The following is a 56,523-nucleotide window of genomic DNA, read 5'->3' as shown; positions in this document are numbered from 1 at the left end:
ACGTGCCGGAAGCGCTGATCCATTCCTCCAACATCGTCACCGCCCAGGTGGCCGACCAGCTTGGCGGGGCCAGGCTCAAGGCGACCATGCAGGCGCTGGGCTTCAACCGCCGTCCCGACATCGAGCTGCCCGCCGGCTTCCCGATCTGGCCGCGCGGCGACTGGGCGCGGATCACCACTATGACCGTGTCCTATGGCCATGGCCTGGCGCTGACCCCGATGCACCTGGCCTCGGCCTATGCGGCTCTCGTCAATGGCGGGGTCTGGCGTCCGGCCACGCTCCGCAAGCTGGCGCCCGGCGAGGTTCCGGCCGGCAAGCGCATCTGGCAGGCCAGCACTTCGGCCCGGATGCGCCAGTTGCTGCGGATGATCGTTTCGGTGGGCACGGGCCGCAAGGCTGATGCGCCGGGCTACCGGGTGGGCGGCAAGACCGGTTCGGCTGAAAAGCCCGGCGCCCACGGCTACCAGCGCACCAATCTCATCACCACCTTCGCCGCCGCCTTCCCGATGGACAAGCCGCGCTATGTGGTCATCGCGATGATGGACGAGCCGCAGGGCACGGTGGCCACCTCGGGCCAGCGCACGGCGGCCTGGAACGCGGCGCCGGTGGTGGGCCGGGTCGTGCCGCGCATCGGGCCGTTGCTGGGGGTCATGCCCGATGCCAGCCGCGACGTGGACATTTCCGATCTCGCGCCGCTGATCGGCAACGGGGACGGGGAATGAAGCTGGGCACCCTGGCCGAAGCGGCGGGGATTGCCCTGCCCGCCGATGCGGCCGGGCGCGACGTGACCGGCTTTGCCATCGACAACCGCAAGGTGGCCCCGGGCACCGTGTTCGGCGCCTTCCAGGGCGCCACGGTCAACGGCGAGGACTTCATTTCCGCCGCGATCCAGGCCGGCGCCGTGGCCGTGGTGGCGCGGCCCGAGGCCTGGCCCCTGATCAAAGGCACGGGCGCGGTGCATATCGCCGACGCCAACCCGCGCCGCCTGTTCGCCCGCCTCGCCGCGCCGTTCTATGCGCCGGTGCCCGAAACGGTGGTGGCCGTGACCGGCACCAACGGCAAGACCTCCACCGTGGAGATGACCCGGCAGCTCTGGCGCATGGCCGGGCTGTCCGCCGCCTCGATCGGCACGCTCGGTGTCACCACCCCCGATGGCAGCCAGTCCACCGGGCTGACCACGCCCGACATCGTCACCTTCCTTGCCAACATGGCCGGTCTTGCCCGCGAGGGGGTTACCCACGTGGCCTATGAGGCCAGCAGCCACGGCCTGTCGCAATACCGCAGCGAAGGGCTGCGGGTGGCGGCCGGCGCCTTCACCAACCTGAGCCGCGACCATCTCGACTATCATGCGACCATGGCGGACTATTTCGACGCCAAGATGCGCCTGTTCGCCGAGGTGGTGGAAGAGGGCGGCGCCGCCGTGCTCTGGGCCGACGACGAGTGGTCGGCGGCGGCGACCGAGCGGGCGCGGACACGGGGGTTACGCCTGCTCACCGTGGGCGAGAAGGGGGACACGCTCCGCCTTCTCGCCCGCTCCCCCGGCCAGCTCGGCCAGGTCCTGAAGATTGCCCATGATGGGGCGGAGCACACGGTCAACCTGCCGCTGATCGGAGCCTACCAGGCCGCGAACGCGATGGTTTCGGCCGGTCTGGTGCTCGCCACGGGCGGCGAGGCGGCTCAGACCCTCGCCGCCCTGGAGCGGCTCCAACCGGTGCGCGGCCGGCTGGAACGTGCCGCCATCACGCGCGCCGGCGCGCCGGTCTATGTCGACTATGCCCATACCCCCGATGCGCTCGACGCGGCCATCTCGGCGCTGCGGCCCCATGTGCAGGGGCGTCTGATCGTGGTATTCGGAGCGGGCGGGGATCGCGATTCCGGCAAGCGGCCCGAAATGGGCCGGACTGTCTCGGCCGGGGCCGAAATGGCGATCGTCACCGATGACAATCCGCGCGGGGAAGATCCGGCGGAGATCCGCAAGGCGGTGCTTGCCGGCTGTCCGGGAGCGCGCGAGATCGGGGAGCGGCGCGAGGCCATTGCCGCCGCCATCGGGGAAGCCGGGCGGGACGATGTCGTTCTCGTCGCAGGCAAGGGTCACGAACAGGGGCAGATCGTGGGGCGCGGCACGGAGATGCGCGTGCTGCCGTTCGACGATGTTGCCGTAGCCAGGGAATTCGCGCTGTCATGAACGCTGCCGCCGCCCTCATCCCATGGCCCGACGATGCCTTCGACGATTGGCCGCTGGCCCTGTGGACCTCGGATGAGCTGGCCGAGGCTTGTGGCGGCGTGGCCAGCGGGCCGTTCCAGGTGGCCGGCGTGGAGATCGACAGCCGCGACGTGGTGGAAGGCGACCTGTTCTTTGCCCTGAAGGGCGAGACGATGGACGGTCACCGCTTCCTTGAAGGTGCTTTCGCCAGGGGCGCGGCGGCGGCCGTGGTGGACCGCCGGATCGCGGGCAATCACATCCTGGTCGAGGATACCACGGTGGCGCTCGAACGGCTGGGCGCGGCGGCGCGCGCGCGGCTGGCCGCGACCAGCGTGGTGATCGGGGTTACCGGATCGGTCGGCAAGACCAGCGTGAAGGAGGCGCTGTTCGCCGCGCTCGATCGCAGCAGCCACGGCCGGGCGCACCGTTCGGTGAAGAGCTACAACAACCATGTCGGCGTGCCGCTGAGCCTCGCGCGCACTCCGGCCGGCGCCCGGTATGGCGTGTTCGAGATGGGGATGAACCACGCGGGCGAGATCGATGCGCTGACCCGCCAGGTGCGCCCGCAGGTGGCCCTGATCACCACGATCGCCCCCGCCCACATCGAGAACCTGGGCAGCGAGGAGGCCATCGCCGACGCCAAGGCCGAGATCTTCCGCGGGCTGGAGCAGGGCGGCGTGGCGGTGATCCCCGCCGACAGCCCCCATTTTGCCCGCCTGCGCGCCGCCGCCCTGCTGGTGCGGGCCGAGGTCGTCTCGTTCGGGCGGGGCGAGAACGCCGACGTGCGGCTGCTCGATGCGGTGCCGGCGCCGGGCGGCGGCTCGCTCGTCACCATCGATATGGGCGATCGGCGGATGTGCTATACCGTGTCTGCGCCCGGCGAGCATTGGGTGACCAACAGCCTCGCGGTGATGGCGGCGGTGCGCGCGGCCGGCGGCGACCTGGGCGCGGCGGGCCTCGCGCTGGGCGAACTGGCCGGCATGAAGGGGCGCGGCGCGCGGCACGAATTGCCCACGCCCGATGGCGGCAGCGCGCTGCTGATCGATGAAAGCTACAACGCCAATCCGGCCTCGATGGCGGCCACCCTGGCGCAACTGGGCGCGACGCCGGCCAGCCGCCGCATCGCCGTTCTGGGGGCGATGAAGGAGCTGGGCGATCACGGCCCGGCCTTCCATGCCGAACTGGCCGGGCCGCTCGCGGCGGCCGGGGTGGACCAGGCGATCCTGGTGGGCGACGAGATGGGCGCCCTGGCCGACGAACTGGGGAAATCGGGCGGGGCCGCGCTTGGCAAAGGGCTGGCCTTCGCCCATTGCCGCGATACCGCCGGGGCGATTGCCGCGCTGGCGGAACTGGGCCTGGAAGGCGGCGACGCGATCCTGGTCAAGGGCTCGAATTCGGTGGGTCTCGGCAAGCTGGTCGAGACGCTGCTCGGCGAACACGGTCAGGCCAGAAAGGGATAACGGGCAGCCATGCTTTATCTGCTCGCCGAATGGATGCACTTCCCCGGCCTGGCGAACCTCATCCGCTACCAGTCGTTCCGCGCCGGCGCGGCGCTGATCACGGCGATGATCATCGGCCTGGTCATCGGCCCCCGGTTCATCAATATGCTGCGTGTGCGCCAGGGCAAGGGCCAGCCGATCCGCGAGGACGGCCCGGCCAGCCATCTCGCCAAGCGCGGCACGCCGACCATGGGCGGGCTGATGATCCTGATCAGCCTGGTCCTGTCCATGCTGCTGTGGATGGACCTGACCAACCCGTTCGTCTGGGCCTGCCTGGCCGTGACCGTGGGCTTCGGCGTGATCGGCTTCATGGACGATTACGACAAGGTCACGAAATACAGCCACAAGGGCGTGCCCGGGCGGGTGCGGCTGGCGATGGAATTCGTGGTCGCCGGGATCGCCGCCTGGATCATCGTCAGCCAGATCAGCACCAACCTCTACGTGCCGTTCATGAGCGGCCGCTACATTCCGCTGGGGCCGCTCTATTATGTGTTCGCCGCCGTGGTGATCGTGGGCGCGGGCAATGCGGTGAACCTGACCGACGGGCTTGATGGCCTGGCCACCATGCCGGTGATCATCGCGGCGGGCACCTTCGCGATCATCGCCTATCTGGCGGGCCGCATCGACTATGCCCATTACCTGGGCATTCCCCACGTGCCGCGCGCCGGCGAACTGGCCATCCTGTGCGCCGGGATCATGGGGGCGGGCCTTGCTTTCCTGTGGTTCAACGCGCCGCCGGCGGCCGTGTTCATGGGCGATACCGGCAGCCTTGCCCTGGGCGGGGCGCTGGGCACCATCGCGGTGGCCGCGCATCACGAGATCGTGCTGGCTATCGTTGGCGGGCTGTTCGTGATGGAGGCGGTTTCGGTCATCATCCAGGTCTTCGTCTACAAGCGGACCGGGCGGCGGGTGTTCCTGATGGCGCCGATCCACCACCACTTCGAGAAGCTGGGCTGGGCGGAATCGACCGTGGTCATCCGCTTCTGGATCGTCTCCATCATCCTGGCCATCATCGGCCTGTCCACGCTCAAGCTGCGATGATCACCAGCTCCGCCTTCGCCTCAAAGCGCTACGCCGTCCTTGGTCTGGCCCGCACGGGGCTGGCCGTGGTGCGGACGCTGCTGGCGAGCGGGGCCGAGGTGATAGCCTGGGACAGCCGCGAGGAACCGCGCGCAGCCGTGGCCGCCGCCTTCGGCGCGCGGGTGACCCTGGCCGATCCGGTGACCGCCGACCTCGCCGGCTGCGCGGGGGTGATCGTTTCGCCGGGCGTCCCGCTCAACCGCCATCCGATCAGCGAGGCCGCCGCGCGCCAGGGCGTTCCGGTGATAGGCGACATTGAACTGTTCGCGCTGGCCCGCCCCGACCTGCCGCCGCACCGGGTGGTGGGGATCACCGGAACCAACGGCAAGTCGACCACGACTGCGCTGGTCCATCACCTGCTGGAACAGGCCGGCGTGCCCAGCCGGATGGGCGGCAACATCGGCCTGCCGGTGCTGGGCCAGGAACCGCTGGCGCCGAACGACAGGGGCACCGGGGTCTATGTGCTGGAGCTTTCGAGCTACCAGATCGACCTCACCCAGAGCCTGGCCTGCGAGGCGACCGCCCTGCTCAACCTCACCCCCGACCATCTCGATCGCTATGGCCTGTTCGAGGCCTATGTCGCCAGCAAGGCGCGGCTGTTCGCCATGCAGCGCCCCGATCAGCACGCCGTGTTCGGGATGAGCGACGTGGAGACGCTGGGGATCGCCGCGCGCGAGGAACTGCGGCGCGGGCGCGGCTTCGTCCACAAGGTCGATGGCGCCGGGATCGCCCAGTGGCAGGAGGAATGGCCTTCGCTCCAGGGGCCGCACAATCTCCAGAACGCCGCCGTGGCCGTGGCCCTGTGCGAGGCGCTGGGGCTGAGCGTGGAGCAATGCCGCCCGGGCCTCGCCTCCTACAAGGGGCTGCCCCACCGGATGGAGCGCGTGGCCGATTGGGAGGGCGTGCTGTTCATCAATGACAGCAAGGCCACCAATCCGGCTTCGGCCGCCCCGGCGCTGGCCGCCTTTCCGCCGGTGGCCGGCCATCGGCGCATCCACTGGATCGTGGGCGGGCTGCCCAAGGGCGACGACCTGGACGAATGCGCGCCGTTCTTCGGCCATGTCGCCGAGGCCTATACCATCGGCGATGCCGGGCCGCGCTTTGCCGAATTGTTGGAACCGCACGTGCCGGTCCATCGCAGCGAGATGATGTGCGAGGCGATCCGCGAGGCGATCGCGGCGGCCGGGCCGGGCGACGTGGTGCTGCTGTCGCCGGCCTGCGCCAGCTTCGACCAGTTCCGCGACTACGAGGCGCGGGGCGACAGCTTCCGCCAGATCGTCGGTGCCTTGCTGGCCGGGGAGAACCTGCCATGACCGCGGCGCCCCCCAGTCCGGCCGCCCAGCCGCACACGCCGTTTGTTCCGCGCGCGGGCGCGATGGGCCTGCGCCGGCGCCGCAACCGCCGGCACGAACTGTTCGTGTGGTGGCGCGAGATCGATCGGGTGGTGCTCGGGCTGGTCCTGCTCCTGATGGGCATCGGCACGATCGCGGTGGCCGCGGCTTCGCCCGCCAGCGCGCGGCGGCTTTCCACCTCCTCTGTCCAGTTGCAGGATCTGCATTTCTTCGTGCTCCACCTGCGCTGGCAGATCCTGGGCCTCGCCGCCATGTTCGGCGCCTCGCTGCTGCCCAAGGATCAGGCACGGCGCGCAGGCATCGTGCTGGGCTTCGCGATGATCTTCGCGCTGATGCTGGTGCCGGTGATCGGCACCAACGTGAACGGCGCGAAACGCTGGCTGAACCTGGGGGTTTCGCTCCAGCCGTCGGAATTCCTCAAGCCCGCTTATGCCATCGCCATGGCCTGGATACTTTCATGGCGGCTGCGCGATCCCAACCTGCCGGTGATGCGGCTGGCTTTCGGGATGATGGTGGTGGTGGCCGGACTACTGATGCTCCAGCCGGATTTCGGCTCGACCGTGCTGTTCGTGGGGGTGTGGTTCGTGCTGGTGCTGCTCTCGGGCCTGCCGATCAAGCAGATCTCGATGCTGGGCGCGGGCGGGATCGTGGCCGTCGTCGCCACCTATTTCCTCTATGACAACGCCCGCCACCGGATCGACAATTTCCTTGGCGGCGGCACCGCCTACGACCAGGTGGACCTGGCCAGCCGCACGATCACGGCCGGTGGGTGGACTGGTTCGGGGCTGTGGCTGGGCACGCGCAAGCTTTCGCTGCCCGAGGCCCATACCGACTATATCTTCTCGGTGATCGGCGAGGAATTCGGCCTGCTGGTTTGCGCCCTGATCGTCGTGCTCTATCTCGCGCTGGTCACCCGGGTGCTGCTGCGCCTGATCGACGAGGACGACCTGTTCACGGTGCTTGCCGCCACCGGGCTCACCGCCCAGCTTGGCGGGCAGGCCTTCATCAACATCCTGGTCAACCTGCAACTGTTCCCCTCCAAGGGGATGACCCTGCCGCTGATCTCCTATGGCGGTTCCTCCACCGTGGCGCTGTGCCTCGGCGTAGGGTTCCTGCTGGCGATCACGCGGCGCAACCCCTACCTGCAGCGCGAGCGCGTCACCCTTCGCGGGGCCGGGCGCGCGGCTGGGCGCGCGGCTGGAGTATTGCTGAAATGAGCGTGGTTTCCCGCCACTACGTGCTGGCTGCCGGGGGCACCGGCGGCCACCTGATCCCGGCCTTCGCGCTGGCCGCCGAGCTGGACCGGCGCGGCCATCACGTGGCGCTGGTCACCGACGAGCGCGGCGCGGCCATTCCCGGCAAGCCCGATTTCCTCCCCGCCCACGTGCTGCCCGCCGGGCGGATCGAGGGCAGGAACCCGCTGGGCTGGCTCAGGGGCTTGGGCGCGATCCTGGAAGGCCGGCGCATGGCGCTGCGCCTGTTCGAGAGCTTCGAGCCGAGCGCGGTGGTGGGCTTCGGCGGCTATCCGGCCCTCCCGGCGCTGCTCGCGGCGACCGCGGCGAAGATCCCGAGCGTGATCCACGAACAGAACGCCGTGCTGGGCCGGGTCAACCGGTTCCTCGCCGGCCGCGTGGATGCGATCGCCACGGCCTACCGCGAGGTGGACCGGCTTGATCCGAAGCTGGCGGGCAAGGTCCACCTGGTCGGCAATCCGGTGCGCGACGAGGTGCTGACCCTGCGCGACCAGCCCTATCCCCCCTTCACCGAGGACGGCCTGCTGCGGGTGCTGGTGACCGGCGGCAGCCAGGGGGCGCGGGTCCTGTCGGAAGTGGTGCCCGACGGCCTGTCGATGCTCCAGCCGGCGTTGCGCGGGCGCTTGCAGGTGATCCAGCAGTGCCGGGCCGAGGATATCGAGGCCGTGCGCCAGCGCTATGCCACCCACGGCATCCCGGCCGAACTGGCCACCTATTTCGAGGATATGGCCGAGCGGCTGGCCGATTCCCACCTGTTCATCGGCCGGGCCGGTGCCAGCACCATCGCCGAACTGACCGCGGTCGGCCGCCCTGCGATCCTGGTGCCCCTGCCGATCGCCACCGATGATCACCAGGCCGCCAACACCCGCGAGATCGTCGCCGCCGGCGGCGCGCGGGCGATCCGCCAGGAGCGGTTCACCGCGGTGGAACTGGCCAAGCAGATCCAGGCCATGGCCCAGCATCCGCACAGCCTGGCCAATGCCGCCCATGCGGCGTGGAACTGCGGCTATCCCAAGGCAGCGAGCGATCTCGCCGACCTGGTGGAAAGCTTCGGCGCGGCCCCGCTGATGGACGTGATCCGGCTGGGCGGCGAGGCGCCGGCGGCCTCGGGCAACGAAGCATTTGCGCGCGGGGGGGCGGCATGAAGGGTGTTCCGACCGATATCGGCACGATCCATTTCGTCGGCATCGGCGGGATCGGGATGTCGGGCATTGCCGAGGTGATGCACAACCTGGGCTATGCGGTGCAGGGCTCCGACATTGCCGAGGGCTATGTGGTCGAAGGCCTGCGCGCGCGCGGGATCAAGGTGATGATCGGCCACCGGGCCGAGAACCTGGGCGAGGCGGCGGTGGTGGTCACCTCCACCGCGGTCAGGCGCGACAACCCGGAAGTCGTCGCCGCGCTGGAAAACCGCGTGCCGGTGGTGCGGCGCGCCGAAATGCTGGCCGAGCTGATGCGGCTCAAGAACACGGTGGCCGTGGCCGGCACCCACGGCAAGACCACCACGACCTCGATGATCGCGGCCCTGCTCGATGCCGGCGGGATCGATCCGACCGTGATCAACGGCGGGATCATCAATTCCTACGGTTCCAACGCGCGCCTGGGCGCGTCGGACTGGATGGTGGTGGAGGCCGACGAGAGCGACGGTTCGTTCCTGCGGCTCGATGGCACCATTGCCGTGGTCACCAACATCGATCCCGAACACCTCGATCACTACGGCAGTTTTGACCGGGTGAAGGCGTGCTTCGTCGAATTCATCGAGAACGTGCCGTTCTATGGCGCAGCCGTGCTGTGCATCGATCACCCCGAAGTCCAGGCCGTGATCGCCAAGGTGCGCGACCGCCGGGTGATCACCTATGGCTTTTCCGCCCAGGCCGACGTGCGGGGCGAGGCCGTCACCCCGGTTCCGGGCGGCAACCGCTTCACCGCCGTGCTGCGCGCGCGCGACGGGTCGTTCCGGCGGATCGAGGATATCATGCTGCCCATGCCCGGGCGGCACAATGTCCAGAACGCGCTGGCGGCGGTGGCCGTGGCGGTCGAGATGGGCTGCTCGGACGATTGCATCCGGGGCGGCTTCGGCAAGTTTGGCGGGGTCAAGCGGCGCTTCACCAAGGTGGGCGAGGTTGCCGTGGACGGTGGCGGCGTGGCCGTGATCGACGACTATGGTCACCACCCGGTGGAGATCCGCGCCGTGCTGGCCGCCGCGCGCGAGGGTGTTGCCGGCCGGGTCATCGCCGTGGTCCAGCCGCACCGCTTCACCCGCCTGCGCGATCACATGGAAGATTTCCAGGGCGCATTCAACGATGCCGACGTGGTCTATGCCGCCCCGGTCTATGCCGCGGGCGAGCAGCCGCTCGACGGCGTGGACAGCGCCGCGTTGGTCGAAGGGATCAAGGCGCGCGGCCATCGCAGCGCCCACCTGATCGCCGGGCCGGACGCTCTGGCGCGCGAACTGGCCGGAACGATCCGCAGCGGCGACATGGTGGTGTGCCTGGGCGCGGGCGATATCACCAAGTGGGCGGCCGGGTTGGCCGATGCGGTCGCGGCGCAGATGGCCCCGGCGTGAGCGAGGCGATCGTCCTTCCGGCCGTGCGCGGCAAGCTGACGGCGGGCGCCCCGCTGGCGCCGCTCGTGTGGTTCAAGAGCGGCGGGTCGGCACAGTGGCTGTTCGAGCCGAAGGACGCCGACGACCTGTGCGCCTTCCTGCGCGATCTGGGTCCGGCGGTGCCGGTCATGGCGCTGGGGCTGGGTTCCAACCTGATCGTGCGCGATGGCGGGGTGCCCGGCGTGGTGGTGCGCCTTGGCAAGGCCTTCGCCCGGGTGGACCTGCTTGACGGGGTGACCATGCGCTGCGGCGGCGGGGCCAGCGGCATCCTGGTTTCCTCCACCGCGCGCGATGCCGGGATCGCGGGCCTGGAATTCCTGCGCTCGATTCCCGGCACGGTCGGCGGCTTCGTGCGGATGAACGGCGGCGCCTATGGCCGCGAGGTGAAGGACGTGCTGGTCGAGTGCGAGGTGGTCCTGCGTTCGGGGGAACGCCGGGTGCTGGCTCTGGCCGAGCTTGGCTATACCTACCGCCACAGCGCCTTGCCCGAAAGCGCGGTGGTGGTGAGCGCGGTGTTTCGCGGCCAGCCGGGCGATCCGGCGGCGATCCAGGCCGAGATGGAGCGCATTTCCGAGAGCCGCGAGGCCAGCCAGCCGCTGCGGAGCAAGACCGGCGGCAGCACGTTCAAGAATCCGCCGCCTGAAATCTCGGGGGGCCAGAAGGCCTGGGAACTGGTCGACCGGGCCGGCTGCCGGGGGCTTCAGCTTGGTGGGGCGCAGGTGAGCGAGAAGCACACCAATTTCCTTATCAACACCGGCGAGGCGACCAGCACCGAAATCGAGGCGCTGGGCGAGGAAGTGCGCCGGCGGGTGAAGACAGGCTCCGGCGTCGAGCTGGAATGGGAAATTCAGCGCGTGGGCCTGCCGGCCCCGGCGCCAGGTGACAAGCGAGTGGAAATCAAGTGACACTGCCCAAGCTTCATGTCGCCGTCCTGATGGGCGGCTGGTCCAGCGAACGCCCGGTCTCGCTGATGAGCGGCGAGGGCGTGGCCAGGGCGCTGGAGGCGCGCGGGCACAAGGTGACGCGGATCGACATGGGCCGCGATGTCGCCCTGCGCCTGGCCGGAGCCGCGCCCGACGTGGTGTTCAACGCGCTCCACGGCGCGCCCGGCGAGGATGGCACGGTCCAGGGGATGATGGACCTGATGGGCATGACCTATACCCATTCGGGCCTCGCCACCTCGGTCATCGCGATCGACAAGGAACTGACCAAGCAGGCGCTGGTGCCCCACGGCATTCCCATGCCCGGCGGGCGGATCGTGGAGAGCGAAACGCTTTATGCCGGCGATCCGCTGGCGCGGCCCTATGTGCTCAAGCCGGTGAACGAAGGCTCTTCGGTGGGCGTGGCGATCGTCACCGCCGATGGCAACATGGGCAATCCGATCAGCCGCGAGGCCAGGGGACCGTGGCAGGAATTCGACCGCCTGCTGGCCGAACCCTTCATCCGCGGCAAGGAGCTGACCACGGCGGTGATCGGTGACAAGGACGGACCTCGGGCGCTGATGGTCACCGAGCTGAAGCCCAAGAGCGGCTTCTACGATTTCGATTCCAAGTATACCGATGGCCTGACCGAACACGTCTGCCCGGCCGACCTGCCGGACGAGATCACCCGGGCCTGCAAGGACATCGCCCTCAAGGCCCACCAGCTGCTGGGCTGCAAGGGCACCAGCCGCTCCGACTTCCGCTGGGACGACGAGCGCGGGCTGGACGGCCTGTTCCTGCTGGAAGTGAACACCCAGCCCGGGATGACCCCGCTCAGCCTGGTGCCCGAACAGGCCCGGCACTGCGGGATGAGCTACGAGGACCTGGTCGAGGCGATCGTGGCCGAGGCGCTCAAGGATGCCGCCGCCCGCAAGGAGGCGCGGGGCGAATGAGCCAGACGCTCAAGCGCAAGGCTCCCGGCGTGGCCCGCGTGGCCGCGCAGCAGGGCAAGGCGCGCAAGGCGCGGGCGGCCAGGGCGCGGACCGGATCGGTGCTCGACGCCGTGATGAGCTGGCTGCCGTTCAGCGACGAGCAGCTGCACCGTATCTTCCTCGGCCTGATCTTCGCCGTGGCGATCGCCGCGGCCTGGGCCGTGGCGCTGATGGCCGGCGTGCCCAGCCTGGCGCGCGACCAGTTCGGCATGGTCGCCACCAATGCCGGCTTTGCGCTCCGGCACGTCGAGGTGCGCGGGGCCGCTCGTCTCGACAAGCTCAAGGTCTACGAGATCGCCTTCGCGCAGAAGGGCCAGGCGCTGCCGCTGGTCGATATCGAGCAGCTGCGCGCCGATCTCCTGCAACTGTCGTGGGTGGGGGATGCCCGCGTCTCGCGCCAGTTCCCCAACACGGTGGTGGTCGATATCGTCGAGCGCCAGCCTCGCGCGGTGCTCCGCAAGCCCGACCGGCTGATGCTGATCGATGACCATGGCACCGAGCTGGAGCCGGTCGCGCCCGAGCGGATCGGGTCCCGGCTGATCGTGTCCGGCCCGGGCGCGGGGCAGCAGGTCGAGGCGCTGTCCACCCTGCTCGAGGCCGCGCCGGCGCTAAAGCCGCAGGTGCGCGAGGCCGAATGGGTCGGCAATCGCCGCTGGAATCTCACCTTCAAGACCGGTCAGGTCCTGGCCCTGCCCGAGGGCGACAAGGCCGCGCCCAATGCCCTGATCGCCTTTGCCCGGCTGGACGGGGTGAACCGCCTGCTCGGCGGCAAGGTTGCCGCCTTCGATATGCGCGCGCCCGATCGCATCTATTTCCGTGTCCCCGGCCGCACCGAGGATGAGGCCCGCGCCGCCGCCGCCGTTGCCGCCGCCAAGGTTGCCGCCGCCGCCGATCGCGCCTCGGCCGAGGCTTCGGCCGCCGCCGCGACCGGCGCGAACGAAGACAAGGGCCAGGGCGCCGGTTCCGCGCCGCGCAAAGCTGGTGCCGGCAGCACCGGGGGCAGCTCGGGCAGCCATTCGGGCCATCGGGAGGACACCTGATGGCGCCGCCACGGATCACCCGCGTGATCAGCGCGGTCAACATTGGCTCGTTCCGGATTTCCGCAATCATCGCCGGGATCACCGAGACCGGGGAACTGCTGGTGCTGGGCTCGGCCCACCGCGCGGCGCAAGGGGTGAAGCGCGGCTACGTCACCGACATGGCCGCCGCCACCTATGCCGTGCGCGATGCGATCGAGCGGGCCGAGAAGCAGGCGCAGACCGGCGTCGGGCCGGTGCTGATCGCCACGGCCGGGGCGGGGCTGGCCAGCCAGGTCGCCCAGGTCGAAGTGGAGATCGGCGGGCGGCGGATCGAGGTCGATGACATGGATCACCTGCTGGCGGCCGGGCGCGAGGTGATTCAGCCCGACGGGCGGATGGTGCTTCATGCCCAGCCGGCCCATTACACGCTCGATGGCGCCCATGGCGTGGCCAGCCCCAAGGGGCTCCATGCCGAGCGGCTGGGGGTGGATATCCACGTGATGCTGGCCGATGGCGCGCCGGTTCGCAACCTGACCGAGGCGGTCCAGCAGGCCCACCTCGAGGTCGAGGCCGTGGTTGGCTCGCCGATCGCCACCGGCCATGCCTGCCTCTCGGCCGAGGAGCGCGATCTTGGCGTGGCCCTGGTCGAATTCGGCGCCGATGTGACGAATGTCTCGGTCTATGCCGGGGGGATGCTGCTGGGCCTGGCCTCGATCCCGCTGGGGTCGGCCGACATCACCGATGCCATTGCCTCGCACTTCGGCATCCGCCGGTTCCAGGCCGAGCGGCTGAAATGCGTCAATGGCTCGGCCCTGGCCAGCCCGGCCGACCACCGCGAACTGATCCCCGTCAACGGCCCCGGCGAGGAAAGCGCCGGCCCGCTGGCCCGCCATGCCGATGAGCAGAACCGGGTTCCGCGCGCCGAACTGGTCTCGGTTATCACCGGGCAGCTCGGGCGGATCATGGAAGACGTCAACCGGGCGCTCAAGTCGCTCGGCTTCACCGGGCAGCGCGGCCAGCAGGTGGTCTTCACCGGCGGCGGCGCGGAACTGGTGGGCCTGGCCGACTATGCCCAGGCCGCGCTGGGCAAGCCGGTGCGGATCGGCCGTCCGGCGCACCTGCCCGGCCTGCCCGAGGCCTACCTGCGCCCGGGTTTTGCCACCCTGGCCGGGCTGGTGATGTTCGCCGCGGCCGAGCCTGTGGATATCCGCGCGCCGCGGCGGGGCTTCGCCTCGTCGCCGCGCGAGGGCGGAACTGGCCTGCTGGGCCGGATCTATCGCGCCATTCTGGACTATTTCTAGAAGTATTACTTGGTGGAATTCTTGTCTTCGGACTGTGGACAAAGCTGTGGGTGCCCTTGGTCGGGCCTTGCCGAAGGTGCATCTAGGACCGTGAAACTGGATATGGCTGAGGCCCGGCGGCAGCGGGCCTGTTGGAGACCGCGATGAGCATCAATATCGGACCGCCGGCAGTGGAAGAGCTGCGCCCCCGCATCACCGTCATCGGCGTTGGCGGAGCGGGCGGCAATGCCATCGCCAACATGATCCACGCCGAGATCGAGGGCGTCGATTTCATCGTCGCCAACACCGATGCCCAGGCGCTGAACAATGCCGTGGCGGAGCATCGCATCCAGCTTGGCCCCGATATCACCCAGGGTCTGGGCGCGGGGTCGCGTCCCGAGGTTGGCCGCGCCGCCGCCGAGGAGACCATCGCCGACATCGAGCGCGCGCTCGATGGCGTGCATATGTGCTTCATCGCCGCCGGCATGGGCGGCGGCACCGGCACCGGGGCCGCTCCGGTCATCGCCAAGGCCGCGCGCGACAAGGGTGTGCTGACCGTGGGCGTCGTCACCAAGCCGTTCCTGTTCGAGGGCACCCGGCGGATGCGCTCGGCCGAGTCCGGGATCGAGGAGCTGCAGAAGCACGTCGATACCCTGATCGTCATTCCCAACCAGAACCTGTTCCTGGTGGCCAAGGCGGAAACCACCTTCAAGGAGGCCTTCCAGCTGGCCGACGAGGTGCTCCAGCAGGGCGTTCGCTCGATCACCGATCTCATGGTCATGCCGGGCCTGATCAACCTCGACTTCGCCGACGTGCGCTCGGTCATGGGCGAGATGGGCAAGGCGATGATGGGCACCGGCGAGGCCGATGGCCCGAACCGCGCGATGGAAGCGGCCGAGCGCGCCATTTCCAACCCGCTGCTCGATGGCGTGTCGATGCAGGGCGCCAAGGGCGTGATCGTCTCGATCATCGGCGGCGAGGACATGAAGCTGCTGGAAGTGGACGAGGCCGCGAACCACATCCGCGAGCTGGTCGATCCCAATGCCAACATCATCTGGGGTTCGGCCTTCAATCCCGACCTCCAGGGCAAGATCCGCGTTTCGGTGGTCGCCACCGGGATCGAACAGACCGAGCAGCAGGTCCAGGAAATCAGCCGTGGCGGCTTTTCGCTGGGCGGCGGTCGCGGCGGGATCGCCCGTCCCGGCACGGCCCGCAGCGGCGAGCCCGAGGCCGCGCCGGCTTCGGCCCCCGCTGCCTACGAGCCCGCGCCCGAGCCGGCCCTCGCGCCCGAGCCGGTGGCCCATGAGCCGGCCCCCGCGCCGGAGCCCGCGCCCCTGCTGTCGCTCGATCCCGAGCCGGCCGAGGCCGAGCCGCTCGAACTCCAGCTCGATGCCGTGGCCGAACCCGAAGTCGCCGGCGCGCCCGATGCCGATGCCGGCGATGACGACGGTTCGGGCGAACTGCTGCTCGATGCCGGGCGCCTCGCCGGCGATGAGCCGCCGGCCGCGCGGCTGACCGGAATGCGCCGCCCGCTCGTCTCCGAGCCGGAGGAGCGCACGCCGCGCCTGTCGGGCGGGGGCAGCACCCTGTTCGAGCGGATGGCCAATCTTTCGCGCGGCGGCGGCCGCAAGGACGATGAGGCGGGCGACGATGATGGCGATGGTCCGGCGATCTCGATCCCGCGCTTCCTGGGCCGCCAGAACAACCAGTAATCAGCGGCCAGTAATCAGTGCCCGGTAATCAGTGAAATGCCGGCGGGGCGCAATGTCCCGCCGGTCCCGTTCCGCTCCGGTTCAGCCGCAAGGGCGCACGGGCGCGGGCGGAAGGGATCGCAAGCGATGACGCAAGGCAGGCCTGACGGGCGGGGATCGTGCATGACCAGGGCGAACGGCTTGCTGGCGAATCCGGTGCTGGCCCTGGCCATGGCGGTGCCGGGGATCGCCCTGCTGCCGGGCATGGCCAGTGCCCAGACCATGGCCCAGGCGGTCGTCCAGCAGTTGCCCGCCGTGCCCGCCGGGCAGGCGCTTGGCGCCGCGCTGGGCCGGCTGGCCCGCGATCCGCGCGATCTTGCCGCGCTGATCGATGCCGGAAATGCCGCCTTGCAGATGGGCGATGTCGATGCCGCCACCGGCTTCTTTGCCCGGGCCGACCAGCTTTCGCCCAACAATATGCGGGTCAAGGCCGGCCTTGCCGGGGCGCTGGTCCGCAGCGAAAATCCGTTTGACGCGATCCCGCTGTTTGCCGAGGCGGAACGGGCCGGCGCGGTTGATCCGGCGCTCGCGGTGGATCGTGGGCTGGCCTATGACCTGGTCGGCGACAATGCCAGCGCCCAGAAGTATTATCGCCAGGCTCTCGCCGCCGGGCCGAGCGACGAGGCTTTGCGCCGGCTGGGGATCAGCCAGGCGATTGCCGGCGATCGCAAGGGCATGGAGGCAACCCTGTCGCCGCTGCTCCAGCGCCAGGACAAGGGTGCCTGGCGCGCCCGCGCCTTCGCTCTGGCGATCCTGGGTGCGCCGGAAGAAGGCGTGGCCATCGCCAACCAGGTCATGCCGGTCGAACTGGCCAATGGCATCGCCCCTTATCTGCGCTTCATGCCGCGGCTGACCGTGGCCCAGCAGGCGGCGGCGGCCAACCTCGGCCGCTTCCCGCGCGCCGCCGACATCGGCCGCGACGATCCGCGCGTGGCGATCTATGCCCCGCCGCGCCGCATGGCGGGCACGGCGGGATCGGCGCTGGTGCCGGCGGGCGAGCCGCTGGGCCGGACCCGCGCGCGCCAGGTCGAACCCCCGGTCCGCGTGGCCAGCGCCGCCCAGGCCAGCGCCGCCCAGGCCCGTTCCGCTCAAGCCCGCGCTGCCCCGCCGGAAATCGCCCCGACCCGCTCCGACGCCCCCCAGCCGGCGCTCCAGCCAGTGGCCCAGCCGGTCCTCCCGCCGATCGCCCATCCGGTGGTTGCAGCGGTGGCGCCTGCCGGGGTTGCCGTCCGGCCCGTTGCCAACGCTCCGCTCGCCACGCCGGCCCCGGCCCCGGCCCCGGCCCCGGCCCCGGCCCCGGCTGCCCCGCCGGTCCGTCCGGCCCTGGCCGCCCCGCCGTCAGCGGCCGCGAACAGCCCAGGCTTCGACCTTGCGCGCATGGCGCCGGCGGCCGCCGCGTCCGCGCGCCCGGCCGTGCCGGTCGCGCCTTCCGCGCCTTCCGCGCCGCCCGCCCCAACGCCCGCCGCCGTCGCTCCTGTGTTCGCGCCGGTTACCGCTCCGGCCCCCGTTGCACCAGCGCCGCGGCCCAGGCCGCGCCTCGCCGAGGCCTTCGCCGATCTCGCCGCCGTGCCCCGGGGCGCGGTCGCTCCGGCACCGGGCGCGGTCGACGTTCGCAAGCTGGCCGAGGCGCGCGCCCGCGCCGCCGAGGCCGCCAGGACACCGCCCAAGCCGGCCCACCCCAGCCGCATCTGGGTCCAGGTCGGTACGGGCCGTGATACCGGCGCTCTGGGCTTCACCTGGCGCGGCCTGGTCAAGGACAACCCGGCCCTGTTCAAGGGGCAGGCGCCCTCGCTGTCGGACTGGGGGCGGACCAACCGCCTGCTCGCCGGTCCTTTTGTCACCGAGGCGGCAGCCCAGGCCTTCCTCGCCAGGGCGCGCAAGGCCGAGCTTGACGCTTTCCTCTGGACCAGCCCGGCCGGCCAGGTGGTCGACAGCCTCCCTTCGCGGTAGGGCCAAGGTTCTCCACGGGGAACCCAAGTCTTTTCCACACCTTGTAAACAGTGTTGTCGAGTTTTGCTCAGGGTGTGATTGCCCGTGCATTGTGCAATTACCCTCTGCCGAAGCATCCAGCCTCGCAATGCCGAAAGGTCCGGTTGACCCCAAGGCTCGCCGACAGGAGTTTGTGTGAGGACCAGCCAGAACGACATGGAACGCGACGACGATGCCGCGCCGGTCGAAATGCTCGCGTCGCTGTTCGAGGCACGTGGCTGGCAGTTCGAATATGTCGGCGATGACGAGATCAGCGGCGAGATCCAGGGCTCCTGGGCCAATTACCAGCTGCGCGGCATCTGGCGGCGCGAGGACCGTGTGCTTCAGCTGCTGTGCCTCCCCGACATCCGCGTGCCCGACGACAAGCGCGCGCCGATGTTCGAGGTGCTGGCCCTGGTCAACGAGCAGATGTGGCTCGGTCATTTCGACGTCTGGTCGAACGGCATGGTCCTGCTTTACCGCCACGCCCTGATGCTCGGCGACGATGGCCTGCTCTCGATCGACCAGGCGCAGACCGCGGTGGAAGCCGCGATCGACGAGTGCGACCGGTTCTACCCGGCCTTCCAGTTCATCCTGTGGGGCGACAAGTCGCCGGCCGAGGCGCTGGCCAGCGCGCTGGTCGATGCGGCCGGGGAAGCCTGAGATGAGCCGCATCCTGCTGGTCGGCTGCGGCAACATGGGCGGGGCCATGCTCACCGGCTGGCTGGCCGGCGGGCGCGCGGCCTCCGAATTCACCGTGGTCGATCCCTTCCTCGCCGAAGCCCCGGCAGGCGTGACCCTGCTGCGCGAAATCCCGGCGGGCGATCCGTTCGATGTCGTCCTGCTCGGCTTCAAGCCCCAGCAATTCGCCGAGGCCAGCGTGCCGGTGGGCGCCGCTGTAGGGCCGGGAACCATCGTGCTCTCGATCCTGGCGGGCGTGGACCTGGCCACCCTGCGCGGTCGCTTCCCGCAGGCCGGGGCCATGGTGCGGGTCATGCCCAACCTTGCGGCGGCCATGGGCAAGTCGCCGATCGGCCTGTTCGGCGATGGCGACGGGGCGGCGCGGGCCGCGGTCAATGCGCTGATGGCGCCGTTGGGCACGGCCGAGTGGCTGGCCGGCGAGGAGCTGATGGACGTGGTTACGGCGCTGGCCGGTTCCGGCCCGGCCTTTGTCTACCGCCTGATCGATGCCCTGGCGCAAGGCGCGGCCGCGCTGGGCCTGCCGCGCGACCAGGCCGACCGGCTGGCGCTGGGCATGGTGGAAGGGGCCGGGGCGCTGGCCGCCGCCTCGCCGCTGGGCCCCGGCGAACTGGCCGACCGGGTCGCCAGCCCGGGCGGGACCACGCGGGCCGGGCTTGATGTGCTCGATGCCGATGGCCGGCTGGCGCGGCTGATGGCCGATACCCTGCGCGCCGCGCGCGACCGCGGGGCCGAGATGGCGGCCGAGGCCCGCGCAAAAAGCTGAGATTTCCCCGGGGAAACCCTACAGCCTGATACACTTTGCGACAGGCTGCCTTTCCGGTTGTTCTTGAATCGTTGACGAATGAAGCCGATATTGCGCCCACGGCCCCATCCCGGGCCAGAATGGAGCTTGGACACAATGGCAAACTGGAACGACCCCCAGCCCCGGATGGGCTTCGGCGCGGCTCCGGGCCTTTCCGAGAGCGCCGGTCGCGTCGCCTATGATGTGGGCCTGCGGCGCTATATGCTGTCGATCTACAACTACATGGCCTCGGGCGTGCTGCTTTCGGGCATCGTCGCCCTGCTGTTCGCCTCGTCGGGCCTGGCCCAGCAGATCATGGTCACGCCGCTGCGCTGGCTGATCGCGCTGGCCCCGCTGGGTTTCGTGATGGCGATGAGCTTCGGCCTCAACCGGATGCAGACCAGCACCCTGAAGACGCTGTTCTGGGCGTTCAGCGTGGCCATGGGCCTGTCGCTGTCGTCGATCTTCCTGGTCTACACCGGCCCGTCGATCGCCTCGACCTTCTTCGCCACCTCGGCGGCCTTCGCCGGCCTGAGCCTGGTGGGCTATACCACCAAGAAGGACCTGTCGGGCTTCGGCACCTTCCTCATCATGGGCGTGTGGGGCCTGCTGGCGGCGATGGTGATCAACATGATCTGGCCTTCGCAGGGGCTGGGCCTGGCCATCTCGCTGCTCGGCGTGCTGATCTTCGCGGGCCTGACCGCCTACGATACCCAGCGCCTGAAGATGATGTACCAGCACGTCGCCGGCACCGATTTCGCCGGCAAGATGATCGTGATGGGCGCGCTCAGCCTCTATCTCGACTTCATCAATATGTTTACCTTCCTGCTGCAGTTCATGGGCGATCGCCGCTGATCCCCACGGCAGGCTGCCGCAAAATACCGATGCCCGGCGTGACTTTGTCGCGCCGGGCATTTTCTTTGCCGGGATTGGCCACTACATGGTTGGCAGGGTTTGCACAGGTGGGGTCGCGCCACGCCGCGCATTGGCGGCGCTATCCACGGGAGGGTTTGGAATGATCGGTTACAAGCGAAAACAGGCGATGGGCCTGGCCATGCTGGCGCTGGTGGCCGGTTGCGGCCCGCAAGCGCCGCCGCCCAAGCCCTTGCCGCCGCCGCCGGTGGCCGTGGTCATCCCGCCGCGGCCCATGCCGCCCGACTTCGCCTCGCCCAACCTGACCGTGCCGCAAGCCGATGCCACGGGCCTGCGCTACAGCGTCAACCGCAACATCACGCCGGCGCAGACCGTGTGGAACCTGCGTTCGGCCTACAATGTCGCGGCGCTGAACTGCCCGGAACCCAAGTTTGCCGAGATCGTGATCAACTACCGCGTCTTCCTCAAGGCCCATGCCAAGGGGCTGGCCGCCTTCAACAGGAAGGTAGATGCCGAGTTCCGGGGCAAGTATGGCGCGGCCTTCATCGCCCCCCGCGAAAAGTACATGACCGAGGTCTACAACCACTACGCGCTGCCGCCCACGCTCGATGCCTTCTGCACCGCCGTGCTTGCGGTCAGCCGCGATGCCAGGGCGATCAAGCCGGCCGAACTGGAAGCCTTCTCGGCGCGCAGCCTGCCCAATGTGGAGGTGGTGTTCGACGATTTCTATCGCCGCTACGACGCCTATCGCCTCGCCCTGGCGGACTGGACCGCGCGCTATGGCCCGGCGCCCGGGGCCGCCAATCCGGCGTCGGCCCCTGGCTCGGCTGCCGCCCCGGTTGCCCCGGTCCAGGGGCTGGGCGGGACCGGCGCGGTCGTTCCGGTTGCCCCCTTGGGGCGTTAGCGGCAAAATTTGTCTATGCAGGGCGCGCCCCCTTCGCTAAGGGGGCCGCTCTCGCGGGCGGTCACCCCTGGTGGCGCGGTCCGCACTCGCACTGGAACGGGGCCGTAGCTCAGATGGGAGAGCGCGTCGTTCGCAATGACGAGGTCAGGGGTTCGATCCCCCTCGGCTCCACCAGTGCATTGGCAATGGCCACATCCCGGCCTGCGAACGGCACCGTTCTGCGCTTCCGGTGCTCACGACCCTGATGGTCGCTGCGCGCCGGTTCTCGAACGGCACCATTCTCGGCTCGGGCTGAGGCCATTTCCAACGCACTGGCCTGAAGCGGCCATCACACTGGCCGAAATTCTGCCCCCACGTCCGCTCAGGCTGAGCTTGTCGAAGCCCAGGCGCGACATTCGCCTCCCGAACGGCTAAGACCAACCCATGCATTTTCTCGACCAGGCCAAGATCTATGTCCGCGCCGGCTCCGGCGGGCCGGGGGCGGTTTCGTTCCGGCGGGAGAAATATGTCGAATATGGCGGGCCGGATGGCGGCGATGGCGGCAAGGGCGGCGATATCGTGTTCGAGGCCGTGGCCGGGCTGAACACCCTGATCGACTTCCGCTATACCCAGCACTTCAAGGCCCAGCGCGGCGGCGGCGGCATGGGCAAGAACCGCACCGGGGCCGGCGGGCAGGATCTGGTGGTCAAGGTTCCGGTCGGCACCCAGATCATCTCGGACGAGGATCGCGAAACGGTCCTGGCCGATCTGACCGAGGCCGGCCAGCGCGTGGTCCTGCTCGAAGGCGGGATGGGCGGGCGCGGCAATGCCTCCTACAAGACCAGCACCAACCGTGCGCCGCGCCAGCACCAGCCGGGCATCACCGGTGAGGAGCTGTGGGTCTGGCTGCGGCTGAAGCTGCTGGCCGATGCCGGCCTGGTGGGCCTGCCCAATGCCGGCAAGTCCACCTTCATCAACAAGATCACCAACACCAAGGCCAAGGTGGGCGATTATGCCTTCACCACCCTGCGCCCGCAGCTGGGCGTGGTGCGCCACCGCAACCGCGAGTTCGTGCTGGCCGACATTCCCGGCCTGATCGAGGGCGCGGCCGAAGGTGCCGGGGTGGGCGACCGCTTCCTTGGCCATATCGAGCGCTGTCGGGTGCTGATCCACCTGATCGACGTGAGCGGCACCGAGCCGGTCGATGCCATGCACATCGTCGAGGAGGAGCTGGAGGCCTATGGCGCCGGCCTGATCGACAAGCCGCGCCTGGTCGTGCTCAACAAGATCGACCTCGTTGATGCCGAACTGGTTGAGGCCTTTTCGCGCGAATTGCTCGAGGCCGGTGCCGATGCCGTGTTCCCGATCTCCGGGGCGACCGGCGCGGGGCTTGATGCCCTGCTCGACGCGGTGATCTCCTACCTCCCCGCCGCCACCATCACCGAGCGCCCCGCCGGCGAACAGGAGGATGCGGCCGAGGCCCAGCCCTGGTCGCCGCTCTGAGCCTGCCGGTCCTGGCGCCGCCGCCACCGCCGCCGCAAGCCGGACTCGTTTCGCCCCGCATCCGCGCCATTGGCGCGACGATGCGATCTTGCATCGCGGGCGGTTTGGCCTAATCGCCTGTGCCACGATGCAGACGGGTTCCACACAGATTGCCTCCCTCGCCGACCTGGCCGTTGCGGCGCGCTGTCCGCGGCTGGTGGTGAAGGTCGGCTCGGCGCTGCTGGTCGATGCCGCCGGGCCGCGCCGCGCGTGGATCGCGGCGCTGGCGGGCGAGATCGCGGCGGCGCGGGCGCGTGGGCAGGAGGTGGTCATCGTCAGCTCGGGCGCGATCGCTCTGGGCGCGCGGACCCTGAAGCTCGAGAAGGGCGGGCGCGGCAGCCTGGCCGATGCCCAGGCGGCGGCGGCGGTCGGCCAGATCGCGCTGTCGGGCCTGTGGGCCGAACTGCTGGGGGCGCACGGGATCGTCGCGGCGCAATTGCTGCTGACCCTGGAAGACCTGGAGGACCGCCGGCGCTATCTCAATGCCGCGGCCACGCTGGGCCGGTTGCTCGATGCCGGGGCGGTGCCCGTGGTCAACGAGAACGATTCGGTGGCGACCCAGGAAATCCGCTTTGGCGACAATGACCGGCTGGCCGCGCGGGTGGCCCAGGCGGCGCGGGCCAGCGCGGTGTTGCTGTTGTCCGATGTCGACGGGCTGTTCGATCGCAACCCCAAGGAGCCGGGCGCCCAGCGCCTGCCGGTGGTGCGCGGGGTGACGACGGAAATCCATGCCATGGCCGATGGCGGATCGGGTTCGGGCATGGGTTCGGGGGGCATGACCTCCAAGCTCCAGGCCGCCGAGATTGCCGAGCGCGCCGGGATTGCGCTGGCCATCGGCAACGGCACCAGGGACGCGCCGATCGCGCGGGTGATCGAGCAGGGGATCGGCACGCTGTTCCTGCCCCGTGTGCAAAAGGGCCGAAAGGCCGGCGCGCGCAAGGCCTGGCTGGGCGGGCGCCTGCGGCTGAAGGGCACGCTGACGGTCGATGCCGGGGCGGCCGAGGCGCTGGCCGGCGGGGCCAGCCTCCTGGCGCGGGGAATCGCGGCGGTGGAGGGCGATTTCGCGCGCGGCGATGCCGTGGCGATCCGTTCGCCGGAGGGCGCGGTGATCGCCCATGGCCTATCGGAATATGATGCCGCCGAATGCCGCCGCCTGCTGGGCCGCCATTCGAGCGAACATGAGGCGCTGCTCGGCTATTCGCCGCGCTCGGCCATCGTTCACCGCGACCAGCTCGTCCTGCTGTGACCCTGTTGGCGATCACCGGGGCGACCGGCTTCGTCGGACAGGCCTTGATCGACCGCGCGCTGGCGGAAGGATTCACCGTGCGCGCCCTTGCACGGCGGGAGCAACCCCATCGCAAGGGGGTTGCATGGGTTCATGGCGACCTGGCCGATCCCCGGGCGCTGGCCAGGCTGATGAAGCGGGCCGAGGCGGTGATCCACGTGGCCGGCGTGGTCAACGCGCCCGACCGCGAGGGCTTTGATGCCGGCAACGTGGCCGGCACGCTGAGCGTGGTCGAGGCGGCGAAGGCGGCTGGGGTGGGGCGGTTCGTGTTCGTTTCCTCGCTTTCCGCGCGCGAGCCGAAGCTGTCGGACTATGGCGCAAGCAAGGCGCGGGCGGAGAAGCTGGTGCGGGCGAGCGGGCTCGACTGGACCATCGTGCGCCCGCCCGCGATCTACGGCCCGCGCGACCGCGAGATGCTGGACCTGTTCCGCCTGGCGCGGTGGCGGGTGCTGGCCATGCCGCCGCGCCAGGGGCGGGCCTCGCTGATCCATGTCGAGGACCTGGCCCGGCTGCTGCTGGCCCTGGTCCCGGCCGAGCGGCGCACGGCGCACAAGGTGCTGGAACCCGATGACGGCCGCCCCGGCGGGTGGAGCCATTACGAGATCGCCCGCGCCATCGGCTGGGCGGTGGGGCGTCGCCCGCTGGTGCTGCACCTTCCGCCGGCCATGCTCCACCGGATCGCCCGGCTGGACGGATGGTGGCGCAAGGCCGCGGCCAAGCTGACCGCCGACCGGGTCAGCTATATGTGCCATCCCGACTGGGTGGTGAGCGAAAGGGCGCGGCCGCCCGTTCGCCTGTGGCAGCCGCAGGTGGAGACGCGCGGCGGGCTGAAGGCGACGGCCGACTGGTATCGCGCGCAGGGCTGGCTTTAACCAGTAGCGCTTGAACTGGCCGGCGCCTGGCCGCAGACTGCTGCGGGATGACCGAAAACCCCATTTCTGCCGAACATGGCGGCCTGTCGCAGGGCGAGGCCGAGGCGCGGCTGGCCGCCGGCGGGCCGAACGAGCTGGCCGGCGGGGGCCGCCAATCGCTGATCGGGATCGTGCGCGAGGTGCTGCGCGAGCCGATGCTGCTGTTCCTGGTGGCGGCGGGCGCGATCTATTTCGTTCTGGGCGATCTGCACGAGGCGCTGATCCTTACTGTCTTTGCCGGGCTGACCGTGGGCATCGCGGTGACCCAGGAGGTGCGTTCCGATCGCGCCATTGCCGCGCTGGGCGAACTGGCCTCGCCGCTCGCCACGGTAATTCGTGATGGCCAGCGGCGCGCCCTGCCGGCGCGCGAGGTGGTCTGCGGCGACCTGCTGGTGGTGAGCGAGGGTGGCCGGGTGGTGGCCGATGGCTGGGTGGTCAGTGCCGATGGCCTGCAGGTGGACGAGGCGATCCTGACCGGCGAATCGGTGCCCGTGGTCAAGCCGGCGCTGGGCGGGGCCATGCCGCCTGCCCTGCCGGCGCCGGGCGGCGAGACCATGCCTTGCGTGTTCAGCGGGACGCTGGTGGTGCGCGGGACCGGGTTGGTGGCGGTGATGGCGACCGGGCCGCGCACGGCCATGGGCGCGCTGGGCCGTTCGCTGGCGACGATCGGGCGGGAGGAACCGCGCCTTGCCGTGCAATCGCGCGCGATGGTGCGCTGGTTCGCAGGGGGCGGGCTGGCGGTGAGCGCGCTGGCGGTGGTGCTTTATGGCCTGCTGCGCGGCGGCTGGGTGGACGGCCTGCTTTCGGGGATCGCGCTGGCCATGTCGCTGATGCCCGAGGAACTGCCGGTGGTGCTCACCCTGTTCATGACCATGGGCGCGCTGCGCCTGTCGCGCGCGCGGGTGCTGGCGCGGCGGGGGACGGCGATCGAGACCCTGGGCGCGGCGACCGTTCTGTGCACCGACAAGACCGGCACCCTGACCGAGAACCGCATGGCGATCGAGGAACTGCGCCTGCCGGACGGCGGTGCCTTCCGCCCGGGCGAGGATGGCGCGGCGTTTCCCGAGGCCTTCGTGGACCTGGCCCGCGCCGGCATCCTGGCCTGTCCGCTGGAGCCGTTCGATCCGATGGAACAGGCCTTCCACGCCATGGCCCGCGCCCATCCTTCCGCAGGCCTCACCGACCGGCAGGAGGCCGGATGGGCGCTGCATCGCCACTATGCCCTCGCCCCCGATCTGCTGGCCATGTCGCACGTGTGGACGAGCGGACGCGCCGAGGACGCGCGGCTGGTGGCCGCCAAGGGCGCGCCCGAGGCCATTGCCGGGCTGTGCGGCCTTGCCCCCGGCGAGGTGCAGGCGATGGAGCGGGTGGCCGCCGACATGGCGGCGCGCGGGCTGCGGGTGCTGGGCGTGGCCATGGCCGAGTGGGCCGGCGCCGACCTGCCGCCGAGCCAGCGCCACTTCGCCTTCCGCTGTGCCGGCCTGGTTGGCCTGGCCGATCCGGTGCGCGCGGCCGTGCCCGGGGCGGTGCGCGACTTGCAGGCCGCCGGGATTCGCGTGGTGATGATCACCGGCGACTATCCGGCCACGGCGCGAGCCATTGCCGGCGAGGCGGGCATCGCGGCGGGCGCCACGCTGACCGGCGAGGACATGGCCGCGCTGGACGATACCGCCCTTGCCCGACGCATTCCGGGCGTTGCCGTGTTCGCGCGGGTCCTGCCCGAGCAGAAGCTGCGGATCGTGGAGGCGCTGAAGGCGGCGGGCGAAGTGGTGGCGATGATCGGCGACGGGGTGAACGACGCGCCCTCGCTGGTGGCGGCGCATATCGGCGTGGCCATGGGCCAGCGCGGCACCGACGTGGCGCGCGAGGCTTCCGCGCTGGTCCTGCTGGACGACGATTTCGGGGCGATCCCGCGCGCGGTGCGGCTGGGGCGGCGGATCTACGACAATATCCGCAAGGCCGCCGGCTTCATCTTCGCCGTGCACCTGCCGATCGCGGGCCTGGCGATCGTGCCGCTGCTGACCGGTTGGCCGCTGATCGTGGGGCCGGTGCACATCGCCTTGCTGGAGATGGTGATCGATCCGGTCTGCTCGCTGGCCTTCGAGGCCGAGCCGGAGGAGGCCGGGATCATGCGCCGCCCGCCGCGTGCGCCTGACAGCCCGCTGATTTCGCGGGTCCTGGCCATCTGGGCGGGCGTGCAGGGGGTGGTGGCGCTGGCCCTGCTGCTCGGGCTGGCGGTCTGGGCGCGGGGCGCGGGGCTGGACGAGGGGGCGTTCCGGGCGACCTGCTTTGCCGGGCTGATCGTGGCGGTGCTGATGCTGGTCTGGGCCAACCGTTCGCTGCGGGCCGGCTTGCCCCGGCGCAAGGGCGCCAACCTGGTGCTCGGCGCGATCCTGGGGGCGGCGGTGCCGTTTTTCGTGCTGCTGTTCCTGTTCGAGCCGGTGGCGAGCCTGTTCGGCTTTGCCGTGCTGGCGCGCGGCGGGATTGTGGCGATCGGGGTGATGGGGCTGGCGCTGGTTGCCGCGTTGCATGGGGTGAAGCGGCTGCTCGGGCGCGCGCTGGCGGGCTGATCAGGCGCTGCTTGCCGGCGGGGCCGACTTGCGGCACCTTCCGTGCGGGAGCCGTGAGGATGGGAGAGGCAGCGATGGGCGATACTGCTCAGGGCGCGCCGATCACGGTGGCCCGCGATCTGACAGCGGGCGATCTGGCGGCGGCATTGGCGGCGGGGTGGCGGGACTTTCTTGCCTGCCCGGCCTTCGGGATATTCTTTGCCGGCATCTACGTGGCCGGCGGGCTCTTGCTCTATTTCGCGCTCTACCGGCACGGGCAGGTCGTCTGGCTGGTGCCGGCGGCGGGCGGCTTTCCGATCATTGCGCCCTTCGTGGCCGTGGGGCTTTACGAGGTCAGCCGCCGCCGCGAGGCTGGCCTGGCGCGAAGCTGGGGTGCGGTGCTGGGCGCGGTGCGCGGGCGCGGGGATGACCAGGTGCTGATGCTTGGCGGGTTCCTGTTCGTGGGGGTGACCTTCTGGATCATCATTGCCCACGGCATCTTTGCGGTGTTCCTGGCGGAAAGCGGGATCGGCACCGAATCGCTCGCCCTGTTCGCCACGCCGACCGGCATGGCCATGCTGGCCGTGGGCGGCGCGGTGGGGGCAGCGATTGCCGCGCTGTTCTATGCCGTGACCGTGATCAGTCTGCCGCTGCTGATCGACCGCGAGGTGGATTTCCTCACCGCGATGATGGTGAGCCTGGCCGCGGTGCGCGCCAATCCGGTGGTCATGCTGGGCTGGGGTGCGCTGATCGCGGCGGTGCTGGCCCTGGCGATGGTGCCGCTGTTCCTGGGCCTGTTCGTGGCCCTGCCGGTGCTGGGCCATGCCACATGGCACCTTTACCGGCGGGCGGTGGCACGCTGAGCGGGGCCGGGTTGCACAGGATAGTTCGCGCGAAGGCGCGAAGGCGCAAAGGGGCTGTGTCGGATTGGTGCGGAGCGGCGATTGCCTGATGCCCACTCCGGTCCGCCTGATCGGAACGCAGGCCGTTGTGCCGCCCCCCGTAACATCCTTGCGCCTTCGCGCGAAAGAAATGGACGTTCAGATCAGGAGGAAATCGGCGGCGGAGAGGATCGGCTTGGTGGTGAGCGTGGCCACCAGCGCCTGTGCGGTGCCGCCCGCGCCATCGGCATCGAAATAGAGCGAGCCGGTGGCCTGGGTGTAGACGAAGTGGTGCTGGGCAGTGGTGGCTGCGGTGCCGAGCGCCAGTTGCGCCGGATCGAGGGCGCCGGCGGGCAGGGCGGCCAAGGGGGTGAAGGCGGCGCGATCGAAGGCGAGGTGATCGGCGAGGTGGGCGAAATCCTGGATCACGTCGCGCAGGGCGGCGGTTTCGCGCAGGTCGAACAGGAAGGTATCGGCGCCGGCCCCGCCGGTGAGCGTATCGGCGCCCGCGCCGCCGGCCAGCGTATCATCGCCGCCGCCGCCATTGAGCGTATCGTTGCCGGCAAGGCCTGACAGCAGGTTGGCCGCCGCGTTGCCGATCAGGGAATTGGCCTGGGTGTTGCCGGTTCCGGTAATCGCGAGGGTGCCGGTGAGGGTGAGGTTCTCCACATTGGGGGCGAGGGTGAAGGTGACGGCGGCGGAGACCAGATCGGTGCCTTCGCCGGCAGCCTCGATCACCAGATCGCCGGCATTGTCGACCTTGTAGGTATCATTGCCGAGGCCTCCGGCAAGGGTATCGGCCCCGGCGGCGCCATCGAGGGTATCGTTGCCATCGAGGCCGGTCAGGCGATTGGCGGCGGCATTGCCGACGAGGCTGTTGGCCAGCCCATTGCCGGTGCCATCGATGGCGAGGGTGCCGGCAAGGGTGAGGTTTTCGATATTGGCGGCGAGGATGGCGGTGATGGTGGCCGAGACGAGATCGGTGCCTTCGCCGGCGTTTTCCAGCACCTGATCGCCGGCATTGTCGACCTTGTAGACATCGTTGCCGAGGCCGCCGACCAGGGTGTCGGCGCCGGCGGCGCCATCGAGGGTATCGTTGCCTTCCATGCCGGTGAGGCGGTTGGCGGCGGTGTTGCCGACGAGGCTGTTGGCGAGCGCATTGCCGGTGCCATCGATCGCGAGGGCGCCGGTGAGGGTGAGGTTCTCGACATTGGCGGAGAGGGTGAAGCTGGCGGAGGCCTTGACCAGATCGGTGCCTTCGCCGGCATTTTCCAGCACCTCGTCCGCGGCGTTGTCGACCGTGTAGGTATCGTTGCCGAGGCCGCCAAGCAGGGTGTCGGCGCCGGCGCCGCCGTCGATCGCATCGTTCCCGGCGGCGCCTTCGATGCGGTTGGCCAGGGCATTGCCGGTGAGCGTATCGGCAAAGGCGGATCCGGTGAGATTTTCGATGGCATCGACCAGCCAATCGTTCCCCGCGCCGCCGGTGGCCTGGGCCTTGCCGGTGATGGCGAGGCTGATCTTCACCAGCGCGGGGGCATCGGCATAGTCCACCGTGTCCACCCCGCCGCCGCCGGTGAGGCGATCATCGCCGGGGCCGCCCGAAAGCCAATCGTCGCCAAGGGATCCATCGAGGCTGTCATTCCCTGCGAGGCCCGAGAGGCGATCGGCCCAGGGGGTGCCGGAGAGCGTGTCGGCCCCGGCGGTCCCGGTGAGGGTTACCCCGGCGGCGTAGGCCGGGAGCGCGGCGCTGCCATCGGCGAAGCGGACCTGTTCGACGGCGGTGAGCCGGTCCACCCCGTCGTCCCCATCGGTGGGGTCGATATCGGTGAGAATGTAGCCGCCCAGACCGTCCTGCGTGAGGGCATGGCCGGCCTGGCGCCCGGACACCACGAAAAGGTCGGCCCCGGCGCCGCCGTCGACCGTTTCCGCGCCCGGGCCGCCAATGACGAGATCGTCGCCCGCGCCGGTGGCGATGCGGTTGGCGCCGCCGTGCGCGGCCTCCACCGTATCGTTGCCGCTGCCGGTGGTGATCGTGTTGGCACCGCTGCCGAGGCCGATCCACACCGCCTCGAAGCCCCTGTAGGTGCCGCGATCGCCGGTGATGACCCCGGCCGCATCGGTGGCGAGGAGCGCGCCGGGGGCGGTGGAGAGATCGAGCTGGAGCCAGTCTGCCCCGGCCCCGCCATCGAGGGTGAGCGTGGCGCCGGCCAGCAGGGGGGCGGCGTTCACATATGCGACGTTGTCATCATCGGAGAGAGTGAGGGCGAGCTGTTCAATGCCATCGAAGGCGTTGAAGCCGATCAGCCCCTGGAAGGCGGAACCGGCGGCGAAGATCGCAACATCGCGGTAGGCCGCGGCGAGGCCGGCATCATTGCGCTGGAGGCTATCGACCCCGGCGCCGGCGTGGATATCGGCGGAGAGCAGGCCCGACATCACGAAGCTGTCATCGCCCGCGCCGGTGGTGAGATCGGCATATTCGGCATGGGCGAGGGTGGTGCCGTTGGAGAGGGTGGCGGCGCCCGTGTTGCCATCCCACGTGAAGGAGAGGGCGGTTGCGGCGGCGGAATAATCGCCCTCCCACTGATCGAAACCGGCGCCGAGATCGATCGCGTCGGCCCCGCCGGCCGACCAGGCCGCATCGTCACCCGCGCCGGTGGTGACGGTGTTGGCGCCGGCGCCCACGGCGATGAAGAACTGCTCGAAGTCCAGCCAGGTGCCGCGATTGGCGGCGATCGTGCCATCGGCGCCGACCACGAAGGTGGTCCCCGCAAAGGCGGAGAAATCGACCGCCAGGCTATCGAAGCCGAGGCCGCCCGACAGGTTCATCGTGGCCCCCAGAGCGAGCGGGGCGGCATCGACGAAAGCGGAATTGTCACCATCGCCGAGCGCGGCGTTGATGTGTTCGATGCCGGCGAAGGTGGCGCGGGCCACGGTTCCGGCGAACTGGCCGGTGCCGCCATTCTCGAACGAGGCGGCATAAGGCGTGCCGAGATCGCCGGTATCGTCCCAGGTGAGCCAGTCCTCCCCGAGGCCGCCATCGACGTGGAAGGCGCCCAGGCCCATCAGCAGGAACGAATCCTCGGCCGAGCCGGTGAGGATGGAGCCGCCTTCGATCTGGGTGAGCGTGGTGCCGTTGGTGACATAGCCGGTTCCGGCGGAGGTATCGTAGGCGAAGCCGAGCGCGCTGGACCAGCCGGAATAGTCCCCATGCCACAGATCGGTGCCGGCGCCGCCGTTGACCACGTCGATCCCGCCGGCGGACCAGATCGTGTCATTCCCCGCGCCGGTGCTGATCGTATCGTTCCCGGCCGCCGCGTGGATCGCATCGGCGCCGGTCTGCGTGGTGACGCGGTTGGCGCCGGGTCCGAGGGTGATTTCGAACTGGTCCCACCCGGAAAAGCTGCCACGGTTGCTGGTGACGAGGAAGTTGACGCCTTGCTGGAACGTGGTGTCCGCAAGCGCCGAGAAATCGATCCGCAGCACGTCGAAACCGGCGCCGGCATCGAGCTGGAGCGTGGCCCCGGCGGCAAGCGGGGCGGCATCGATGGTGGCGGTGTCGTTCCCGGGCGAGAAGGTGAGGGCCAGGGCTTCGATCCCGGAGAAGGTGACCCGGTTGGCGGCGGGGACCAGGGCATTGCCGATGGCGCCCGCGAACGCACCCGCGCTTTCGGCCGCGATGCTGGCGGTGATGCCGAGGAGGGCGGCGTAGTTGACCGTGAGCGTATCGAAGCCCAGCCCGCCCGATAGCCAATCGAGGCCCAGCAGGGGCAGGAAGCTATCGGCAGCCGTGGTGCCGATCAGGGTATCGTTGCCATTGGTGCCGGTGATCGTGGGCATCGCAATCCTGCCGTGGCGCCCCGGACAGGGCACTGGAATGGCAGGAGATTAGCCGCAGTTTCCGGCGTTTGGCGGCCAGGTTGGGCCGTTTTGGACATTTTTGGCGGGGAGGCGCGCCCACCCCCGGCGCTTCCCGCCTGCGGGAGGGGAGTCAGGTCATTTTCGGGGAGGGGGACTGCCGGGGCGGCGGGGGATGGGGTGTTCAGGAGAGCGCGGCGTTTGGCGGCGGTCCCCCTCCGTCAGCCTGCGGCTGCCACCTCCCCGCGAGCGGGGAGGATTCCGGGCTCAGAACACCGGATCGTAGCCGGGGGGCAGTTCGTCGCCCGGTTCATCGTCGGCGCCGGGGACGTGGATGCCGCATTCGGTCTTGTCCCAGCCCTTCCAGCGGCCCGAACGCGGATCCTCGCCCTCGGCGACCTTGTGGGTGCAGGGGGAGCAGCCGATCGAGGGGTAGCCTTCGGCGACCAGCGGGTGGGCCGGCAGGTCGTGCTCGGCGAAGTAGGCGGCGATGTCGTCGGCCGACCAGTCGATCAGCGGATTGATCTTGAGCCGCCCTTGCGCGTCTGACTTGTCGATCTCGAAGCGCGGCAGGTTGGCGCGGGTGTCGGACTGGAAGGCCTTGCGCCCGGTGATCGCGGCGTCGAACTTTTCCAGCGCGCGGGCCAGCGGCTTGACCTTGCGGATCTCGCAGCAGCCATCGGGATCGTAGGACCAGCGTAGGCCGCTTTCGTCGCGCTTGGCCAGTTCTTCCGCATCGGGGACGAGGTTGACCACGTTCAGCCCCAGCCGCGCCACCAGCGCATCGCGGTAGGCCAGCGTTTCGGGGAAGTGCTTGCCGGTCTCGAGGAACAGCACCGGCGTTTCCGGGGCGATGCTGGCCACCAGGTGCAGCAGCACCGCGCTTTCCGCGCCGAAGCTGGAGACCACGGCGACATCGCCGGCCAACTGTTCCTTGAGGACCGAGGCGAGCCAGTCGGTCGTCTCCGCGCCGCGGAACATCCGGTTCAGGCGCACCGCATCGGCCTCGGAGAAGCGCGGGCCGGTATCGATCCGGTCAAGCTTGCGTTCGGCGGTCACGGGGTGCTCCGTCATGGTTCGATGGCCTTCGGGCAGGGTCAGGCCGCGCCGTGGCGCTTGGCCCAGATCGGGGCGCGGCCATCGACGGTAGGGGTATAGACCTCGGCGTAGCGGGCCAGCGCCGCCTCGGCGTCGGCCGCGTTGAGCGGGTGTTCGGGGGCGAAACTGTCAAACCCGCAGCGGCGCATATAGGCCAGCTGATCGACCAGGACATCGCCCACGGCGCGCAGTTCGCCGGTGTAGCCGGCTTCGCGCAGGGTGCGGGCGGCGGAATATCCGCGCCCGTCGCCGAAAACGGGGAAGTTCACTTCGACCAGGCGCAGCCGATCGAGGAAGGGCAGCAGCTCGCGGGCATCGTCGCCCGGCTCGATGCGGACGGCCGAAGCGTTGGACTGTTCACCGAACGAATCGACCGTCACGGCCGGATCGCCCGCCGGCTCGTCGGCGCGGAAGCGGAACTGGGTCTCGACCATCATGCGGTCTCCTTCTGGTAGATCGCGTCCTTGAACGGGGCCATGCCGAGGCGCCGGTAGGTATCGAGGAAGCGCTCGTCGCCCTCTCTGTTGGCGAGATAGACCTCGGTGGCCTTCTCGACCGCATCGACGATGCCGTTTTCATCGAAGCCCGGCCCGGTGATCTGGCCGAGCGAGGTGTCCGCGCCCTCGCTCCCGCCGAGCAGGAGCTGGTAGTTCTCCACCCCCTTGCGGTCGACGCCGAGGATGCCGATGTGGCCGGCGTGGTGGTGGCCGCAGGCGTTGATGCAGCCCGAGATCTTCAGCTTCAGCTCACCGATCTCCTGCTCCTTGGCGGCGAAGCGTTCGGAGATCTTCTGGGCGACCGGGATCGAGCGGGCATTGGCGAGGCTACAATAGTCCAGCCCCGGGCAGGCGATGATGTCGCCGATCTTGTCGAGGTTGGCAGCGCCCAGGCCAGCCTCTTCCAGCTTCTGCCACAGGGCGAAAAGCTGCGCCTTCTGGACGTGGGGGAGGACGATGTTCTGCGCGTGGGTGACGCGCAGTTCGTCGAACGAATAATCGCGCGCCAGGTCGGCCATCAGGCGGATCTGGTCGGCCGAGGCATCGCCGGGGATGCCGCCGGCCGGCTTGAGGCTGATCGTGACGACCACGTAGCCGGCCTGCTTGTGGGTGTGGGTGTTGTTCTTCACCCAGCGGGCGAACGCCTGGTCCGACAGGTCGAGCGTGTCGGGCAGGCCGGAAACAAAGGCCGGGTCGGCAAACTGGGCCTTGATCCGCTCCAGCTCGGCGGCGGGCGGTTCGAGGTTCAGGGTCTGCATATGGGCGAATTCCGTCTCGACCTGACGGGTGTATTCGTCCTTGCCGAGTTCATGGACGAGGATCTTGATCCGCGCCTTGTACTTGTTGTCGCGCCGGCCGTGGCGGTTGTAGACCCTGAGGCAGGCCTCCGAGTAGGTGATCATCTGGTCGATCGGCACGAACTGGTTGATGCACGGCGCGATCATGGGCGTGCGGCCCATGCCGCCGCCGACGTAGAACGCGGCGCCGAGTTCACCCTTGGCATTCCTGACGATCTGGATGCCGATGTCGTGCAGGCGCATGGCCGCGCGGTCGGTATCGCTCGCGATCACCGCCATCTTGAACTTGCGCGGCAGGTAGCTGAATTCCGGGTGGAAGGTGGACCACTGGCGGATCAGCTCGGCATAGGGGCGCGGATCGACCACTTCATCGGCGATGGCGCCGGCGTACTGGTCGGAAGTGGTATTGCGGATGCAGTTGCCGCTGGTCTGGATCGCGTGCATCTCCACGCTGGCGAGATCGGCCAGGATATCGGGCGCCTCTTCCAGCTTGATCCAGTTGTACTGGATGTTCTGGCGGGTGGTGAAGTGGCCGTAGCCGCGATCGTACTTGTCGGCGATGTCGCCCAGCATCCGCATCTGCGCGGAGGACAGCGTGCCATAGGGCACGGCGACGCGCAGCATATAGGCGTGGAGCTGGAGATAGAGCCCGTTCATCAGCCGCAGCGGACGGAACTGGTCTTCGGCAAGGCTGCCGTCGAGCCGGCGGCGGACCTGGTCGCGGAAATCGGCGACGCGGGCATCGACCATGGCCTGGTCATACTGGTCATAGACGTACATTTCAGATCACCCAGTTGCCGGCGGCGGGATCGGCGCGCTTGAGGGAAAGGTCGAGGCGCACGGTGGGGCCAAGGGCGCGGATGCGTTCCTTGATGTGGGCCGGGCGAATGCCTTCGGCGCCCTGCGCGCCGTCGATCACATAGGGGCTGACCACGTGGCGGGCGGCGGCTTCGCGCGCGGCGATTTCATCGCCATGTTCGCCCACGTCGATCGCGTCTTCCACGTGGAGCGACCAGTTCTCGCCGGTCCACCAGGTTACCGCGCCCGATTTCAGATCATTGCCCGTCAGGATCTTCACTTCACTGCCTCCAGCGCGATTTCGCGCAATTCCGTTTCATCCCGCGCGGCCACATCGCCGATGACGATGAGCGCCGGGCTCTTCACCTTGTTGACCGCGACCAGCGCGGCGAGGCCGGCCAGCGGCCCGCGCAGCACCCGCATCGCGGCGCGCGTTGCATTCTCGATCACCGCCACCGGCACTTGCGGTGCCAGGCCATCGGCCATGAGCTTTTCCGAGATCGCCTCGGCGGTGGCCACGCCCATGTAGATGACGAGCGTGCGGCCCTTGCCGGCAAGGCCGGACCAGTCCTGCTCGGTCAGCCCCTTGCACTGACCGGCGACGAAAGTCACGATCGAGGCGGCATCGCGGTGCGTGAGCGGGATCTGCGCGGCGGCGGCGGCGCCATTGGCCGCGCTGATCCCGGGGACCACGACGACCGGCACGCCGGCGGCGCGGCAGGCCTCGGCCTCTTCGCCGCCGCGACCGAACACGAACGGATCGCCGCCCTTGAGGCGGATCACGTCATGCCCGGCGCGGGCTTCGCGCACCAGCAGGGCATTGATGCCGTCCTGCGGCAGGGTGTGGCGGCTGCGGCTCTTGGCAACCGAGACCATGCGCGCGGTGCGCGGCGCCATGGCGAGGATCGCGGGTTCGACCAGCCCATCGTGGACGATCAGCGAGGCATTCATGATCAGCCGAGCGGCGCGCAGGGTCAACAGGTCGGGATCGCCAGGGCCGGCGCCGACCAGATGGACCGTTCCGGGAGTGAGGGCGGCATGAGGCATGGGGCGCATTTGGCCGTTCAGGTGCCATGATGCGAGTCAGAATGGTTTGGCCGGGAGGAAGGAAAATTTTTGGGGGCGGTCACCCAGCCTATTCCCCCCGCGCCACCGTCAGCGGCCCGGCAAATCGCACCTCCCTTTGCGGAAACGGAATCTCCACCCCGTGTTCGCGGAAGAGGTGCCAGACCTGCTTGAGGACGTCTGAGCGGATGTTGCCGACGCCTTCCTCGGGATCGTCGATCCAGCACTGGATCTCGAATTCGATGGCATTGTCGCCGAAGGCCTTGAGCCAGACGCTGGGGGCGGGGTCGTTGTGGACCCGCTTTGCCGCGCGGGCGGCCTGGAGCATCAGGCTTTCCGCATGGTCGATATCGGTGCCATAGGCCACGGCCACCGGTACCTTCACCCGCACGTCGCGCGAGGAATAGGACCAGTTTTCCACCTGGCTGGTCATCAGGTTCTCGTTGGGGATAAGGTATTCGATCTGGTCGCGGGTGGTGATCGAGACGGCGCGGATGCCGATCTTCTTGACCTGGCCGACGGCAGTGTCCTTGCCGCTGGTCACGGCGATGACGTCACCCGGCTTGATCGAGCGGTCCATCAGCAGGATCAGCCCGGCGATGAGGTTGCCGAAGGTCTTTTGCAGGCCGAAGCCAACCGCGAGGCCCAGCGCGCCGGAAAAGACGGTGAGCGCGGTGAGACTGATCCCCAGCGCGTCGATCCCGATCAGGATGGTGAGCACCCAGACCGCGATCGAGACCAGCTTCTCGCCCAGCAGGCGCTGGGTGGGATCGAGCTGGGTCATCCGCGAAAAGACGTGGCGAACCGTGCGGCTGGCGAGGCGGCCGAACACCACGACGCAGAACAGGACCAGCAGCGCCAGCACCGCGCGGTAGAGCGAGACGCGGGTGTGGCCATAGTCGAAGCCGATCGAATCGGCGCGGGCGGCAAGATCGGCCAGCCCGTGCTGCCAATCGAGCCTCAGGCGGCGTTCCATGCGGCCAGCCCCCGTTCCAGATCGGCGATGAGATCGGCCGGGTCTTCCAGCCCGATCGAGAGTCGCAGGCCGAAGCGGTCGGCCGGGTCGGCGCCGGCGGGCGGCCAGGGCGTGGCGCTGCGGCTGGGGCCGGGATCGAGCGGGGTGACCAGGCTTTCGAAGCCGCCCCACGAATAGCCGATGCCGAACAGGGCCAGGGCATCGATCAGGGCATCGCGCGCCGCCGCCGTGCCGCCCTTCAGCACGAGGCTGAACAGGCCGCAGCCGCCGGTGAAGTCGCGAGCCCACAGATCGTGGCCGGGCGCGCCGGGAAGCATCGGGCACAGGACGCGAGCGACTTCCGGGCGGCTTTCCAGCCAGCGGGCGAGGGTGAGCGCGGAGGCGGTCTCGCGCTCCAGCCGCACCCCCATCGAGCGCAGGCCGCGCAGGGCCAGCGCCGCATCGTCGGGACTGACCACCTGGCCAAGCGCCTGGGCGGTGTGCCTGAGCTTGCCATACCAGTGGGCGCCGGCCGTGGCGCTGCCCAGCATCAGGTCGGAATGGCCGCCGACGTGCTTGGTCAGGCTCATCACCGCAATATCCACCCCGTGGGACAGCGCGGCGAGGCCGAGCGGGCTGGCCCAGGTGTTGTCGAGCACGGTGCAGGCGCCGTTCTGGCGGGCGATGGCTGCAAGGGCGGGAACGTCCTGCACCTCCATGGTCAGCGAGCCGGGGCTTTCGAGCAGGACGGCGCGGGTGCGATCGCAGAAGGCAGCGCCGAAGCCGGCCAGGTCGAGCGGATCGAACCAGCGCGTTTCCACCCCCCATTGGGCCAGCCAGCCGCGGGCGAGGGCGCGGCTGGGATCATAGGCGTTGTCGGTCATCAGCAGAACGTCGCCCGGTCTGATCGCGGTCATCAGGGCGCCGGCGATGGCGGCGACGCCGGAGGGATAGAGCATGGTCCCGCCATCGGGGCCGGCGCCCGGTTCCAGCTCGGTCAGCGCCTCGGCCAGCGCCCACTGGGTGGGGGCGCCGCGCCGGCCATAGTAGAACCGGCCATCGGCATTGGTGCGCGGGCCGGCCTTGAGCGCGGCGGTATCGGCATAGAGGTGGGTGCTGGACCGCCAGACCGGCGGGTTGACGACCGCGCCGGGCTGGTCGGCGGTGCCGGTCCATTCCGGGCGGCGGCCGGCGGTGGTCAGGCGGGTGGCGGGGGAGAGCTTGTCGACAGGAGCCTTCATGCCCCTGTTGCTATCAGGCGTGGACCGCTTCCCCAAGTGCCTTGGGCAGCGCGGGATCGGCGCCCCATTCGGCCCAGCTCCCATCGTAGAGCGCGACATCGTCCTTGCCGATGAGGTGAAGCGCGAAGCCCACCACGCAGGCGGTGACGCCCGAGCCGCAAGTGGTCACCACGGGCCGCGACAGGTCCACCCCGGCGGCGGTGAAGACGGCGCGCAGGTCGTCGGGCGACTTGTAGGTGCCATCGGGGTTGAACAATGCGGTATAGGGCACGTTGAGCGAGCCGGGGATGTGGCCGGGGGCCAGGCCCGGGCGCTGTTCGGGCGAGGCGCCGGTGAAGCGGGCCGCGCCCCGGGCATCGACCACCTGTTCGGCCCGGCTGGCGAGATTGGCGACGAGCTGGGCCTTGGAGCGGACCTGGGCCGGATCGGACCAGGCGGTGAAATGGCGGTGGCGGCGGGTCTCGACCCCCTTGGCCAGCGGCTGGCCGGCGGCGATCCACGCGCCAAGGCCACCATCGAGGATGGCGACGAGATTGGCGCCGAACATCCGCAGCATGAACCAGGCGCGGGCCGAGCTTTTCACCGCCGAATCGTCATAAAGGATGATGCGGCTGCCATCGCCCAGGCCCAGCGCCTGCATCCGGCTGGCGAAGCGTTCGGCAGAAGGAAGCGTGTTTTCGACCGGGGCGGCGGGTTCCACCAGGTCTTCGAGGTTCATGAAGACCGCGCCGGGGATGTGCCCTTCCCCATATTCGGCGCGCGCATCGCGGCCAGCCTCGGGCAGGTGCTTGGTCGCATCGACGATGCGAAGGTCGCTCGCGCCCATTTCGTTGGCCAGCCATTCGACCGTGACGAGGCTCGTCATCTACGCGGCTCCTCCTCCTCGCTACGCGGGCGAAAACGGTTACCCTTCTCATGGAGCCGCGTCGAGGGGGCTTCGGCAACCGATTACCACAAGGCCGGGCGGGGTGTTGCCCCTTTGCACCGATAAGCCGGGCGGCGCGGTTCAGGCCGAGGTGGCGACGGTCCGCTGGGCGATCGCGGCGTACAGGCGCGGGCCGCGGTCGAGCCGGAACGGGCGCAGCGGCCCGCCGGGGACCACCGGCGGTTCGCCCACCACCAGCGCGGTGGTGCGGGTGGGGCCGGCGCCGTCCACCCGCAGCCGCACCAGCGGCACCAGCAGCGCGGCCGAGCCGGCGTGGATCGGGGTGGCATCGGCCAGGGGCAGGCGCAGTTCTCCGGTCAGTTCAGCCCTTTCGCCGGGGCCGAGCGCGGCCAGGGCATGGCGCAGTTCGAGGCGCAGTTCGAGGCCGGCACCATCCTGGCCGAGCAGGGCGGCCTGCGAGATCGAGGCATGGGCGGCGATCATGTCGGCGGCGATGTGCAGCGGGCCGAGCGGGACGGGAGTCCGGTTGGCCAGGACCAGCCGATAGCGGAGCGTGGCGTTGACCAGGGTGAGGCTGAAGCGCAGCGGTTCGAGCACCAGATCGAGCGGATCGGCGGCGGTCGAGGCCGCTTCCGGCGCGGATGCAGGGGTGGGGTCTGGCGCGGGTTCCGGCACAGCCTGGGCCGGGGCGGGACGGGGGCGGACGAATTCGGGCTCGGCCTCGGCCTGCACCCGGCGCCGCGCGACCAGCGCCCAGGTGGCCAGGGCGCCGACCAGGCCGGCGACAAGCGCGGCGGGCAGGAGCCATCCCCGGTCGGTCAGGCTGGCCGGGCCGTCCAGCGGGGCTGGCGCGGAAATGGAGGGGGGCAGGCTGGTGGGCGCGGCGAGGCTCGGCTGGGCCAGGCCGGGCAGGACGGCTGCTGGGCTGGCGGCGCTGGATGGCGCGGTGGGTCGTTGGGCTGGCGCGGGCGCGGGGCGCGTTGCCGGACGGGCGGCGGGCGAGGGCGCCGGAACGGGAGTTGGAGCCGGAGTTGCGGGTGGAGCCGGCGTTGGCGACGGCGGGGCGGTCGGCGCGGGCGTGGCCGCTGCCGGGGTGGCGGGATTGTCGGGATCGACCGGACCCTGGCCGCGGGGCTGGGTGCCGGGCGGGAGGCGGAAATCGCTGGCCGACTGCGCCGCGGCGGGGGGCGCCAGGGCGAGCGTTCCCGCCCCTGTTCCCGCCGCGGCCCCTGCCAGGGCCATGGCCAGCGCAGCCGGGGTCAGGCTCGGACGGATCGGGGAATGGCGGCGTGGACGGTGCATCAGGCCTCTTTGGCTCGCGGCAAGGCCTTGGCGAGGCTGAACCCGGGGTGAACTGCCCGGCCATCATCGACCGGGCGTGGCCTTTCCCCGACTTGTGCGGGCGCGGCGATTGGATCATGGCTGCTCCATGACCGATCCAATCGAACCGGGCGAACCGTCGGTCGCCCCGCTGCACCTTGGCCGCCAGACCGCGCTGCCCGCCTCGCCGCAAGCCGCCGTGCTGGACTATGTCCCCAATCCTCGCGCCGGCACGCGCTATCTGGTGCGCTTTGCCGCGCCGGAATTCACCTCGCTGTGCCCGGTGACCGGCCAGCCCGATTTCGCCCACCTGGTGATCGACTATGCGCCGGGGCAGACCATCGTCGAATCGAAAAGCCTCAAGCTGTTCCTCGGATCGTTTCGCAACCATGCCGGCTTCCACGAGGATGTGACCGTAGGCATCGGCCAGCGCCTGTTCACCGAGATGCGCCCCGAATGGCTGCGGATCGGCGGCTACTGGTATCCGCGCGGAGGCATTCCGATCGACGTGTTCTGGCAATCCGGCGCCCCGCCAGAAGGCCTGTGGGTGCCCGACCAGGGCGTGGCCAGCTATCGCGGGCGCGGCTAGGCTTTCACCGCAAGGACCTGCGGGGCGGCAAGGCGCGCGCTCAGCCGTGGGCGGCGCACAACTCGCACATCGCGTGGATCAGGTCGCGCACCAGCGGGTCGGACAGGCTGTACCAGCGGGTCTGCGCCTCGCCCCGGATGGTGACCACGCCTTCCTCGCGCAGCATCGCCAGGTGTTGCGAAACCGAACTCTGCGACAGCCCGGTGAGCGTGACGAGCTCGGTCACCGAAACCTCACCCTCGTCCATCCGGCACAGCATCAGCAGGCGTTCGGGGTGGCTCATCAGCTTGAGGCGCCCGGCCATGTGGGCGGCATTGGCCTTGAGTTGGGTCAGGTCCGTCGGTTTCATGGAAGCTCTTGGGCAAGTGGGGCGACCGATCCCCGCGCAATAGCACGCGCACCTTGGTCATGGCAAAGTGGCGGCCGCGCACTTGTCCGAAACCGGGCAGCCGCACCGCCGTGGTGGCGACAGGGCTCGGCATTTGCGGTATCTTCGCCTGATGCGCCGGCTGGATACCCGTTCGATCCTTGTCGCGCTGGGCGCGTGGAGCCTGGCGCTCGGTCTGGCGCTCGGCTTGCCGGCCGGGCCGGCGCTGGCCGATGGGTCGCAGGTGGCGATGGTCCATGTCGAGAAGGGCGCGCGGCGGTTGTCGCTGGTCGACGGCGAGGGCCGGGTGATGCGGGCTTGGACGGGCCTGCAACTGGGGCCGGCGCCGCTTGGCCCCAAGCACTTTGCCGGCGACGGACGAACGCCGGAAGGCCGCTATGTGATCGACCATGGCAATCCGGCCAGCGCCTACTGGCTTTCGCTGCACATTTCCTATCCCGACGCGGCCGACCGGGCCTATGCGGCGGCGCGCGGGCAATCGCCGGGCGGGGCGATATTCCTCCACGGCCAACCAAATTACCTCCAGAACGGACGAATATCCGGTGACTGGACGGCCGGCTGCATTGCCCTTTCAAACGAGGAAATCGAAGAGCTGTGGGCACTTGTGCCCGATGGCACGCCGATCCAGATAGATCCGTAATGTTCCTTATCAGTGCTTGACCTGATCATCGTTTGTTCTATTCCTGTTCATATTGGAACGGATATCGAACGAAAGGCGTGATCATGGCCAGCGCACCTCTTGCCTTCCCGACAGTGCAATCGCCCGCAGCAGATTTCACCCACCTGGCGGATTTCGCCTATGATGCCCCCGGAGGCCGGCCGGCCGCGGCCGATCTGCCGGGCCGCGCGCCCTCGCTCGCGATCTATGTCGATCGTCCGCACCTGCGCCAGCAGCTGCGCGAGGATGCGCTGGTCGCCGGGTTCCGTGTCACCTTGTGCGAAGGGTTGGCCGCGCTGGCCGCCGGGGTGGGGCGGGGCATGGCCGAAGTCGTGCTGGTCGATTGCCCGGGGCCGGATGCCGTGGGCCTCGCGGCGCTGTCGCGGCTGGATCTGCGCTGTGCCCAAAGCGGGGCGCAGCTGATCGTGGCCACCACCTCGGCCGGGCTGGAAGACGTGTTCGGCTGTGTCGACCAGTCGCAGCCGCAGATCCTGGTCGATGCCGGGGAAACCGAACTCGCCCTGGCCCTGGGCCGCGCCATGGCGCTGGCCCCGGGGCGAGCGGTGCGCGAGATGGCCGACGAGGACCGGATGCAGCTCCTGCGGTTGACCGAGCAGGTCGGCCGGCTGGCTGCCCGGCTGGGTGGCGGCGCTGCCGGCCAAGTGGGCCAAGTGGGCCAGGCGGGCCGGGTGGAAGCGCCGGCGGTGACCTTCCGCGGCGCCTCGGCCGACGACGCGATCCACCTGCGGACCCCGCCGGCGGCCGAGCTGCCCGATGCGCGGATGATTCGCCGCATCCTGCGCCAGCGCCAGCAGCGTGCCCGCTTCTTCGATGCCGAACTGTTCGCCGATCCGGCCTGGGATATGCTGCTCGATCTCACTGCCGCCCGGGCCGAGCACAAGCGCGTGTCGGTCACCTCGCTGTGCATCGCCTCGGGCGTGCCGCCGACCACGGCGCTGCGCTGGATCAGCCAGCTCACCCGTGCCGGCCTGTTCGAACGGGTCGAGGATACCCTCGATCGGCGCCGCGCCTTCATTGGCCTGAGTGAAAAGGCCGCCGATGGGATGGGCCGCTATTTCGAAGCCATCGGCACGGGCGCCTGCGGGCTGACCAGCGCCAGCGGCGCCAACGCCTTGCCGGTCTGAAGTATCACCAGCCGGTTTCCTCCCGCAGGCGTTCCTTGAGCCTCGGCCTGCGGGGGGATCAGCGGCGATGGTCCGGTTGCCGGCGGGAACGTTGCGCCCGCGATCGGCCAGCCCCCCGATCGGCCACCTGCTCTCGGCGCGCTCCGGTCAGGCCATCAGCGGGTTCGGGCTGGGGGCGGCGACTCGGGTCAGGCGGTTGGAATCACGGTGGTGGAAGGGTTCGTCCTGGCCGGTGATCTGCATCACCGTGTCTTCGGCATAGGACCAGGTTCCATCGTCGTGGATGGTGATGGTGATCTCGAAGCTGTCGGTGCGGAAATTGGTTTCGAGATAGGGATTGGAGCAGATCCCGTAGTCGGTCGATCCGCGCGTGGCCGTCAGGGTGAACTGCCTGGCGTCCGGCGCGGCCGTGCCCACGGCCAGCACGGTCTGCCCGCGCGGGATGGTCAGCGAATGCATCACGGTCTGGGTGGCCGGCTCCCACAGCCAGTAGCCCACCTGGTCATGATAGGTGCCCTTCTCGCCCGGCTTGCACATCCAGGTGTGGTAGCGCAGCGCATAGAGCACCTGCGGCCCGTTGTTGCCCGGATCCACCGGCTCCAGCGTGATCCGCTCGAAGAATTCCTGCCGCCGGGGGCCGCTGCGCTTGGGGGCGATGTCCACGCCGCGCGTGCCCTCCCAGGTGCCGGCCAGCGGGGCGAGCGGGCCGAGCAGGGCCAGCGTGTCGATCCCGCAGTCGGGCGAGGCGTAGATGTCGTCGGCATGGTCGGCCATGGTGTCCTCCTGGTGTCGGCCCTGGCTAGCGTGGCCCGCGGGGTCGGTGCAAGCGTTCGCGCGGGGAACGGCACCGGGAGCGGGCGAAGGCATGGTTTGCGGGCAACACCTGGAAGGCTAGCCGGGGGAGGCAGCTTCGCGGAGGCCGATTGGTCCCGGGGAGAGGGGCGCCGGCGGGATGGCACGGCCGCGCGCGTCGGGCTGGCGGAACATCGGCGGGCAGATGACGGGGCAGCGGGCGGACCGGGCAGTAGCGGGCGGACTGGGCTGCGGAAGTTCGGCCCGGTTGCAGGCGGCGGGGATAAGGCCAGCTGGGATAAGGTTGGCCGAGGTGAGGCTGGCTGGAGTGAGGCTGGCCGCTGGCCGACGGGCGGGTGCCGGCGTGGCGTCCGGCGCTGCCGGAAGCGTGCGGCGGCCCAGACCTTGCGCGGCACCGGTGCCAGTGTCCGCCCCCCAAAAGCGGCGCAATTGCGCGTTCCTTTGCTGGGCGTGGCGTGCATCGCGCAGGCTGGCGGAAATCCATCGTCGCTGCGATAAGTTCCCGGCCCCCGGATTGGGGTGTGGCGGGCCGTGGCGACCATGGTGCAGAGCGTGGCCGAGACCCCTTGCCGGAACTGCGGCTTTGACTTGTGAGTGTTTACTACTTACGAGATCGCCCGAATCCCGGAGGCGGCAGCCACGCGGGCCGCTGAGCGATTGGGCGCGGAACAATTGGGAGACCCGAGTTGAGCAACACCTATACGCCCGACGCAGCAACGCAGGTCGATATCTACCGGCGCATGGCCCTGCTCAAGGCGAACGACGAGCGCACCCGCAAGATGGCCACGACCGGCCGGCTGGTGGCCCCCTATTACAGCTATCGCGGGCAGGAAGTGATCCCTTCGGCTATGTCGGCCGTGCTCACCGACGAGGACTATGTCTGCACGATCTACCGCGGCATTCACGATATGCTGGCCAAGGGTATGCCTCTCAAGCAGGTCTGGGCCGAAGTGGCAGGCCGCGTGGATGGCTCGTGCAAGGGCAAGGGTGGTCCGATGCACCTCACCTGCGTCGAGAAGGGCGTGATGGTCACCACCGGCATCGTCGGCTCGTCGATGCCGATCGCCAATGGCCTGGCCTGGTCGGCCAGGCTGGCTGGAAACGGCCGCGTGGCCGTGGCCAATTTCGGTGACGGGGCGTCCAACATCGGCGCCTTCCACGAAGCGCTGAACATGGCCTCGGTGTGGAAGCTGCCGGTGATCTTCGTGTGCCAGAACAACCAGTATGGCGAGCATACGGCCTATGCCAAGTCCACCTCGGCCAGGCAGATCGCCGACCGCGCGATCGGCTATTCGATGCCCGGCGTGCGGGTTGATGGCAACGATCCGCTGGAAATGTACGCCGCCGCCGCCGAGGCGGTTGCCCGCGCCCGCGCCGGCGAAGGGCCGACCCTGATCGAGGCGATGACCTATCGCTTCCACGGCCACGTGCTGGGCGATGATGATTTCTATATGCCCAAGGAAGAAAAGCAGGCCGCGATCGCCGCCGATCCGGTCCCCCGGTTCCGCGCGAAGCTGATCGCCGGGGGACTTGCCGACGAGGCGACCCTGGCGGCGATCGAGGCCCGGATCGAGGCCGATATCGACGAGGCCGTGGAATTTGCCCTGGCATCGCCCCTGCCCGACGTCGCCGAGCTGAAGAGCGACGTCTATGCCGACGGATGCCAGGTTGCCGAGGAGAGCTACGCATGACCGACACCGCGACCCAGAGCCGCCCGGACGGCGCGGCCGTGCAGCAGATCACCATGGGCGGGGCGATCAACCGGGCGCTCGCCGACGCGCTTGAGGCGGACAGCAAGGTCCTGGTCTTCGGCGAGGACGTGGCCGATCCCGAGGGCGGCGGCATCGTTGGCGTGACGCGCGGCCTGTCGGGCCAGTTCGGCGAGGAGCGGGTGCGCTCCACCCCGATCTCCGAGCAGGCGATCATCGGCGCCGCGATCGGCTCGGCGCTTGCCGGCTACAAGCCGGTGGCCGAGATCATGATGATGAACTTCATCACGGTCGCCATGGACATGATCGTCAACCATGCGGCCAAGCTGCGGTTCATGACCGGCGGCCAGACCGGCGTGCCGCTGACCATCCGCACCGCGACCGGGGCCGGCATTTCCGCGGCCGGCCAGCATGGCGACTATTTCGAGGCCTGGTTTGCCCATACCGCCGGACTCAAGGTGGTGGCGCCGTCGACCCCGGCGGATGCCTATGGCCTGCTGCGGACCTGCATCGACGATCCCGATCCGTGCCTGTTCATCGAGAACTTCCCGCTGGGCGGCTCGAAGGGACCGGCCCCGGAAAAGGGCCACCGCATTCCGCTTGGCCAGGGCGTGATCCGCCGTCCGGGCACCGATCTCACGATCGTGAGCTATTCGCGCATGGTGCACGAGGTGGCCAAGGCCGCCGAGACCCTGGCCGGCGAAGGCATTTCGGCCGAGGTGATCGACCTGCGCTCGATCCATCCGTGGGACAAGGACCTGGTGCTCTCCTCGGCTGCGCGGACCGGGCGGCTGCTGGTGGTCCACGAGGCGGTCAAGCCGTTCGGCGTGGGCGCGGAGATCGCCGCGGTGGTCAGCCACGAATTGTTCGGCAAGCTGAAGGCGCCGGTCTACCGGATGGGCTCCAACTTCTCGTCGATTCCGTTTTCCAAGCCGCTCGAAACCGCATTCATGCCCAATGGCGGGACCATCGCGGAAGCGGCGCGCGTCCTCAGCAAGCAAGGGTGATTCCACGATGAGTTCCGAAGTCCTGCTGCCCAAGATCGGCTTTTCGATGACCGAGGGCACGATCTCCGAATGGCTGGTGGCCGATGGCGGCGAGGCGGTTGAAGGCCAGCCGCTGTTCCTGCTGGAAAGCGACAAGTCGGCCAACGAGGTCGAGGCGCCCGCCACCGGTACGCTGCACATCCAGGTCCAGGCGGGCGAGACCTGCGAGGTCGGCACGGTGCTTGCCACCATCGGCTGATCCCGAGGCCGGGCGGGCGCGCCTGCCCGGCAACCAATGACCGACAAGGGGCCGTCACCTTCGTGGTGGCGGCCCCTTGTCGTGCCGGGCCAGTGCGGCGCGGGGCGGCGCTGTTCGGCGCGGGGCGCTTGGAGGGCGGGCGCGGTCGTGCCATCATCGCGCCCAGGCGGCGCTGCTTGCGCCGACCGGACCGGACCGAAGCCGGCCGGCAAGGGAGAGACACGACATGACCAAGGCCAGTCCGGGCGGCATCCTGCTCCACATTCCCACGCTCCAGGGGATCGAGGCCCAGGTGGCCGAATATGGCCCGGTGACCCGGTTGTGGGAGCAGGACGATCCGCTGGCCTTTGCCCGCAGCGAGGCGGGGAAGGCGATCCGCGTGGTGGTGACCATCAGCATTCCCCCGCTCGATCGCGCCCTGCTCGATGCGCTGGAGGGGTTGCAGGCGATCGTCGTGCTGGGCGCGGGCTACGAGAGCATCGATACCGACTGGGCGCGCGAGCGGGGCATCATGGTGGCCAATTCGCCGGGGCTGGGCGCCGAGGACGTGGCCGACGCCGCGTTGGGCATGATGCTGGCCAGCCTGCGCCGGATCGTCGAGGGCGATGCGCTGGTGCGTTCGGGGGGGTGGACCCACAAGTATCGCGGCCCGGCCGGGATCGCGGTGGGCGGGCGGCGGATCGGCATCGTCGGCCTGGGCGCAATCGGCAAGGCCGTGGCGCGGCGCGCGCAGGCGTGTCGGGGCGAGGTGCGCTGGTGGGGGCGCCGGCCCAGGCCCGAGGCGGACTGGCCGCAGATGGCGGACCTGGGCGAACTGGCCGACTGGGCGCAGGTGCTCGTGGTCTGCGTGGCGCTCAACGGCGCGACCCGGCATCTGATTGATGCGGACATCATCCGCCGGTTGGGGCCGGAAGGCCTGCTGGTCAACATCTCGCGCGGGGGCACGGTGGACGAGGACGCCCTGCGCGCGGCCTTGCGCTCGGGCGAACTGGGCATGGCGGCGCTCGACGTGTTCACCACCGAGCCGACCGATCCGGCGCTGTGGGCCGGCGTGCCCAATACCATCCTCACCCCGCATTCGGCCGGCTGGACCATGCAGTCGGTCATCGCCCTGCGCGATCAGGCGGTGGCCAACGTGATCGCCGTGCTGACCGAGGGGCGGGTGCTGACCCCGGTGTCCGAGCTGGCTTGAAGCGCCCTGGAATGCGGGCCGGCTGGCGGACGCGCGCGGCGCCCGCCAGCCGGCCAGTTCCACCTAAGCCTTCAGCGCCGTGGCGAGGGCGCGGACCCGCGCGAGGTTGAAATCCCTGGCGATGGCCGTGTCGGTGACGAAGCGGTCGAACCCGTGGAAGGCGCCCGGGGCCACGTGGCTTTCCACCGGCACGCCGGCTTCGATCAGCGCCCTGGCATAGGCGATATCCTCGCTGACGAAGAGATCGATCGAGCCGACGCCGATCCAGGCCGGCGGCAACCCAGCGAGATCAGTGCGGCGCGCGGGCACGGCCGCGGCGGGAACATCGCGCCCGCCCGGCTTCATGCCGAGGAAGGCGCGCCAGCCGAACTGGTTGTCGGGCACCTTCCAGCCGAAGGCGCCGATCGGATAGGGCACCGCGCGCGACGAGCCGGTGCGATCGTCGAGCATCGGGTAGGTCAGGCACTGGAACGCCACCGGCACCTCGCCCCGGTCGCGCGCGGCGAGCGCCAGCAGGGCCGCGTGGCCGCCGCCAGCGCTTTCGCCCATCACCGCGATGCGGGCCGGATCGATGCCCAGCGCGGGACCATTGCCGTGGAGCCACTTGAGCCCGGCGTAATTGTCTTCGAGCGAACCGCGCCAGGTGGTTTCGGGGGCGAGGCGGTAGTCCACGCTGACGATGCCGCAATCGAGGGTGGCGGCCAGTTCCTGAAGCCAGGCGAGATCGCCGACCACCGAGCCGGCGACATAGCCCCCGCCGTGGGTGTGGAGAATGCCGCCGCGCGCGGCGCCGGCCTTGGCGTTGATCACATAGACCGTGACCTCGGGCTGGCCGGGCGAGCCGGGAATGGCGCGCTTTTCCCAGGGCACCGTGGCGAGTGGCGGGGCGGGCGGGATGACGCCCTTGCGGACCGCCGCAAGGTTGCCGGGGACAAGCTTGGGGAAGCTGTCGATCAGGGGCAGGATCCTGCGGACGAAGGGCCGCAGCTCGGCGTTGATGTACCAGAGCGGATCGGCGTGGGCGGCCGGGCCGGCCAGCGCCAGGCCGGGGCGCAGGGCAGCGGTGGCGGCGGCGGCGAGGGCCAGCCGGGCCATGTCGCGGCGGCGAAGGTTCATGTGGGGTACTCCTGAAATGAAAACGGCTCCCGGTCAGGAAAGCTGACCGGGAGCCGCAATTTGGTCAAACCGTGACCGCGCAGGTCATCAGAAGGTGACGTTCAGGCGCACCCCGCCGTAGCGACGGAAATCGCGCGGCAGCGAGCGGGTCTGGAGACCCGAGACGTTGCCCAGGATCACCCCGCCGATGTCGGCGTAGCCGGCGGTGTGTTCCTTGTCGGTCACGTTGTTGACGAAAGCGGTCAGCTTCCAGTGGTCGTTGTGGTCAAGCAGCGAGGCCGACAGGTTCACGATCCCGTAGGCGTCCTGCTTGTTGGGCGAACCGGGGGAGTCGAAGAACACCTCGGTCTGGTAGGAGGCATCAGCCCGGAACGAGACGTCGAACGGCGCCGAGGGCAGCTTGGCGACATATTCGAACCCGCCGCTCATCTGCCACTCGGGGCTGACGGCCAGGCGCTTGCCGGTCAGGTTCTGCGAACCGCCGACGCAGCCCTGGGCCGCTGTCTGGCCGACGAAGCACTGGGCGCCGGTGTAGTTGCGGTAGGTGGCATCGGTGTAGGCGCCGCTGAAGTTGAGGCTCAGCGCATCGGTGGCCTTCAGCGAGGCTTCGATCTCGAAGCCGCGCGCCCGGACCTTGCCGACGTTGACCAGCTCGAAGATCAGCTGGCTGTTGACCTTCTGCGACAGGTAGTTCTTGAACACCGACGTATAGGCCGCGACGTTCAGCGTCAGCCGGCGATCGAGGAACTGCGTCTTGGCGCCGATCTCGAAGCTGTCGACGCCGCCAGGCGCGGTCGGCGCGATCGGCGTGCCCGAGGGCACCGGGGCATTGAGGTCGAAGCCCATGCCCTGCAGGCCATGGGCGTAGCGCCCATAGAGCATCACATCGGTAACCGGGCGATACTGCAGCGAGATATCGCCGAGCAGGTGTTCGTCGGTGGCCTTGTTGGCCGAGGTGGGACCATTGAGGGTCTGGCTATAGCGCCCGTGGTCGGCGTTGTAGCGCAGGCCGCCCAGGATCGAGACCTGGTCGGTCGCCCGGAACGTGGCACGCGCATAGGCGGCGTAGTTCTTGTACTGGACGAAGGCCTTCGAATTGTAGGGGAAGAAGACCACGCGCTGGAAGGCGGCGTCCTGGTTCGTGGCCGAATAGAACAGGCCCAGGACATAGCTCAGGCGGTCGCTGGCCGGGGAGATCAGGCGCAGTTCCTGGCTCTCGACGGTGAGCTTGCCCTGGCTGCGCTGGGTGCCGTCCCAGCCGGGGAAGAAGTTGAGCGTGAAGGCGTTGACGCCCAGGGCATCCTGGACGGTGTCGTTGTCCTCGCGCTGGTAGCCCGAGATCGACATGAGCTGCAGCTTGCCGATGTCGATCGTGGCGCGCAGGCTACCGCCATAGGAATTGGTGTGCTGGAAGACCGGCGCCGTGCTGTTCACCAGCTGGTTGTGCCGATCGAACACGATCCCGCCCGGCGTCAAGTCGCCGAAGGCGAAGGCCGGCGGGAGAGCGCCCGAGACCAGCGCGCCGGCACCGAAGTACTGGTAGAGCGGGGTGCCCTGCTGTTCGTTGAGGTGCTGGTAGTAGCCCATGGCCTGGATGGTCACGCCTTCGGCCGGGCGCAGTTCAAGCCGGCCGCGAACGCCGTAGGACTGCTTGCCTTCCTTCTTGTTGGTGGCAAGGTTGCGGATGTTGCCCGCCCAGTCGTTGTAATAGCCCGACAGGCTGGCGCCGGCGTTGTCGCCGAGCGGCCCGGACACGAACAGCGCGGTGCGGTATTCCTGGTCGGTGGTCACGGTCTGGCTGGCATCGACCTTGAGGGTCTTGCTCGGCCCGCGGGTGACGATGTTGATGAGGCCGGCGGCCGAGTTGCGACCGCTGATGGTCGACTGCGGGCCGCGAAGAACCTCGATCCGCTCGATATCGACCAGTTCGTTGAAGCCGCGGGCGTCGACCGGCTGGGGCAGATCGTCGATCACGACGCCGACGGCGGCGGGGATGCCCGCGCTGATGTTGTTCGAGAACACGCCGCGCACCGCGATGGTGGAGTGCGACTGGCCGGTGCTCGAAGTCATCGCCAGGCCGGGGACGGCCCGCTGCAGATCCTCAAGCCGGGTCACGCCCTGGCGTTCGAGGGCGGTGTTGTTGACCACCGCGATCGAGGAGGGAACCTCCTGAACGCGCTCCGTGCGCTTGTTGGCGGTGACGATGATCTCGGAGCCGGCGGCTCCCGATTCGTCAGCCGCCTGGGCATGGGCGATGCCCGGAAGCGAGAGCACGGCCAGCGCCGCGGCGGATGTCAAAAAGTAGGCCTTCATCATTTCCTCCCGGATGCAGATGATTCTGTCACCTTCGCTCATAACCGCGCATGATCATTCAATCAAGTTTGATTGTTAAGTCGTGGTTGATTTTTCCGGGCGCGGCGATAGCCCATGCGTCGCCCGGGCCGTTCCGGGCACAGGAATCCAGGGCGGAACCGCGCGGAATGACCCAATTGCCTTCTTCCGAACCTGCCAGGGCGGCCGCGAGGCCCGTTCGCCGCAGCCAGGCCAGGCGAACCGCCGATACCCGCCTCGCCCTGGTCGAGGCGGCGATCCGGCTGCTGTGCCGGGTGGGCTACGCCGGGACGACGACCCTGGCGATTCCCGAGGAAGCCGGGCTGAGCCGCGGCGCCTTCCAGCACCAGTTCGGGACCAAGGCGGCCTTGATGATCGAGGTGGTCAAGCACGTCTATGCCGAAGAATTGCTTGAATATCGCAGATACTTCAATGGAAAGCCGAATCTCGACCTGTCGGATTTCCCTGCGGTCATCTGGGAGATCAGCCGGCGCCCGTCGGCCATTGCCGTGCTCGAGATCCTCAACGGCTGCCGCAACGATCCCCAGTTGGCCGAACAGTTGATGCCGATCCAGGACGAGATCGAGCGCAATTCGATCGAGAACCTGATGGGAGCCTTGCGTATCAACCAGGCCGCGCCCGTGGCGATCGACATGGAAGCGGCCAAGCACGCCGTGCGCCTGATCGTCTGGTCGGCGCGGGGGCTGTCGATCATGATGGGCATGGGCAAGTCGCAGGCGGAGCTGGCCGGGAGCGTGGCCCTGCTGGAGTCGCTCCTGCGGTCGGGCCAGGGCGAATGGATGCGCGTGCATGGCGCGCCCGTGCCGGCCTGAACCGAAGCGCCGGCCCCGGCCGGCTCCGGCTCCGGCTCAGTCGCGCCAGGTGCGGGCGGCCAGCCTGACCTTGCGCGGCGCGCCGATGGCCTCGGCATTCTCGCCCAGCGCGAAGGCATAGGTGCCGCCGGCGATCGCCCACTTGCCGTCCTTCCAGTCGGCCAGCAGGCGCGGGTCGATCGCCAGGCTGACCGTCTTGCGCTCGCCCGGTTGCAGGTCCACCCGCTGGAACCCCGCCAGCCGCAGGCAGGGCTTGCCGTTGCGATCGACCAGGTAGAGCTGGGCGGTGGTTGCGCCCGCGCGCTGGCCGGTATTGGCCACCACGAAGGAGGCGGTCTTGCCGTTGGTGGTCAGGCCGCTGGTGGCGAAGGTGGAGTAGGACAGGCCGAAGCCGAAGGGGAACAGCGCCTTCTGGCCGCGCCGGGCGTTCCAGCGATAGCCCACGTCGGAGCCTTCGATGCCGTAGTCGACGGTGAGCCGGGCATCGGGGGTGGGCGGCGTGCCGGAAAAATCAGGTTCGAACGCGTCGTAGCCGTCGAGCCGGGGGCGCGGCAGCTGGTCGACACTGGCCGGGAAGGTGATCGGCAGGCGTCCGGAGGGATTGGTCTGCCCGAACAGGACCGAGGCGATGGCCTCGCCGCCGCGCGCGCCCGGATACCACGCCTGGATCACCGCCGCGGTCTTGCCCAGCCACGGCATCACCACGGGGTTGCCCGTTTCCAGCACCACGATGGTGTTCGGATTGGCCTCGGCCACGGCGGCAATCAGGGCGTCCTGGTTGTCGGGGAGCGAGAGGTCGGGGGCATCATAGCCTTCGGTCGCCCACTTGGTGGCGAAGATGATGGCGACATCGGCTGCGCGCGCCTGTTCCACCGCATCGCGGACATAGCGCGAATCGCGGAAGCGGACATCGGCCTGCGGGGCCAGCGCCTTGATCGCGGCGAGCGGCGAGGAGCGGTGGTACTGCTCCGAAACGAACGCGCCCCACGGCCCGGTCCCGGCAACGGGGACAACCAGGGCCGGCCCGCCCGGCCCATGGACCTGGCTCGATCCCGCTCCCGACAGCACGCCCTGATCGGCATGGCCGCCGATTACCGCGATGCGCCGCGCGGTTGCCGCCAGTGGCAGGACATTGCGGGTGTTCCGCAGCAGGACGATGCCCTGCCGGGCGGTTTCCAGCGCGATCTCGCTGTTGGCTGCAAGGTCGATCGCCCCGCCCGGCCTGGCCGGATGCTTGTCGAGGTCATTGGCGTAGATCGCCCAGAGCACCCGCCGGTTCATGTCGTCGACCCGCGCGGCATAGCGCGGATCGCTGGCCGCCGCCTGGCTGAGCGGCTTGTCGAAGAACACCGCTGGATCAAGCTGCGCGCCCGACTGCTGGTCCAGCCCGCCGAGCGCGGCATCGAGCGCCGGCACCGCGCCCCAGTCCGACATGACGAAGCCCTTGTAGCCCCAGTCCTGCTTGAGCACCCTGGTGAGCAGGTAGTCGCTGGCGCAGGCCTGCTGTCCGTGGACGCGGTTGTAGGCGCACATCACCGAGCCGGGCTGGCCGATCTCGATACCGATCCGGAAGGCCAGCAGGTCACTCTCGCGCGCGGCGGCATCGGGGATCCGCACGTCGGCGAACTTGCGCCCGGTTTCCTGGCCGTTGAGGGCGAAGTGCTTGATGGTCGAGATCACGTGGTTCGACTGGATCCCGCGAATGCTGTGGCCGACCAGGACGCCGGTGAGCAGCGGATCTTCGGAGAGATATTCGAAGGTGCGGCCGTTGCGCGGATCGCGCATCAGGTTGGCGCCGCCGGCCAGCAGCACGTTGAAACCCTTGGCGCGGGTTTCGGCGCCCAGCATCCGGCCGCCCCGTTCGAGCAGGTCCGGGTTCCAGCTGGCGGCCATGGCCAGGCCCGAGGGCATGGCGGTGGCCCCGTCGCGGCGCAGGCCCATGACATAGGCAACGCCCAGGCTCGCATCGGTTTCGGTGAGCGCGGGAACGCCAAGCCGCGCGATGCCCCCCACATAGCCGGCGCCGGGAATGGCCTCGGCGGGAACCGGAGGCGGGGTCGGGCCGATCGGCAGCGGCATGATGCCGTGGGTCAGCACCGTCTTTTCCGCCGGGGTCATCGCCTTCACCGTGGCTTCGGCGCGCCGCCAGGCCTCGTCGGGGCCAGGCGCGGCGGCGAGGGGGCTGCCCATCAGGGCAATCAGGGCGCTGCCGGCGGCGAGGACGATACGCATGGATCGAGAAACCCTTTCAGCCGGATGCACGATGCAATCGCGGTGGTCGGGCCGTTGGCTATCACCGTATTTATATGCATTCAAGATTGAATGTTTTTGGCAAACGGATGTTCGATGCCGCTCAAGCGGCGCCATCGGCTCGGGCTGGGGGTGACCGGGATGACATTATCGCCATGGCAATCGGGAGCCAGGATCGGCGACTTCGCTCCATCGCGCGCGGGACCGGTGGCGCGTGCCCCCAGCCATGCCTCCAAATCTTGCGGATTGCGGGGGAACGTCGGCAATCGTCCAGCGACAACGCGGGACGCTGAATGGCAGATTTCTGTGGGTTTGACGACCCCCGAGGGGTAATCTGACACTGGAAAATGGTGCCCAGAAGAGGACTCGAACCTCCACGCCCTTGCGAGCGCCAGCACCTGAAGCTGGTGCGTCTACCAATTCCGCCATCTGGGCACGGGCAGCGGGCCAAGTCGCTCGCTGCGAGGTAGGAGGGCGCCTCTAGGGTAGGCGTGCGGGGGTGTCAACACGGTTGGCGGCGCCTGTGTGACGAATTTTCAGCGCGCCTCCGCCAGCAGGGTGGCCGTCTCGGCGCCAGACCAGTCATGCTCGCCCACGAAGCGCCAGACTTCGCGGCCCTGGCTGTCGTAGAGCACGGTCGTCGGCAGGGTGCCGGTGGCATAGTGGAACGACAGGTCGTTCTGCGGATCGAGCCACGGCTCCAGCTTCGCCAGCCCCTTGGCCTTGAGGAACTGCGCGACCTTGCCCGGCTCGCCCGAATCCTGCGAGACGGTGATCACGCGCAGCTTGCCGCTCAGCGCCAATGCTTCCAGCGTGGGCAGCTCGGTGACGCAGGGCGCGCACCAGGTGGCCCACAGGTTCACGAGGAAGGGCTTGCCGGCAAGGCTCGCCAGGGCCAGCTTGCGCCCGGCCGGATCGGCCAGGACCAGGGTCGGGGCGAGGCTGCCCTTGTGGCTGCGGTCGATCCCCTTGGCCGGTTCGGCCGCGGCCGGCGCGGTCGCGGCCGACGAGCCGCCTTGCGCGTCCGCGCCGCCTTGCCTATCGCACCCCCCCATGGCCAGCAGGCAACAGCCAAGGACAACGAGCTTGAGCGAGCGGGACGACAACAAGGCGGGTTCCAATCAGATGTGGGGCGGGCGCTTCGCGCAGGGGCCTTCGGCGATCATGCGCGAGATAAATGCCTCGATCCCCTTCGACAAGGCGTTGTGGCGGCAGGACATCGCCGCGTCCAAGGCCCATGTGGCCATGCTGGGCGCGCAGGGCATCGTCAGCCCCGAGGACGCGGCCCTGATCGCTGGCGGGCTGGACCAGGTGGCGGCCGAATACGCGGCCAGCGGGGTTCCCGAGAACTGGGATCTCGAAGACATCCACATGACCACCGAGAGCCGGCTGGCCGAGCTGATCGGCCCGGCG

The 56,523-nt window shown here is 69.6% G+C and carries 48 protein-coding genes and 2 tRNA genes (2 of these 50 cut by a window edge); 33 read left to right on the top strand and 17 right to left on the bottom strand.

Going from position 1 to position 56,523, the window contains the following annotated elements; genetic code table 11:
- The 24 genes from ACFOD9_RS05030 to ACFOD9_RS04915 all read left to right on the top strand — a co-directional run.
- Window positions 1–722 carry the 3' portion of a peptidoglycan D,D-transpeptidase FtsI family protein gene (locus tag ACFOD9_RS05030; protein WP_379508987.1) on the top strand. It extends 988 nt beyond the left edge of the window, so only the last 722 of its 1,710 coding nucleotides appear in the window; its start codon lies beyond the left edge, outside the window; it ends in the stop codon at window positions 720–722.
- Window positions 719–2,185 (top strand): UDP-N-acetylmuramoyl-L-alanyl-D-glutamate--2,6-diaminopimelate ligase, encoded by a 1,467-nt coding sequence (locus tag ACFOD9_RS05025; RefSeq protein WP_379508986.1) that lies wholly within the window; start codon window positions 719–721, stop codon window positions 2,183–2,185. The genes ACFOD9_RS05030 and ACFOD9_RS05025 overlap by 4 nt, the downstream gene beginning before the upstream one ends.
- Complete coding sequence (locus tag ACFOD9_RS05020) at window positions 2,182–3,663, top strand: UDP-N-acetylmuramoyl-tripeptide--D-alanyl-D-alanine ligase (protein WP_379508985.1); 1,482 nt, start codon at window positions 2,182–2,184, stop codon at window positions 3,661–3,663. Before ACFOD9_RS05025 ends, ACFOD9_RS05020 begins: the two co-directional genes overlap by 4 nt.
- Window positions 3,664–3,672: 9 nt before the next feature.
- A complete protein-coding gene (mraY, locus tag ACFOD9_RS05015; protein ID WP_379508984.1) occupies window positions 3,673–4,743 on the top strand; it encodes a phospho-N-acetylmuramoyl-pentapeptide-transferase in 1,071 nt (356 codons plus the stop codon).
- The gene (murD, locus tag ACFOD9_RS05010; RefSeq protein WP_379508983.1) at window positions 4,740–6,095 is read left to right on the top strand and encodes a UDP-N-acetylmuramoyl-L-alanine--D-glutamate ligase; all 1,356 of its coding nucleotides are present in this window, start codon (window positions 4,740–4,742) and stop codon (window positions 6,093–6,095) included. Before mraY ends, murD begins: the two co-directional genes overlap by 4 nt.
- Window positions 6,092–7,351 carry an FtsW/RodA/SpoVE family cell cycle protein gene (locus tag ACFOD9_RS05005; protein ID WP_379508982.1) on the top strand — a complete coding sequence of 420 codons (1,260 nt, stop codon included), beginning with the start codon at window positions 6,092–6,094 and terminating at the stop codon, window positions 7,349–7,351. The genes murD and ACFOD9_RS05005 overlap by 4 nt, the downstream gene beginning before the upstream one ends.
- Entirely contained in the window at window positions 7,348–8,532 is a 1,185-nt protein-coding gene (murG, locus tag ACFOD9_RS05000) for an undecaprenyldiphospho-muramoylpentapeptide beta-N-acetylglucosaminyltransferase (RefSeq protein WP_379508981.1), read from the top strand. Before ACFOD9_RS05005 ends, murG begins: the two co-directional genes overlap by 4 nt.
- Window positions 8,529–9,953 (top strand): UDP-N-acetylmuramate--L-alanine ligase, encoded by a 1,425-nt coding sequence (gene murC, locus ACFOD9_RS04995; RefSeq protein ID WP_379508980.1) that lies wholly within the window; start codon window positions 8,529–8,531, stop codon window positions 9,951–9,953. Before murG ends, murC begins: the two co-directional genes overlap by 4 nt.
- Entirely contained in the window at window positions 9,950–10,897 is a 948-nt protein-coding gene (murB, locus tag ACFOD9_RS04990) for a UDP-N-acetylmuramate dehydrogenase (protein WP_379508979.1), read from the top strand. The genes murC and murB overlap by 4 nt, the downstream gene beginning before the upstream one ends.
- Window positions 10,894–11,865: a D-alanine--D-alanine ligase gene (locus tag ACFOD9_RS04985; protein WP_379508978.1), complete on the top strand. Its 972-nt coding sequence runs from the start codon at window positions 10,894–10,896 to the stop codon at window positions 11,863–11,865. Before murB ends, ACFOD9_RS04985 begins: the two co-directional genes overlap by 4 nt.
- Window positions 11,862–12,944 carry a cell division protein FtsQ/DivIB gene (locus ACFOD9_RS04980; RefSeq protein WP_379508977.1) on the top strand — a complete coding sequence of 361 codons (1,083 nt, stop codon included), beginning with the start codon at window positions 11,862–11,864 and terminating at the stop codon, window positions 12,942–12,944. Before ACFOD9_RS04985 ends, ACFOD9_RS04980 begins: the two co-directional genes overlap by 4 nt.
- Entirely contained in the window at window positions 12,944–14,224 is a 1,281-nt protein-coding gene (ftsA, locus tag ACFOD9_RS04975) for a cell division protein FtsA (protein ID WP_379508976.1), read from the top strand. The genes ACFOD9_RS04980 and ftsA overlap by 1 nt, the downstream gene beginning before the upstream one ends.
- A 143-nt stretch (window positions 14,225–14,367) precedes the next feature.
- Window positions 14,368–15,915, top strand: a complete 1,548-nt coding sequence (gene ftsZ, locus ACFOD9_RS04970; RefSeq protein ID WP_379508975.1) for a cell division protein FtsZ — start codon at window positions 14,368–14,370, stop codon at window positions 15,913–15,915.
- Between the two features lie 162 nt (window positions 15,916–16,077).
- A complete protein-coding gene (locus ACFOD9_RS04965; RefSeq protein ID WP_379508974.1) occupies window positions 16,078–17,904 on the top strand; it encodes a tetratricopeptide repeat protein in 1,827 nt (608 codons plus the stop codon).
- A 195-nt stretch (window positions 17,905–18,099) separates the two neighbouring features.
- Window positions 18,100–18,585, top strand: coding sequence for a type III secretion system chaperone family protein (locus tag ACFOD9_RS04960; protein ID WP_379509014.1), 486 nt, complete (start codon window positions 18,100–18,102; stop codon window positions 18,583–18,585).
- Window position 18,586: 1 nt separating this feature from the next.
- Entirely contained in the window at window positions 18,587–19,387 is an 801-nt protein-coding gene (locus ACFOD9_RS04955) for a pyrroline-5-carboxylate reductase family protein (protein ID WP_379508973.1), read from the top strand.
- A gap of 135 nt (window positions 19,388–19,522) precedes the next feature.
- Complete coding sequence (locus ACFOD9_RS04950) at window positions 19,523–20,260, top strand: Bax inhibitor-1/YccA family protein (RefSeq protein WP_379509013.1); 738 nt, start codon at window positions 19,523–19,525, stop codon at window positions 20,258–20,260.
- Between the two features lie 160 nt (window positions 20,261–20,420).
- Entirely contained in the window at window positions 20,421–21,182 is a 762-nt protein-coding gene (locus tag ACFOD9_RS04945; RefSeq protein WP_379508972.1) for a hypothetical protein, read from the top strand.
- 98 nt (window positions 21,183–21,280) lie between these two features.
- A tRNA-Ala gene (locus tag ACFOD9_RS04940) sits at window positions 21,281–21,356 on the top strand.
- 249 nt (window positions 21,357–21,605) lie between these two features.
- Window positions 21,606–22,664, top strand: a complete 1,059-nt coding sequence (gene obgE, locus ACFOD9_RS04935) for a GTPase ObgE (RefSeq protein WP_379508971.1) — start codon at window positions 21,606–21,608, stop codon at window positions 22,662–22,664.
- Between the two features lie 127 nt (window positions 22,665–22,791).
- Window positions 22,792–23,949, top strand: coding sequence for a glutamate 5-kinase (gene proB, locus ACFOD9_RS04930; RefSeq protein WP_379508970.1), 1,158 nt, complete (start codon window positions 22,792–22,794; stop codon window positions 23,947–23,949).
- Entirely contained in the window at window positions 23,946–24,860 is a 915-nt protein-coding gene (locus tag ACFOD9_RS04925; protein ID WP_379508969.1) for an NAD-dependent epimerase/dehydratase family protein, read from the top strand. The genes proB and ACFOD9_RS04925 overlap by 4 nt, the downstream gene beginning before the upstream one ends.
- 47 nt (window positions 24,861–24,907) lie before the next feature.
- On the top strand, window positions 24,908–27,469 hold the full coding sequence (locus ACFOD9_RS04920) for a cation-translocating P-type ATPase (RefSeq protein WP_379508968.1): 2,562 nt from the start codon (window positions 24,908–24,910) through the stop codon (window positions 27,467–27,469).
- 74 nt (window positions 27,470–27,543) lie between these two features.
- Window positions 27,544–28,311 (top strand): DUF2189 domain-containing protein, encoded by a 768-nt coding sequence (locus ACFOD9_RS04915; RefSeq protein WP_379508967.1) that lies wholly within the window; start codon window positions 27,544–27,546, stop codon window positions 28,309–28,311.
- 177 nt (window positions 28,312–28,488) lie between these two features.
- Here ACFOD9_RS04915 and ACFOD9_RS04910 read toward each other — a convergent pair whose 3' ends face one another.
- From ACFOD9_RS04910 to ACFOD9_RS04865, 10 genes are all read right to left on the bottom strand, one after another.
- Window positions 28,489–32,166, bottom strand: a complete 3,678-nt coding sequence (locus ACFOD9_RS04910; RefSeq protein WP_379508966.1) for a beta strand repeat-containing protein — start codon at window positions 32,164–32,166, stop codon at window positions 28,489–28,491.
- 285 nt (window positions 32,167–32,451) lie between these two features.
- A complete protein-coding gene (locus ACFOD9_RS04905; RefSeq protein WP_379508965.1) occupies window positions 32,452–33,258 on the bottom strand; it encodes a phosphoadenylyl-sulfate reductase in 807 nt (268 codons plus the stop codon).
- Between the two features lie 23 nt (window positions 33,259–33,281).
- Entirely contained in the window at window positions 33,282–33,716 is a 435-nt protein-coding gene (locus ACFOD9_RS04900; protein ID WP_379509012.1) for a DUF934 domain-containing protein, read from the bottom strand.
- Window positions 33,716–35,356 (bottom strand): nitrite/sulfite reductase, encoded by a 1,641-nt coding sequence (locus ACFOD9_RS04895; RefSeq protein ID WP_379508964.1) that lies wholly within the window; start codon window positions 35,354–35,356, stop codon window positions 33,716–33,718. Before ACFOD9_RS04895 ends, ACFOD9_RS04900 begins: the two co-directional genes overlap by 1 nt.
- A 1-nt stretch (window position 35,357) precedes the next feature.
- Window positions 35,358–35,654 (bottom strand): DUF2849 domain-containing protein, encoded by a 297-nt coding sequence (locus tag ACFOD9_RS04890; protein ID WP_379508963.1) that lies wholly within the window; start codon window positions 35,652–35,654, stop codon window positions 35,358–35,360.
- On the bottom strand, window positions 35,651–36,421 hold the full coding sequence (gene cobA / locus ACFOD9_RS04885) for a uroporphyrinogen-III C-methyltransferase (RefSeq protein ID WP_379508962.1): 771 nt from the start codon (window positions 36,419–36,421) through the stop codon (window positions 35,651–35,653). Before cobA ends, ACFOD9_RS04890 begins: the two co-directional genes overlap by 4 nt.
- A gap of 88 nt (window positions 36,422–36,509) precedes the next feature.
- A complete protein-coding gene (locus ACFOD9_RS04880; protein WP_379508961.1) occupies window positions 36,510–37,415 on the bottom strand; it encodes a mechanosensitive ion channel family protein in 906 nt (301 codons plus the stop codon).
- Window positions 37,400–38,635: a cystathionine beta-lyase gene (gene metC / locus ACFOD9_RS04875; protein WP_379508960.1), complete on the bottom strand. Its 1,236-nt coding sequence runs from the start codon at window positions 38,633–38,635 to the stop codon at window positions 37,400–37,402. The genes ACFOD9_RS04880 and metC overlap by 16 nt, the downstream gene beginning before the upstream one ends.
- Window positions 38,636–38,648: 13 nt before the next feature.
- Window positions 38,649–39,500: a 3-mercaptopyruvate sulfurtransferase gene (sseA, locus tag ACFOD9_RS04870; RefSeq protein ID WP_379508959.1), complete on the bottom strand. Its 852-nt coding sequence runs from the start codon at window positions 39,498–39,500 to the stop codon at window positions 38,649–38,651.
- A gap of 141 nt (window positions 39,501–39,641) precedes the next feature.
- A complete protein-coding gene (locus ACFOD9_RS04865) occupies window positions 39,642–40,823 on the bottom strand; it encodes a hypothetical protein (protein ID WP_379508958.1) in 1,182 nt (393 codons plus the stop codon).
- A 127-nt stretch (window positions 40,824–40,950) separates the two neighbouring features.
- On the opposite strand from ACFOD9_RS04865, the gene queF reads away from it, so the two are divergent.
- Entirely contained in the window at window positions 40,951–41,430 is a 480-nt protein-coding gene (queF, locus tag ACFOD9_RS04860) for a preQ(1) synthase (protein ID WP_379508957.1), read from the top strand.
- 40 nt (window positions 41,431–41,470) lie between these two features.
- Here queF and ACFOD9_RS04855 read toward each other — a convergent pair whose 3' ends face one another.
- Window positions 41,471–41,779 carry an ArsR/SmtB family transcription factor gene (locus ACFOD9_RS04855; RefSeq protein WP_379508956.1) on the bottom strand — a complete coding sequence of 103 codons (309 nt, stop codon included), beginning with the start codon at window positions 41,777–41,779 and terminating at the stop codon, window positions 41,471–41,473.
- A gap of 151 nt (window positions 41,780–41,930) precedes the next feature.
- Between ACFOD9_RS04855 and ACFOD9_RS04850 the strand changes: the two genes are divergently transcribed.
- Both ACFOD9_RS04850 and ACFOD9_RS04845 read left to right on the top strand, forming a co-directional pair.
- The gene (locus tag ACFOD9_RS04850; protein WP_379508955.1) at window positions 41,931–42,458 is read left to right on the top strand and encodes a L,D-transpeptidase family protein; all 528 of its coding nucleotides are present in this window, start codon (window positions 41,931–41,933) and stop codon (window positions 42,456–42,458) included.
- A gap of 83 nt (window positions 42,459–42,541) precedes the next feature.
- Window positions 42,542–43,621: a MarR family transcriptional regulator gene (locus ACFOD9_RS04845; RefSeq protein ID WP_379508954.1), complete on the top strand. Its 1,080-nt coding sequence runs from the start codon at window positions 42,542–42,544 to the stop codon at window positions 43,619–43,621.
- A gap of 147 nt (window positions 43,622–43,768) precedes the next feature.
- On the opposite strand, the gene ACFOD9_RS04840 is transcribed toward ACFOD9_RS04845, so the two are convergent.
- Complete coding sequence (locus ACFOD9_RS04840) at window positions 43,769–44,395, bottom strand: heme-binding beta-barrel domain-containing protein (RefSeq protein ID WP_379508953.1); 627 nt, start codon at window positions 44,393–44,395, stop codon at window positions 43,769–43,771.
- 779 nt (window positions 44,396–45,174) lie between these two features.
- Between ACFOD9_RS04840 and ACFOD9_RS04835 the strand changes: the two genes are divergently transcribed.
- The 4 genes from ACFOD9_RS04835 (at window position 45,175) to ACFOD9_RS04820 (ending at window position 48,580) form a co-directional block, all read left to right on the top strand.
- Complete coding sequence (locus ACFOD9_RS04835) at window positions 45,175–46,125, top strand: thiamine pyrophosphate-dependent dehydrogenase E1 component subunit alpha (RefSeq protein ID WP_379509011.1); 951 nt, start codon at window positions 45,175–45,177, stop codon at window positions 46,123–46,125.
- Entirely contained in the window at window positions 46,122–47,150 is a 1,029-nt protein-coding gene (locus ACFOD9_RS04830) for an alpha-ketoacid dehydrogenase subunit beta (protein WP_379508952.1), read from the top strand. Before ACFOD9_RS04835 ends, ACFOD9_RS04830 begins: the two co-directional genes overlap by 4 nt.
- A 7-nt stretch (window positions 47,151–47,157) precedes the next feature.
- Complete coding sequence (locus ACFOD9_RS04825) at window positions 47,158–47,388, top strand: biotin/lipoyl-containing protein (protein ID WP_379508951.1); 231 nt, start codon at window positions 47,158–47,160, stop codon at window positions 47,386–47,388.
- A 226-nt stretch (window positions 47,389–47,614) separates the two neighbouring features.
- Window positions 47,615–48,580, top strand: a complete 966-nt coding sequence (locus tag ACFOD9_RS04820) for a 2-hydroxyacid dehydrogenase (protein ID WP_379508950.1) — start codon at window positions 47,615–47,617, stop codon at window positions 48,578–48,580.
- A gap of 63 nt (window positions 48,581–48,643) precedes the next feature.
- On the opposite strand, the gene ACFOD9_RS04815 is transcribed toward ACFOD9_RS04820, so the two are convergent.
- Together ACFOD9_RS04815 and ACFOD9_RS04810 are read right to left on the bottom strand one after the other, a co-directional pair.
- Window positions 48,644–49,696, bottom strand: coding sequence for an alpha/beta hydrolase (locus tag ACFOD9_RS04815; RefSeq protein WP_379508949.1), 1,053 nt, complete (start codon window positions 49,694–49,696; stop codon window positions 48,644–48,646).
- Window positions 49,697–49,783: 87 nt separating this feature from the next.
- Complete coding sequence (locus ACFOD9_RS04810; protein WP_379508948.1) at window positions 49,784–52,009, bottom strand: TonB-dependent receptor; 2,226 nt, start codon at window positions 52,007–52,009, stop codon at window positions 49,784–49,786.
- Window positions 52,010–52,176: 167 nt separating this feature from the next.
- On the opposite strand from ACFOD9_RS04810, the gene ACFOD9_RS04805 reads away from it, so the two are divergent.
- Window positions 52,177–52,860: a TetR/AcrR family transcriptional regulator gene (locus tag ACFOD9_RS04805; protein ID WP_379508947.1), complete on the top strand. Its 684-nt coding sequence runs from the start codon at window positions 52,177–52,179 to the stop codon at window positions 52,858–52,860.
- Between the two features lie 36 nt (window positions 52,861–52,896).
- On the opposite strand, the gene ACFOD9_RS04800 is transcribed toward ACFOD9_RS04805, so the two are convergent.
- From ACFOD9_RS04800 to ACFOD9_RS04790, 3 genes are all read right to left on the bottom strand, one after another.
- Window positions 52,897–55,092, bottom strand: a complete 2,196-nt coding sequence (locus tag ACFOD9_RS04800; protein WP_379508946.1) for a beta-glucosidase family protein — start codon at window positions 55,090–55,092, stop codon at window positions 52,897–52,899.
- A gap of 366 nt (window positions 55,093–55,458) precedes the next feature.
- Window positions 55,459–55,545: transfer RNA gene (locus ACFOD9_RS04795), tRNA-Leu, on the bottom strand.
- 101 nt (window positions 55,546–55,646) lie between these two features.
- Entirely contained in the window at window positions 55,647–56,219 is a 573-nt protein-coding gene (locus ACFOD9_RS04790) for a TlpA family protein disulfide reductase (protein ID WP_379508945.1), read from the bottom strand.
- Window positions 56,220–56,235: 16 nt separating this feature from the next.
- On the opposite strand from ACFOD9_RS04790, the gene argH reads away from it, so the two are divergent.
- Window positions 56,236–56,523 carry the 5' end (the start) of an argininosuccinate lyase gene (gene argH / locus ACFOD9_RS04785; RefSeq protein WP_379509010.1) on the top strand. The gene runs 1,086 nt beyond the window's last position, so only the first 288 of its 1,374 coding nucleotides appear in the window; the start codon lies at window positions 56,236–56,238; its stop codon lies off the right edge, out of view.

Origin of the sequence: Novosphingobium bradum, from assembly GCF_042646485.1 — a bacterium.
In the GTDB taxonomy this organism is placed as follows: domain Bacteria; phylum Pseudomonadota; class Alphaproteobacteria; order Sphingomonadales; family Sphingomonadaceae; genus Novosphingobium; species Novosphingobium bradum.
Note: the sequence above shows the minus strand (reverse complement) of the source record. Positions and strands in the feature narration are given on the sequence as shown.

What these genes read in the sequence shown, in the direction of transcription:
- ACFOD9_RS05025 (WP_379508986.1), top strand. Translation starts at nt 719, where the DNA reads ATGAAGCTGGGCACCCTGGCCGAAGCGGCGGGGATTGCCCTGCCCGCC.
- ACFOD9_RS05020 (WP_379508985.1), top strand. Translation starts at nt 2,182, where the DNA reads ATGAACGCTGCCGCCGCCCTCATCCCATGGCCCGACGATGCCTTCGAC.
- mraY (WP_379508984.1), top strand. Translation starts at nt 3,673, where the DNA reads ATGCTTTATCTGCTCGCCGAATGGATGCACTTCCCCGGCCTGGCGAAC.
- murD (WP_379508983.1), top strand. Translation starts at nt 4,740, where the DNA reads ATGATCACCAGCTCCGCCTTCGCCTCAAAGCGCTACGCCGTCCTTGGT.
- ACFOD9_RS05005 (WP_379508982.1), top strand. Translation starts at nt 6,092, where the DNA reads ATGACCGCGGCGCCCCCCAGTCCGGCCGCCCAGCCGCACACGCCGTTT.
- murG (WP_379508981.1), top strand. Translation starts at nt 7,348, where the DNA reads ATGAGCGTGGTTTCCCGCCACTACGTGCTGGCTGCCGGGGGCACCGGC.
- murC (WP_379508980.1), top strand. Translation starts at nt 8,529, where the DNA reads ATGAAGGGTGTTCCGACCGATATCGGCACGATCCATTTCGTCGGCATC.
- ACFOD9_RS04980 (WP_379508977.1), top strand. Translation starts at nt 11,862, where the DNA reads ATGAGCCAGACGCTCAAGCGCAAGGCTCCCGGCGTGGCCCGCGTGGCC.
- ftsA (WP_379508976.1), top strand. Translation starts at nt 12,944, where the DNA reads ATGGCGCCGCCACGGATCACCCGCGTGATCAGCGCGGTCAACATTGGC.
- ftsZ (WP_379508975.1), top strand. Translation starts at nt 14,368, where the DNA reads ATGAGCATCAATATCGGACCGCCGGCAGTGGAAGAGCTGCGCCCCCGC.
- ACFOD9_RS04965 (WP_379508974.1), top strand. Translation starts at nt 16,078, where the DNA reads ATGACCAGGGCGAACGGCTTGCTGGCGAATCCGGTGCTGGCCCTGGCC.
- ACFOD9_RS04960 (WP_379509014.1), top strand. Translation starts at nt 18,100, where the DNA reads ATGGAACGCGACGACGATGCCGCGCCGGTCGAAATGCTCGCGTCGCTG.
- ACFOD9_RS04955 (WP_379508973.1), top strand. Translation starts at nt 18,587, where the DNA reads ATGAGCCGCATCCTGCTGGTCGGCTGCGGCAACATGGGCGGGGCCATG.
- ACFOD9_RS04950 (WP_379509013.1), top strand. Translation starts at nt 19,523, where the DNA reads ATGGCAAACTGGAACGACCCCCAGCCCCGGATGGGCTTCGGCGCGGCT.
- ACFOD9_RS04945 (WP_379508972.1), top strand. Translation starts at nt 20,421, where the DNA reads ATGATCGGTTACAAGCGAAAACAGGCGATGGGCCTGGCCATGCTGGCG.
- obgE (WP_379508971.1), top strand. Translation starts at nt 21,606, where the DNA reads ATGCATTTTCTCGACCAGGCCAAGATCTATGTCCGCGCCGGCTCCGGC.
- proB (WP_379508970.1), top strand. Translation starts at nt 22,792, where the DNA reads ATGCAGACGGGTTCCACACAGATTGCCTCCCTCGCCGACCTGGCCGTT.
- ACFOD9_RS04920 (WP_379508968.1), top strand. Translation starts at nt 24,908, where the DNA reads ATGACCGAAAACCCCATTTCTGCCGAACATGGCGGCCTGTCGCAGGGC.
- ACFOD9_RS04915 (WP_379508967.1), top strand. Translation starts at nt 27,544, where the DNA reads ATGGGCGATACTGCTCAGGGCGCGCCGATCACGGTGGCCCGCGATCTG.
- ACFOD9_RS04910 (WP_379508966.1), bottom strand. Translation starts at nt 32,166, where the DNA reads ATGCCCACGATCACCGGCACCAATGGCAACGATACCCTGATCGGCACC.
- ACFOD9_RS04905 (WP_379508965.1), bottom strand. Translation starts at nt 33,258, where the DNA reads ATGACGGAGCACCCCGTGACCGCCGAACGCAAGCTTGACCGGATCGAT.
- ACFOD9_RS04900 (WP_379509012.1), bottom strand. Translation starts at nt 33,716, where the DNA reads ATGGTCGAGACCCAGTTCCGCTTCCGCGCCGACGAGCCGGCGGGCGAT.
- ACFOD9_RS04895 (WP_379508964.1), bottom strand. Translation starts at nt 35,356, where the DNA reads ATGTACGTCTATGACCAGTATGACCAGGCCATGGTCGATGCCCGCGTC.
- cobA (WP_379508962.1), bottom strand. Translation starts at nt 36,421, where the DNA reads ATGCCTCATGCCGCCCTCACTCCCGGAACGGTCCATCTGGTCGGCGCC.
- ACFOD9_RS04880 (WP_379508961.1), bottom strand. Translation starts at nt 37,415, where the DNA reads ATGGAACGCCGCCTGAGGCTCGATTGGCAGCACGGGCTGGCCGATCTT.
- metC (WP_379508960.1), bottom strand. Translation starts at nt 38,635, where the DNA reads ATGAAGGCTCCTGTCGACAAGCTCTCCCCCGCCACCCGCCTGACCACC.
- sseA (WP_379508959.1), bottom strand. Translation starts at nt 39,500, where the DNA reads ATGACGAGCCTCGTCACGGTCGAATGGCTGGCCAACGAAATGGGCGCG.
- ACFOD9_RS04865 (WP_379508958.1), bottom strand. Translation starts at nt 40,823, where the DNA reads ATGCACCGTCCACGCCGCCATTCCCCGATCCGTCCGAGCCTGACCCCG.
- queF (WP_379508957.1), top strand. Translation starts at nt 40,951, where the DNA reads ATGACCGATCCAATCGAACCGGGCGAACCGTCGGTCGCCCCGCTGCAC.
- ACFOD9_RS04855 (WP_379508956.1), bottom strand. Translation starts at nt 41,779, where the DNA reads ATGAAACCGACGGACCTGACCCAACTCAAGGCCAATGCCGCCCACATG.
- ACFOD9_RS04850 (WP_379508955.1), top strand. Translation starts at nt 41,931, where the DNA reads ATGCGCCGGCTGGATACCCGTTCGATCCTTGTCGCGCTGGGCGCGTGG.
- ACFOD9_RS04845 (WP_379508954.1), top strand. Translation starts at nt 42,542, where the DNA reads ATGGCCAGCGCACCTCTTGCCTTCCCGACAGTGCAATCGCCCGCAGCA.
- ACFOD9_RS04840 (WP_379508953.1), bottom strand. Translation starts at nt 44,395, where the DNA reads ATGGCCGACCATGCCGACGACATCTACGCCTCGCCCGACTGCGGGATC.
- ACFOD9_RS04835 (WP_379509011.1), top strand. Translation starts at nt 45,175, where the DNA reads ATGGCCCTGCTCAAGGCGAACGACGAGCGCACCCGCAAGATGGCCACG.
- ACFOD9_RS04830 (WP_379508952.1), top strand. Translation starts at nt 46,122, where the DNA reads ATGACCGACACCGCGACCCAGAGCCGCCCGGACGGCGCGGCCGTGCAG.
- ACFOD9_RS04825 (WP_379508951.1), top strand. Translation starts at nt 47,158, where the DNA reads ATGAGTTCCGAAGTCCTGCTGCCCAAGATCGGCTTTTCGATGACCGAG.
- ACFOD9_RS04820 (WP_379508950.1), top strand. Translation starts at nt 47,615, where the DNA reads ATGACCAAGGCCAGTCCGGGCGGCATCCTGCTCCACATTCCCACGCTC.
- ACFOD9_RS04815 (WP_379508949.1), bottom strand. Translation starts at nt 49,696, where the DNA reads ATGAACCTTCGCCGCCGCGACATGGCCCGGCTGGCCCTCGCCGCCGCC.
- ACFOD9_RS04810 (WP_379508948.1), bottom strand. Translation starts at nt 52,009, where the DNA reads ATGAAGGCCTACTTTTTGACATCCGCCGCGGCGCTGGCCGTGCTCTCG.
- ACFOD9_RS04805 (WP_379508947.1), top strand. Translation starts at nt 52,177, where the DNA reads ATGACCCAATTGCCTTCTTCCGAACCTGCCAGGGCGGCCGCGAGGCCC.
- ACFOD9_RS04800 (WP_379508946.1), bottom strand. Translation starts at nt 55,092, where the DNA reads ATGCGTATCGTCCTCGCCGCCGGCAGCGCCCTGATTGCCCTGATGGGC.